43 protein-coding genes (2 of these 43 cut by a window edge) are annotated in these 57,671 nt (G+C 61.7%); 32 read left to right on the top strand and 11 right to left on the bottom strand.

The window, feature by feature from the left end:
- The 18 genes from CH278_RS00540 to CH278_RS00625 all read left to right on the top strand — a co-directional run.
- Positions 1 to 296: the final stretch of an FMN-binding negative transcriptional regulator gene (locus CH278_RS00540; RefSeq protein WP_202902192.1), read on the top strand. Its footprint begins 367 nt before the window's first position; the window shows 296 of its 663 coding nt (coding positions 368-663); the start codon falls outside the window, past its left edge; its stop codon occupies positions 294 to 296.
- A gap of 346 nt (positions 297 to 642) precedes the next feature.
- Entirely contained in the window at positions 643 to 1,827 is a 1,185-nt protein-coding gene (locus tag CH278_RS00545; protein WP_015586168.1) for an NAD(P)/FAD-dependent oxidoreductase, read from the top strand.
- Positions 1,828 to 1,935: 108 nt separating this feature from the next.
- Entirely contained in the window at positions 1,936 to 13,548 is an 11,613-nt protein-coding gene (locus tag CH278_RS00550) for a non-ribosomal peptide synthetase (RefSeq protein WP_255138112.1), read from the top strand.
- Positions 13,517 to 14,980 carry a methylmalonyl-CoA mutase family protein gene (locus tag CH278_RS00555; RefSeq protein ID WP_032364855.1) on the top strand — a complete coding sequence of 488 codons (1,464 nt, stop codon included), beginning with the start codon at positions 13,517 to 13,519 and terminating at the stop codon, positions 14,978 to 14,980. Before CH278_RS00550 ends, CH278_RS00555 begins: the two co-directional genes overlap by 32 nt.
- A 98-nt stretch (positions 14,981 to 15,078) precedes the next feature.
- Positions 15,079 to 15,339 (top strand): phosphopantetheine-binding protein, encoded by a 261-nt coding sequence (locus CH278_RS00560; protein WP_032382025.1) that lies wholly within the window; start codon positions 15,079 to 15,081, stop codon positions 15,337 to 15,339.
- Positions 15,336 to 16,919, top strand: a complete 1,584-nt coding sequence (locus CH278_RS00565; RefSeq protein WP_015586172.1) for an AMP-binding protein — start codon at positions 15,336 to 15,338, stop codon at positions 16,917 to 16,919. The genes CH278_RS00560 and CH278_RS00565 overlap by 4 nt, the downstream gene beginning before the upstream one ends.
- Positions 16,916 to 18,760 (top strand): condensation domain-containing protein, encoded by a 1,845-nt coding sequence (locus CH278_RS00570; RefSeq protein ID WP_015586173.1) that lies wholly within the window; start codon positions 16,916 to 16,918, stop codon positions 18,758 to 18,760. Before CH278_RS00565 ends, CH278_RS00570 begins: the two co-directional genes overlap by 4 nt.
- The gene (gene ccrA, locus CH278_RS00575) at positions 18,744 to 20,069 is read left to right on the top strand and encodes a crotonyl-CoA carboxylase/reductase (protein ID WP_094620978.1); all 1,326 of its coding nucleotides are present in this window, start codon (positions 18,744 to 18,746) and stop codon (positions 20,067 to 20,069) included. Before CH278_RS00570 ends, ccrA begins: the two co-directional genes overlap by 17 nt.
- Complete coding sequence (locus CH278_RS00580) at positions 20,066 to 20,521, top strand: cobalamin B12-binding domain-containing protein (protein WP_015586175.1); 456 nt, start codon at positions 20,066 to 20,068, stop codon at positions 20,519 to 20,521. The genes ccrA and CH278_RS00580 overlap by 4 nt, the downstream gene beginning before the upstream one ends.
- Positions 20,518 to 21,273 carry a methylmalonyl Co-A mutase-associated GTPase MeaB gene (meaB, locus tag CH278_RS00585; RefSeq protein ID WP_015586176.1) on the top strand — a complete coding sequence of 252 codons (756 nt, stop codon included), beginning with the start codon at positions 20,518 to 20,520 and terminating at the stop codon, positions 21,271 to 21,273. Before CH278_RS00580 ends, meaB begins: the two co-directional genes overlap by 4 nt.
- 312 nt (positions 21,274 to 21,585) lie before the next feature.
- Positions 21,586 to 22,020, top strand: a complete 435-nt coding sequence (mce, locus tag CH278_RS00590; protein WP_015586177.1) for a methylmalonyl-CoA epimerase — start codon at positions 21,586 to 21,588, stop codon at positions 22,018 to 22,020.
- A gap of 208 nt (positions 22,021 to 22,228) precedes the next feature.
- A complete protein-coding gene (locus tag CH278_RS00595) occupies positions 22,229 to 23,428 on the top strand; it encodes a hypothetical protein (protein ID WP_032375849.1) in 1,200 nt (399 codons plus the stop codon).
- Positions 23,425 to 23,577, top strand: coding sequence for a hypothetical protein (locus tag CH278_RS27290; RefSeq protein WP_155289037.1), 153 nt, complete (start codon positions 23,425 to 23,427; stop codon positions 23,575 to 23,577). Before CH278_RS00595 ends, CH278_RS27290 begins: the two co-directional genes overlap by 4 nt.
- A 390-nt stretch (positions 23,578 to 23,967) precedes the next feature.
- Complete coding sequence (locus CH278_RS00605; RefSeq protein ID WP_015586180.1) at positions 23,968 to 24,804, top strand: hypothetical protein; 837 nt, start codon at positions 23,968 to 23,970, stop codon at positions 24,802 to 24,804.
- 246 nt (positions 24,805 to 25,050) lie between these two features.
- Complete coding sequence (locus CH278_RS00610; RefSeq protein ID WP_141216646.1) at positions 25,051 to 26,559, top strand: hypothetical protein; 1,509 nt, start codon at positions 25,051 to 25,053, stop codon at positions 26,557 to 26,559.
- On the top strand, positions 26,556 to 28,388 hold the full coding sequence (locus CH278_RS00615) for a hypothetical protein (protein ID WP_143536190.1): 1,833 nt from the start codon (positions 26,556 to 26,558) through the stop codon (positions 28,386 to 28,388). Before CH278_RS00610 ends, CH278_RS00615 begins: the two co-directional genes overlap by 4 nt.
- Positions 28,385 to 30,532 (top strand): hypothetical protein, encoded by a 2,148-nt coding sequence (locus tag CH278_RS27755; protein ID WP_032375852.1) that lies wholly within the window; start codon positions 28,385 to 28,387, stop codon positions 30,530 to 30,532. The genes CH278_RS00615 and CH278_RS27755 overlap by 4 nt, the downstream gene beginning before the upstream one ends.
- A complete protein-coding gene (locus CH278_RS00625; protein WP_032375853.1) occupies positions 30,522 to 30,926 on the top strand; it encodes a hypothetical protein in 405 nt (134 codons plus the stop codon). The genes CH278_RS27755 and CH278_RS00625 overlap by 11 nt, the downstream gene beginning before the upstream one ends.
- A gap of 101 nt (positions 30,927 to 31,027) precedes the next feature.
- Here CH278_RS00625 and CH278_RS00630 read toward each other — a convergent pair whose 3' ends face one another.
- From CH278_RS00630 to CH278_RS00640, 3 genes are all read right to left on the bottom strand, one after another.
- On the bottom strand, positions 31,028 to 31,681 hold the full coding sequence (locus CH278_RS00630) for an HAD family hydrolase (protein WP_032375854.1): 654 nt from the start codon (positions 31,679 to 31,681) through the stop codon (positions 31,028 to 31,030).
- A 132-nt stretch (positions 31,682 to 31,813) separates the two neighbouring features.
- Positions 31,814 to 32,053 carry a hypothetical protein gene (locus CH278_RS00635; RefSeq protein ID WP_032375855.1) on the bottom strand — a complete coding sequence of 80 codons (240 nt, stop codon included), beginning with the start codon at positions 32,051 to 32,053 and terminating at the stop codon, positions 31,814 to 31,816.
- Positions 32,054 to 32,199: 146 nt separating this feature from the next.
- Positions 32,200 to 33,081, bottom strand: coding sequence for a LysR family transcriptional regulator (locus tag CH278_RS00640; RefSeq protein ID WP_032375856.1), 882 nt, complete (start codon positions 33,079 to 33,081; stop codon positions 32,200 to 32,202).
- 74 nt (positions 33,082 to 33,155) lie between these two features.
- Between CH278_RS00640 and CH278_RS00645 the strand changes: the two genes are divergently transcribed.
- The 8 genes from CH278_RS00645 to CH278_RS27165 all read left to right on the top strand — a co-directional run bounded on the left by CH278_RS00645 (position 33,156) and on the right by CH278_RS27165 (position 41,104).
- Positions 33,156 to 34,148, top strand: coding sequence for a DMT family transporter (locus tag CH278_RS00645; RefSeq protein WP_230596115.1), 993 nt, complete (start codon positions 33,156 to 33,158; stop codon positions 34,146 to 34,148).
- Positions 34,149 to 34,185: 37 nt separating this feature from the next.
- Positions 34,186 to 34,764 carry a TetR/AcrR family transcriptional regulator gene (locus CH278_RS00650; RefSeq protein ID WP_306436679.1) on the top strand — a complete coding sequence of 193 codons (579 nt, stop codon included), beginning with the start codon at positions 34,186 to 34,188 and terminating at the stop codon, positions 34,762 to 34,764.
- Positions 34,761 to 36,164 carry an MFS transporter gene (locus CH278_RS00655; protein ID WP_032375858.1) on the top strand — a complete coding sequence of 468 codons (1,404 nt, stop codon included), beginning with the start codon at positions 34,761 to 34,763 and terminating at the stop codon, positions 36,162 to 36,164. Before CH278_RS00650 ends, CH278_RS00655 begins: the two co-directional genes overlap by 4 nt.
- Positions 36,165 to 36,401: 237 nt before the next feature.
- A complete protein-coding gene (locus tag CH278_RS00660) occupies positions 36,402 to 37,310 on the top strand; it encodes an aminoglycoside phosphotransferase family protein (protein WP_032375888.1) in 909 nt (302 codons plus the stop codon).
- A 669-nt stretch (positions 37,311 to 37,979) separates the two neighbouring features.
- A complete protein-coding gene (locus CH278_RS00665; RefSeq protein ID WP_032375859.1) occupies positions 37,980 to 38,447 on the top strand; it encodes a GNAT family N-acetyltransferase in 468 nt (155 codons plus the stop codon).
- Between the two features lie 191 nt (positions 38,448 to 38,638).
- On the top strand, positions 38,639 to 39,280 hold the full coding sequence (locus tag CH278_RS00670; RefSeq protein ID WP_141216648.1) for a DUF6461 domain-containing protein: 642 nt from the start codon (positions 38,639 to 38,641) through the stop codon (positions 39,278 to 39,280).
- Positions 39,281 to 39,383: 103 nt separating this feature from the next.
- On the top strand, positions 39,384 to 40,139 hold the full coding sequence (locus CH278_RS00675; protein ID WP_032375861.1) for a hypothetical protein: 756 nt from the start codon (positions 39,384 to 39,386) through the stop codon (positions 40,137 to 40,139).
- A gap of 89 nt (positions 40,140 to 40,228) precedes the next feature.
- On the top strand, positions 40,229 to 41,104 hold the full coding sequence (locus tag CH278_RS27165; protein WP_141216649.1) for a hypothetical protein: 876 nt from the start codon (positions 40,229 to 40,231) through the stop codon (positions 41,102 to 41,104).
- 787 nt (positions 41,105 to 41,891) lie between these two features.
- Here CH278_RS27165 and CH278_RS00685 read toward each other — a convergent pair.
- A complete protein-coding gene (locus tag CH278_RS00685; protein ID WP_141216650.1) occupies positions 41,892 to 42,092 on the bottom strand; it encodes a hypothetical protein in 201 nt (66 codons plus the stop codon).
- A 1,678-nt stretch (positions 42,093 to 43,770) separates the two neighbouring features.
- The gene (locus CH278_RS00695) at positions 43,771 to 45,135 is read right to left on the bottom strand and encodes an MFS transporter (protein WP_052047230.1); all 1,365 of its coding nucleotides are present in this window, start codon (positions 45,133 to 45,135) and stop codon (positions 43,771 to 43,773) included.
- Positions 45,136 to 45,198: 63 nt separating this feature from the next.
- Between CH278_RS00695 and CH278_RS00700 the strand changes: the two genes are divergently transcribed.
- Positions 45,199 to 45,756, top strand: a complete 558-nt coding sequence (locus tag CH278_RS00700) for a TetR/AcrR family transcriptional regulator (protein ID WP_032375864.1) — start codon at positions 45,199 to 45,201, stop codon at positions 45,754 to 45,756.
- Positions 45,757 to 46,127: 371 nt separating this feature from the next.
- Positions 46,128 to 46,268 (top strand): hypothetical protein, encoded by a 141-nt coding sequence (locus CH278_RS27295; RefSeq protein ID WP_155290127.1) that lies wholly within the window; start codon positions 46,128 to 46,130, stop codon positions 46,266 to 46,268.
- 160 nt (positions 46,269 to 46,428) lie between these two features.
- On the opposite strand, the gene CH278_RS00705 is transcribed toward CH278_RS27295, so the two are convergent.
- From CH278_RS00705 to CH278_RS00720, 4 genes are read right to left on the bottom strand one after another with little or no spacing between them, the layout of a single operon-like run.
- Positions 46,429 to 46,818: a hypothetical protein gene (locus CH278_RS00705; protein WP_032375865.1), complete on the bottom strand. Its 390-nt coding sequence runs from the start codon at positions 46,816 to 46,818 to the stop codon at positions 46,429 to 46,431.
- Positions 46,815 to 48,974 carry a hypothetical protein gene (locus CH278_RS00710; RefSeq protein ID WP_032375866.1) on the bottom strand — a complete coding sequence of 720 codons (2,160 nt, stop codon included), beginning with the start codon at positions 48,972 to 48,974 and terminating at the stop codon, positions 46,815 to 46,817. Before CH278_RS00710 ends, CH278_RS00705 begins: the two co-directional genes overlap by 4 nt.
- Entirely contained in the window at positions 48,971 to 50,779 is a 1,809-nt protein-coding gene (locus tag CH278_RS00715) for a hypothetical protein (protein WP_032375867.1), read from the bottom strand. Before CH278_RS00715 ends, CH278_RS00710 begins: the two co-directional genes overlap by 4 nt.
- Positions 50,776 to 52,296 (bottom strand): tyrosine-type recombinase/integrase, encoded by a 1,521-nt coding sequence (locus CH278_RS00720; RefSeq protein WP_080730368.1) that lies wholly within the window; start codon positions 52,294 to 52,296, stop codon positions 50,776 to 50,778. The genes CH278_RS00715 and CH278_RS00720 overlap by 4 nt, the downstream gene beginning before the upstream one ends.
- A gap of 123 nt (positions 52,297 to 52,419) precedes the next feature.
- Between CH278_RS00720 and CH278_RS00725 the strand changes: the two genes are divergently transcribed.
- The 3 genes from CH278_RS00725 (at position 52,420) to CH278_RS00735 (ending at position 54,222) form a co-directional block, all read left to right on the top strand.
- Entirely contained in the window at positions 52,420 to 53,175 is a 756-nt protein-coding gene (locus CH278_RS00725) for a hypothetical protein (RefSeq protein WP_139278554.1), read from the top strand.
- A 101-nt stretch (positions 53,176 to 53,276) separates the two neighbouring features.
- Positions 53,277 to 53,867, top strand: coding sequence for a hypothetical protein (locus CH278_RS00730; RefSeq protein WP_143536191.1), 591 nt, complete (start codon positions 53,277 to 53,279; stop codon positions 53,865 to 53,867).
- A gap of 115 nt (positions 53,868 to 53,982) precedes the next feature.
- Complete coding sequence (locus tag CH278_RS00735) at positions 53,983 to 54,222, top strand: hypothetical protein (RefSeq protein WP_141215468.1); 240 nt, start codon at positions 53,983 to 53,985, stop codon at positions 54,220 to 54,222.
- A 77-nt stretch (positions 54,223 to 54,299) separates the two neighbouring features.
- On the opposite strand, the gene CH278_RS00740 is transcribed toward CH278_RS00735, so the two are convergent.
- Together CH278_RS00740 and CH278_RS00745 are read right to left on the bottom strand one after the other, a co-directional pair.
- Entirely contained in the window at positions 54,300 to 55,139 is an 840-nt protein-coding gene (locus tag CH278_RS00740) for a hypothetical protein (RefSeq protein WP_143536192.1), read from the bottom strand.
- 549 nt (positions 55,140 to 55,688) lie between these two features.
- Positions 55,689 to 56,666: a hypothetical protein gene (locus CH278_RS00745; RefSeq protein WP_032407140.1), complete on the bottom strand. Its 978-nt coding sequence runs from the start codon at positions 56,664 to 56,666 to the stop codon at positions 55,689 to 55,691.
- A gap of 389 nt (positions 56,667 to 57,055) precedes the next feature.
- Between CH278_RS00745 and CH278_RS00750 the strand changes: the two genes are divergently transcribed.
- Positions 57,056 to 57,671: the 5' portion of a sensor histidine kinase gene (locus CH278_RS00750; RefSeq protein ID WP_139278552.1), read on the top strand. Its footprint extends 563 nt past the window's final position; 616 of the gene's 1,179 nt are visible here — the first part of the coding sequence; the start codon lies at positions 57,056 to 57,058; its stop codon lies off the right edge, out of view.

Consider the following 57,671-nt stretch of genomic DNA (forward strand, 5'->3'; position numbering starts at 1 on the left):
ATTTCGAGGAGACGCTCAAGGTCGTTCAATTGACAGTCAGTACGTACGAGCAGAAATTCGGCAGCGGGTGGGAGATGGACAGTTCGCTGGACCACTACCGAAGGATCGGTCCGGCTGTGGGTGCATTCAGTTTTGAGGTGGAATCGGCGGATGGCATGTTCAAGCTCAGCCAGGAGCAGAACCTCGAGACCAGGCGACGGGTGGCGGACCACTTCAGCGCGAACCACGCCGGGCGAGGCAAAGAACTAGCTTCGTTCATGCGGGAGTACAGCCATGGTGACTACAACAACTTCTGATGGGGACATGTCGGACGCACCGACGGAACCCACGGCCCGGGAGCCTTTTGCGCCAAAAGAGCATTCCGTGCCCGCCATTTGTAAACCTTCAATTTCGCACCGGCTCAGCCATTTCGGCCTGGTCTGTTCATCGGTTTACGGATGCAAGCGGAGTTTATAAATTGTGCTACTGCTCTCACGCACCTTGTCCGCCGCCATTCCGACTCGTCGAGCAGGTCAATCGTTCAACCTTCGGAATGAAGTTGGGATTCCGGGGGATTGCTTCCGGACCAAAATCCGGCAAAAGAGCCGACCGGCGAACGTGACCAAGTCGGTGTCATCGCCAGAGAAAGCCAGAAGGTTGGTAATGGATTACGACGTTGTTGTTGTTGGGGCGCGATGTGCCGGCGCTTCGGTGGCACTGCTGTTAGCCAGACAGGGGCGAAGTGTTCTGCTGGTCGATAGGGCCTCCTTTCCGGCGGACACCATGTCCACGTTGTATATCCAGCACCCTGGGGTCGTGAGACTCGCACAGTGGGGGATGCTCGATGATGTTGTGGCCTCCGGTTGTCCGCCTTTGGGCACTATTAGTCACGATGTGGATGGACTGAGTCTGATCGCTGCTACCCCGGCGAAGGACGGTGTTAATGCCGCTTACGCACCACGGCGGTACATACTCGACGATCTACTCATTCGAGCTGCCGTGTCAGCGGGCGCGGAGTTCTCGGATCGGACGTCGGTCCTAGAATTGATTTGGCACGACGAACGCGTCGCCGGAGTTCGCCTCCGGAGTGGAAATTCGACCACATCGGTGTCTGCTCGATTGGTTATTGGGGCCGACGGTATGCGATCAAAGGTCGCGGAACTTGTTCAGGCACCGATCCTCCGATCGGCACCCATAGCAAGCTGCGTGTACTACACCTTCTGGCAAGGCTTGCGAACAGGATTCGGATTCCATGAGCGAGTCGGCCGCTGGATAGCCCGTATTCCAACACATGACGACCTGACAATTGTGGCAGCTTACCTGCCGCAGAGCGAATTCTCGGTCGTTCGGCGGGACCCGCAGAGGGCGTACTTGTCCGCGATCGAATCGACAGCGCCGGATTTATACGAACAAATTATGGCACTCGACCGAGTGGATCGGTGGTGGGGTACGGGGGACCAACGCAACTATTTCCGTAAATCGCACGGTCCGGGCTGGGCATTGACGGGGGATGCGGCTCACCACCTTGACTCGATCAGCGCCCGCGGCATCACCAATGCGCTGATTCAAGCCGACCTGCTCACCGATTCTATTTCCGGGGTGGATGTCGGGAACTCGGTCGCAGTAGATGAGGCGATGGTGCACTTTGCACTGTCGACAGGAGCTGTTCTAGAGGAGCCGTACATGAGTACTCTCGCCCTGGCGAAGCTTCAACCGACGAAGTCCCGGTTGCGCATGCTGCATGCCATTGCCAATTCGCCCGAACTTACATCTCGGTACTTCGGTTTGGTTTCGGGGGCCATCGGGATGCGCGAATTTATGTCGGCCGAGCTCGTCGACTTGTTGTAGCTTGCTGATGAAATATTTCGGGTCTGAATCTAACGCTGAGGGTGGTCACCCGAGTGGTTCGCAAGGAAGTGTTTTGCTGGGCGCTGAAAGGGTTGAGCATTGATCCCGTTGTCTTTTGCGCAGCGTAGGCTGTGGTTTATCCACCAGTTGGAGGGATTGTCGTCAACTTACAATATTCCTCTGGTCTTACGCCTGACTGGTGAGCTCAGTGTTCATTCGCTGGGCAGGGCAATCGGCGATGTCGTGAGTCGACACGAAAGTTTGCGGACTGTTTTCCCCTCCCATGAGGGTGTGCCGGAGCAGCGTGTTCTTGGCTCGGCCGACGCAGACTTCGGCTGGGACGTAGTCGAAGCGTCAGGATGGTCGACAGACGCGTTGAACGATGCAGTCGCACAGGCAGTGGGATACAAATTCGACCTCAGCTTTGAGATTCCGTTCCGAGCGCAGCTCTTCAGACTATCGGCCGATCAGCATGTATTGGTGCTCCTGATGCATCACATCGCGTCAGACGGCCAGTCCCTCACGCCCCTCGTACGCGACGTCGGGCTGGCGTACAGGGCCCATGTGGGCGTAGAGGTGCCTGCCTGGGTGCCGTTGCCATTGCGATATCGGGATTACACGCTCCGTCAGCGTGAGTCGCTCGGCGACGAGTCCGACCCCGACAGTGCGCTGAGCCGGCACCTCCTTTACTGGAAGAACACGCTAGCCGGATACGAGGGGCGGCTTGAGCTCCCAACCGACCGCCCTTATCCGGTCGTGGCCGACTATCGAGGCAATCGAATCCCCATCGAATGGCCCGTGTCGATGCAAGAGCAGGTGCGACAGTTGGCCCGGGAGCATCGTTCTACCGGCTTCATGGTGATTTCGACGGCGCTGGCGGTGCTGTTGTCCGAACTAAGCGGCACCTCCGATGTCGCTTTCGGTGTTCCAACTACGGGCCGACGTGACGCTGATCTTGCGGAGATGGTCGGTTTCTTCGCCAACACAGTAGTGCTCCGCGTTGATGTGTCTGCCAGTTCGACGTTCCGTCGCCTCTTGCAAAAAGTACGGGACGCGGTTTTGGACGCATTGGCCCACCAGGATGTCCCGTTCGACGCGCTGGTGGATCTCGTCAAACCTGCTCGGTCACAATCGCATCACCCACTGGTCCAGGTCATGCTCGGATGGCAGAACCAGATCTCCACGGAGTTGGACTTGCCGGGGGTGCTGGCAGAGGCGGTACCCACCATTTCTCGACAGGCCCGGATGGACTTGACCTTCAGTCTCCGGGAGCGGTACTCCGAGTTCGGCGAGCCGCAGGGAATCGACGGAGTGGTCGAGTACCGCTCTGATGTCTACGACGCTGCATCGGTCGAGACCATGATCGTCAGGCTTGGGCGAATCATCGCCGAGATGATCGCCGTGATCGACCAGCCAGTCATCTCGATCGACGTACTAGACAGAAACGAACACACTCATCTTGACCGCCTGGGCAATCGTTCTGCGCACTCTCAGACTGCCGCCAGTATATCCATAGCCGAACTGTTTGCAGCACAGGCGAATCGAGCGCCGGAAGCGCACGCCATGGTTTTCGAGGATCAGGTATGGACTTACAGGGAAGTTGACGAGGCCTCCACGCAACTGGCACATCTACTAGCCGTTCGTGGGGTACGCGGAGGAGAAGTTGTTGCTCTCATGCTCCCGCGTTCCAACAAGACAGTAATCGCGATCCTGGCAGTGTTGAAACTGGGCGCAACCTATGTACCCATTGACATCAAGCACCCCGATGAGCGGGTGGCGTTCATCTTGGGCGATGCCGCTCCAGCTGCCCTCGTGACCACTGCCGAACTGACTTGCCGGGTAGACTGTTTTGGTATCGAAGTTGTGGATGTCGACGACGACGCGATTGCCGTGCAGCCGGTTACGGCTCTGCCTGCGCCAGAGGCCGGCCAAGTCGCGTACATCATCTACACCTCCGGTACCACCGGTGTCCCCAAAGGGGTTGCCGTTACCCAGGCGAGCGTCACGCGATTGTTCAGCTCGACGGCTCCGGGGTTCGTGCCGTCCTCAAACCAGGTGTGGTCACTCTTCCACTCCTACGCGTTCGATGTGTCGGTATGGGAGATGTGGGGCGCGCTGCTACACGGTGGCCGACTGGTTGTCGTACCTGGAGAAATTGCCCAGTCCGCCAACGACTTTCATCAACTACTGCGAGACCAGAACGTATCCGTTCTGAGTCAGACACCGTCAGCATTTTATGCTCTGCAGGCAGTCGACATGCGCCGGCCGGGCGAGTCTCGGCTGAGCGGTCTAGAAGCGATTGTCTTCGCAGGCGAAGCTCTCGAACCGTCGAAGTTGCGACCTTGGCTAGATCAGCTGGATTCCTGGCCGCACCTGATCAACATGTACGGCACCACAGAGACCACCGTCCACGCATCGTTCCGGAGGATCGTTTCTTCTGACCTCGACAGCCATGTCAGTCCCGTGGGCGGTCCGCTTGCTGACCTTGCCTTCTTCGTATTGAATACCGGTCTCCGCCGCGTGCCGGTAGGAGTAGTCGGAGAGTTGTATGTGGCAGGTCATGGTGTCGGCCTGGGCTACTTGAAACGCATGGGGCTGACGGCGTCGCGGTTTGTTGCTTCTCCGCTCGGCCCGCCGGGCTCGCGGATGTACCGGACGGGTGACGTAGTGCGGTGGAACCGCGAGGGCGAGCTGGAGTATGTGGGCCGCTCGGACGACCAGGTGAAGATCCGTGGTTTTCGTGTTGAACCGGGTGAGGTCGAGGCTGCTCTTTCCCGTGTCGCGGGGGTGGAGCGCGCCGCGGTCGTGGTGAGGTCTTCGAGTTCGGGCAAGCAGCTGATCGGCTACGTCGTACCTGCGGAGACCGGTCCAAAAGTAAATGGTGCTGTGGTGCGTGGTGATGTGGCCGCGCACCTACCGGAGTACATGGTCCCCACAGTGGTGATGATCGTCGATGACCTACCGCTTACGGTCAACGGCAAGTTAGACAAGCAGGCATTGCCGAATCCAGAGTTCGCAGGCGGATCCTACCGAAATCCGTCGACCTTGGTTGAGGGAATTTTGGCTGAAATCTTTGCGCGTGTGCTGGACCTACCGCGGGTAGGGGTGGACGACTCGTTCTTCGACCTCGGCGGAAATTCGCTATCGGCGATGCGAGTGATCGCGGCCGTGCAGGAGTCGTTTGATTCATCGATCGGCGTGAAGGCGCTCTGGGAAGCCTCAACGGTATCGGGGTTCGCACGGTTGGTGGGTGGATCGCCGGGTGGCGGCGTGGCATGGGTCCCAGTAGCTCGTCCCAAGCGATTGCCGTTGTCGTTCGCTCAGCGTCGGCTGTGGTTCATCCACCAGATGGAAGGGCAGTCGGCGACGTACAACATACCGCTACTGATTCAGATTACCGGTTCTTTGGATGTCTGTGCGCTGCGCGCGGCGATCGCTGATGTTGTGGAGCGGCACGAGAGTCTGCGGACAGTGTTTCCAGCGGTGGCTGGTGTGCCGGAGCAGCGTGTCCTTGCAGCTGAGACTGACTTCGACTGGGACATCATTGACGCCACCACCTGGACGGAACTTCAAATATCCGACGCAGCGCGTGTTCGGGGTCAGCATGCTTTCGACCTAGCCGAAGACCTTCCTTTCCGCGCGGCGCTGTTTGTCGTGTCTGCCACTGACCATCGTCTGGTCGTGGTCATGCACCACATTGCAGTCGACGGGGGGTCACTTCCTCCGCTCCTGCGTGACCTATGGAGCGCCTACGGAGTCCGCGCTGCGGGCGAGTCGCCTTCCTGGTCGCCACTTCCCGTCCAGTACGCCGACTACACGCTTTGGCAACACGCTCTGCTGGGTGACGAAGCGGATTCGCAAAGCGTGCTCGCCGGGCAGTTGAAATTCTGGGAACACGCCCTGAAAGATCTACCCAGCAGGTTGGAGCTTCCCACGGACCGGTCGTACCCGGCGGAGACCGACACGAATGGGGGTCGAGTCGTCGTCGACCTGCCCGCGGATTTCCATGAATTGGCGCAGCGGATCGCGCGGGAACGCAATGCGACGACGTTCATGGTGATGTCGGCGGCGCTTTCGGTGCTGTTGGCGCGTTTGAGCGGGAGCGCGGATGTGGCGTTCGGGGTGCCGACGGCGGGGCGGGGGCGAACCGAGTTTGACGGCATGGTCGGGTTTTTCGTCAACACGCTGGTGTTGCGTACGCGGGTTTCAGCCGAGATGAACTTCGGTGATTTGTTGGAGGAGGTACGGGAGCGGAGCCTGGACGCGTTCGCGAACCAAGATGTGCCGTTCGATGCGCTTGTCGAGCGCCTCAATCCGGTCCGTACGCAGGCTCACCATCCGTTGATCCAAATCCTGTTCGCCTGGCAGAACGACCCGGTCCCCGACATCTCGGTGCCGGGTCTCGACGTGGAGACGGCGTCAGTCGACATCGGAGCCGCTCGAATGGACCTGGCATTCAGCCTGCGCGAGCGGTTCACTGCGGACGGTCAGCCCGATGGGATCAGCGGAATCGTCGAGTACCGCACCGACATCTTCAACGCCGAGACCGTAAAGCGCATGGCGGCTCGGTGGCAGCAGCTATTGATTGCGATGGCGGCGGGCCCGGATCGTCCTTTGGCTTCGTTCGACATCCTGGGTGAGGATGAGCTGACGCAGCTGGACGTACTGGGTAACAGGTCGGCTGTGACGGAGTCCGTTGCTGGCGTGTCGATTCCGGAGTTGTTCGCCGAGCAGGTGAGGGTGCGGCCGGACGTCATAGCGGTGGTGTTCGAGGGTCGGTCGTGGACGTATCAGGAGTTGGACGACACATCGACGCAGTTGGCTCATTTGTTGGCTGGGCGTGGGGTGGGAGTAGAGGACGTTGTTGCACTGTTGCTGCCACGTTCGGAACACACTGTGATAGCCATACTTTCGGTGCTGAAGCTGGGTTCTGCTTACTTGCCGATCGACATCAACACCCCTGACGAGCGCCTGGCATTCGTTCTACAAGACGCTGCGCCGGCCGCGATTTTGACCACGGTGAGCCTCGCTGGTCGCGTCAGTAAGTCCGGGGTCCCACTGATAGATGTCGAGGATCCCAAGGTCGCTGAACAGCCGACGACGACGTTGCCGGTGCCGAATGCTGACCTCCTCGCGTACATCATCTACACCTCAGGAACGACAGGCACACCCAAAGGCGTCTCGGTCACCCACCGCGGCGTCAATGACCTCATCGCTACCCACATCGCGCGCCTCGCCAATGTCGAGGACCCGACCACCGGCACTCTGGAACCCCACCACCACGTATGGACGCTGTTCCATTCATACGCATTCGACTTCGCGGTCTGGGAGATGTGCGGCGCGCTTCTGCACGGGGGACGGCTGGTCGTGGTTCCCGAAGAGGTTGCCTACTCTCCTTCCGATTTCCATAACCTGCTCGTAAACGAAGAAGTAACGGTGCTGACCCAGACACCGTCGGCGTTGGCACGGCTGTCTCCCGAGGGGCTACCGTCGATCGCGCTACTTCTACTCGGGGGAGAGACGTGCCCAGCCCAGCTAATCGAGCGATGGGTGACGCCTGAGCGAGCCGTGATCAATGCTTATGGCCCGACCGAGTGCACCGTCTACGTTTCGATGACCGAACCGCTAGTCCCTACAGGGGCAGTGCCGATCGGTGCCGCTGGCTCCGGCACTGCGTTGTTTGTGTTGGATTCCGGTTTGCGGCGGGTTCCGATCGGTGTGGTTGGTGAGTTGTATGTCGCGGGGCGGGGTGTGGCACGCGGTTATGTGCGACGGCCGGGCTTGACGGCATCGCGATTCGTCGCGTGTCCGCTCGGCCCTTTGGGTTCGCGGATGTATCGCACCGGCGATCTGGTTCGTTGGAATCACGACGGCGAGCTGGAGTATGTGGGTCGCTCTGACGATCAGGTGAAGATTCGTGGTTACCGCATCGAAATCGGTGAGATCGAATCGGTGCTCCGGACGGCCCCCGGAGTAGGACAGGCTGCGGTCGTCGTCCATGAGGACCACCCAGGGTACAAACGGCTGATCGGCTACGTCGTTCCCCACACAGACTGGGCGGGCGAGTTGGATGGCAACCAATTGCGCCGCTTGACCGACGCGTGGCTGCCCGAATATATGTCGCTTGCGGCGGTCGTGGTCCTCGATGCATTGCCCATGACGAGTAACGGCAAGCTTGACAAAAAGAGGCTTCCGGTACCTCAACTAGGACAATCGAACCAATACCGAGCACCGACTACTCCACTCGAGGAGAGCCTGGTTGACATCTACGCGCGCGTACTGAATGTGGAGAAAGTTGGAGTCGACGATTCGTTCTTCGATCTAGGCGGCGACAGCATCTCGTCCATTCAGGTGGTGTCCCGGGCCCGGCAAGTCGGTTTGTACTGCAAGCCCCGCGACATCCTGGTGGAGCGAACCGTGGCACGACTTGCCCACGCTCTCCAGCTCTCGGTCCCGGAGCAGTCTCTCCTTCGGCCGGCTGAGGCTGGGCCCGTCACGGCAACGCCGATCATGCGGTGGCTGGCATCTCTCACGGCACCGACAGACGAGTTCAACCAAACCATGTTGTTCCAGGGGCCGCAGCAGGCGAAGTACAGCGACGTGGTGTTGTTACTACAGGCATTGGTCGATCGGCACGCCATGCTCCGGTTGCAGGTGGACAACGCCCCGACTGAGGACGCGGACAACTGCATCGTCCTACCAACAGGCTCGATCAGCGCAGCCGACTGTGTAACCCCCGTCGTGGACTTCTCCGATACCACGTTTGCCAATGCCTTGAGCCGTCTTGACCCGCGTCGAGGAGCCATGGTGCATGGGCTGTGGGCTGAGCGCACCCGCCAGCTGTTGCTCATCGTCCACCACCTCGCGGTCGACGCGGTCTCCTGGGGAATCATCCAAAGGGATCTCGCAACGGGTTGGCGCTGCCTCACCGAGCGGCGAGAAATTACCCTGGATGCCAGCGGCACCTCGTTCCGTGAGTGGTCAACGATGTTGGCGCAGTACGCTGCCGAGCGGAAAGTCACTGACCAGCTTCCGCATTGGCAGCGCATTGAAGCCGTTGCCACCCTGCTGCCCAGCCCGCACCCGACTCCTGGTATCTGGCGCGATGTGGAGCATCTGTCGGTCAGCATCGACACGGAGCTAACCGAAGTGCTGGTAACCGACGTGACTGCGGCTCTGCACATCAACGTTCAGGATCTGCTGCTCATCGCACTCGGTTCTGCCCTCGCTGAACAGCACCAGCACTTCGACGTCCCTTTCCGCATCGACGTGGAGAGCCACGGACGTCGCGATGAAATCGGCAGTGGGATCGATTTGACCAACACCGTCGGATGGTTCACCGCAAAGCACCCGGTCGCTTTGAACGTCGTACCCATGGACCGTGACACTGTTCTGACCGGGGGCTCGGACATGGGTATCTGGATAAAGGACGCCAAGGAACAGCTGCGTGCCCACCCCGACGGAATCACCTACGGTCTTCTCAAGTATCTAGGCACCAACAATCTGTCTGGCGTAGATCCCGCCATCGGCTTCAACTACCTCGGCCGGCGCAGCGTGAGCCAGCTCGACGCACCCCTCGAAGATTGGCGGATCCTCGGACCGACTGAATCGCCTGATGCTCGACGCTTTGGTTCCCGCTCGATGCTGTTGCCGCACACAGTCGGCATCAATGCAGCCGTGCTAGCCGAAGGTTCGCAGTCAGAACTACACGTGTCCTGGAGTTGGACGAGCACACAGGTGGATCGCTCCTATATCACCGAGCTGTACGCGCGCTGGTATGACGTTCTAGCTGGAATTGCGGCGTACGTGCAGAACGGCGGCGGAGGACTGACTCCCTCCGACGTCCTGCCGGCGGTGGTCAATCAGCGGCAGATCGATCAACTCGCACAAATCGTGGAACCAGCAGACCTTCTCCCGCTGACTCCGCTTCAAACCGGGCTGCTTTTCCATCGCCGTTCCGGCAGTAATGAACCCGTAGAGCTGTACACCGTGCAACTGGGTATCGAGATTGCTGGCGTACTCGACGTGCCGCGCTTGCGCGAGGCCGCTCATACAGTCGTCGGACGCCACCCCAACCTAATGGCTCGGTTCGTCTCCGAGGGTTTCCCCGAGCCGGTGCAGATCATTCCGACACGCCCAGACATACCGTGGACGGTAGTTAACGGCTACGAGTGCGATCAGAGGCTGCTGGATGCAGAGCTCGCCGCCTGCGGCAACCTCGTAGATGAGGCACCGCTACGGATTCTCCTTCATCAGACTGGGACGAATAAGCACACGCTGGTGCTATCCGTCCATCACATCGTGGTGGACGGTTGGTCAATCCAGATTCTGCTCAAAGAGATGTTCGCCGTCTACGAACGGGAGACTCTGGCACCCGCGCCCACCTTCCGAAATTACGTCGAGTGGCTATCCGCCCAGGACTGGAGCGCGGCGCGGCGGCATTGGCAGAAGCTGCTGGCGGGACTTCAAACGCCGACCTTGTTAGATCCAGGAGATCGCTTCACTGATGCGCGATCGCTGTTGCGAGTCGACCTCCCTATCGACGTCACGCGTTCTGTTGAGCAGTTGGCTCGCTCGCAAAACACGACCATGAACATCGTGCTACAGGCCGCCTGGGGCCGTCTGCTGGGCGCATTGACTGGCAGCGGAGACGTCGTCTTCGGCACTACCGTATCGGGGCGGCCAGCAGAACTGTTCGGCAGCGAGTCGGCGGTGGGCATGTTCATCAACACCGTCCCGGTAAGAGCATCCCTGACCGCGACGACGACCACGGCTGAACTGATCGGCATGCTGCGGGACGACTACCACGATGGGCTAGACCACCAGTTCGTGGCCCTGGCCGATATCCAGCGCGCCGCGGGACATCAACAACTGTTCGACACCCTCTTCGTCTACGAGAACTACCCACTGAGGATGTCCGGCGGGCAGCTCGAGACAAACGGACTGAGCGTACGCATAGCCTCAAGTCGCGAGTTCACTCACTATCCAATCGCCTTACAGATCTGGCCCGGTCCACAGCTGAGGGTGCGGCTGGAATACCGCATGGCGGTCCTCGACGAGCGGTTGGCCAAGCAAATCCTGGTATGGCTCCAGACACTATTGATTGCGATGGCGGCGGGCCCGGATCGTCCTTTGGCTTCGTTCGACATCCTGGGTGAGGATGAGCTGACGCAGCTGGACGTACTGGGTAACAGGTCGGCTGTGACGGAGTCCGTTGCTGGCGTGTCGATTCCGGAGTTGTTCGCCGAGCAGGTGAGGGTGCGGCCGGACGTCATAGCGGTGGTGTTCGAGGGTCGGTCGTGGACGTATCAGGAGTTGGACGACACATCGACGCAGTTGGCTCATTTGTTGGCTGGGCGTGGGGTGGGAGTAGAGGACGTTGTTGCACTGTTGCTGCCACGTTCGGAACACACTGTGATAGCCATACTTTCGGTGCTGAAGCTGGGTTCTGCTTACTTGCCGATCGACATCAACACCCCTGACGAGCGCCTGGCATTCGTTCTACAAGACGCCAAACCAGCAGCAATAGTGACAACGGTAGCGCAATTGCACCGGGTCGATGAGAGCAAAGTGGCAGTCGTGACCCTCGGGGGCAGGGTCACCGTCGAACCTCCCACTGTCACCTTTCCATTCCCCCATCCAGAACTGACGGCCTATGTCATCTACACCTCAGGAACGACAGGCACACCCAAAGGCGTCTCGGTCACCCACCAGAACGTGACGCAACTGTTCACCAGACCCGCACGGACGTCCGAATTGTCGCCAGGACAGGTGTGGTCGATGTTCCATTCGTACTCGTTCGATGTGTCGGTGTGGGAGATGTGGGGCGCTCTGCTGCACGGTGGCCGCTTAGTCATAGCCTCTGAGGACACGGCCAACTCTGCCACCGACTTTCATGACCTACTTGTGAACGAAAGTGTTTCGGTTCTGACCCAGACCCCGTCCGCCCTCGGCCGGCTGTCACCGCAGCGGCTGAGCGCATTGAGGACCATTTTTGTGGGGGGTGAGGCGTGCTCGCCCGAACTTGTCGATCGGTGGGCTTCAGGCCGAGAAATGATCAACTCCTACGGTCCTACCGAAAGCACCGTTTACGCCTCTATGAGTGCGCCCATGAAGCCTGGTCATGGAGCTCCTATCGGTACGCCGGTGCCGGGTGATGCGTTGTTTGTGTTGGATTCCGGTTTGCGGCGGGTTCCGATCGGTGTGGTTGGTGAGTTGTATGTCGCGGGGCGGGGTGTGGCACGCGGTTATGTGCGACGGCCGGGCTTGACGGCATCGCGATTCGTCGCGTGTCCGCTCGGCCCTTTGGGTTCGCGGATGTATCGCACCGGCGATCTGGTTCGTTGGAATCACGACGGCGAGCTGGAGTATGTGGGTCGCTCTGACGATCAGGTGAAGATTCGTGGTTACCGCATCGAAATCGGTGAAGTGGAAGCAACACTCGCTGCCTTGACCGGAGTGGAGCGTGCGGCAGTGGTGGCCCGTGATACCGATACCGGCAAGCAGTTGATTGGCTACGTCGTACCTACCGAGGTGTCTGCGGGAATCGATGGTGGGGCGCTGCGCGAACGAGTTGCCGCGCGATTGCCTGCGTACATGGTTCCGGCCGTGGTGATGGTCATCGACGAGTTGCCGTTAACTGTCAACGGCAAGCTGGACAAACGGGCGTTGCCCGAGCCGCAATTCGCCAGCGGCGTTCACAGAGCGCCGTCATCTCCGGTTGAAGAAATTATCTCCGGCATTTTCACGAAGGTTCTCGACCTGCCGCGAGTCAGCGTGGACGACTCCTTCTTCGACCTGGGCGGCAACTCGCTCTCTGCGATGCGTGTCGTAGCCGCCGTGCAGGAAACCTTCGACTGTGAAATCAGCGTCCGTGCACTCATGGAAGCCCCCACCGTAGCGGGCCTGAGCAAACAACTCTTCAACTGGTCCAGTTCCGACGAGATACCTCAGGTCGTGAAGTTGTGCCGAGGGCCAGGGCGTCCACTTTTCTGCATACACCCTGGTGGGGGCGTCAGCTGGGCGTACCGCGCCTTGGGAAGCATCGTGCAGCGCCCAATATTCGCTATTCAGCAAACCGTCGACGGCGAACGTCCGCGTACGGTCCGCGAAATGGCCGGCGAGTATGCCGACCTCGTCCAGTCAGTCCAGCCCGATGGGCCCTACGACCTGCTGGGATGGTCCTTCGGTGGTGTCGTCGCCCACCAGATGGCTACCGTGCTGGAACGGAGAGGGGCGCACGTACGTCGGCTAATACTGTTGGACGCAGCTCTAGTAGAACCCGGTACGACACGCTCGCCAGACGCGGATTTCAATGAGACCGACGTCCTGCGGCATTTCGTGTCCAAGAACGTCGACCTGCCCGATCTGAAAGAATTGACCTCTTACGAGCAGGCCACGGAATGGCTGGAAACTCATTCGTCACTCGGCGCAGCTATTCCGCCAGCTTGGATGATCAGCCACGTCGTTCGCAATCTCCGATTCAATTCTGACCTCTGGCACGGCCACACACCGGACCTATTCGGGGGCGGCGCTGTGGTGTTCCAGGGAAGCGATCACGAACGCGATCCAGGTTATTCAAGAGACTGGACACGTTTTATCGCTCGTCCAGTCACGGAGATCGCAGTGGAGTGCGAACACAACGACATGTTGAGTCCCGATGCGTTGGACGCCTACGGCGACCGGCTGCGTGCAGAACTGGAAGGCGACGATTATGAGTAAACCAGGCGAGTTTCCTTATGAGGCAGGTATTCATCCCAAGGGCTATGTGTCTAGGCCATGGACGATCAGGCAATTGGCTGGGCTTGGCGACGGCGTAGACACCAATAGGCGGTTCCATTATCTCCTCGACCAAGGCGAGACAGGTCTTTCGTTGGCTTTCGACCTGCCCACCCAGCTCGGACTCGACCCGGACGATCCAACGGCTGCCGGTGAGGTCGGTCGCGCCGGGGTCTCGGTGTCCACCGTCGACGACTTGGCCGCAGTGTTCGACGGAATACCGCTGGATCAGGTGTCAGTCTCTTTCACCATCAATGCGACCGCACCGATGATCTTGGCCCTATGGATCGTGGTTGCCGAAGAATCAGGCGTCAACCCTGCGCTATTACGTGGCACTTTGCAGAACGAAATGCTGAAAGAGCACGCGGCTCGCAAGGCGTTCGTGTTCGACTTGGACGACAGCTTCCGCTTCTCGTTAGACGTTATCGAGTACTGCATACGCAACTTGCCCAAGGTCAATCCGGTATCGATCTCGGGTGGACACGCCCGTGAAGCCGGTGCGAGCCGAGCAATGGAAGTGGCGCTCGGCATCGCTGATGCGGAGACGTACTTGCAAGGGATGCTGGAGCGGGGGTTTACCGTCGACGAGGTCGCACCCCGGCTCAGCTTCATCTTTGGGACCCATATGGAGGTTCTTGCCGAGGCGGCCAAGTTCCGTGTCCTACGCAGGATGTATGCCCGCCGCATGGTGGACCTCTTCGGCGCTGCTGACGCGAAGTCGAGCCGCATGCGTGTTCAGGTCAATACTTTCGGCTCCGCTCTCGCCGCCTCCGAACCGCTCAACAACATCGCGCGTACGACCATTCAGGCCGTAGCGGCCGTCCTCGGCGGGGTGCAGTCTCTGCATGTGTGCGGCTTCGACGAGGCCGAACAAACGCCTGGGCAGCTATCGGCACGCATTGCGCTGAGGATTCAGCAGATCATCTTGAAGGAAACCGATCTAGCCAGATACGTCGACCCCCTCGGCGGGTCCGAGGCAATAGCTCGCATCGCCGATGAAATCGAAGCAGAGGCTACGGGGTGGCTAGATGACATCGCTGCCCATGGTGGCTTGTTGGACTGTCTGCGCAGTGGCTGGCTGGAATCGCGCATTGACGACATGGCCTACGCCACCCGCGGCCCCGTCGTCGGCGTCGTCGAAGCCGAGAGTTCCGAAGAAGAGGAGTGGCTCACTGAAAGGCAACTGCGTTCGGGTGTCGTACCGGGCCGCCGCCGTCCCTTCGAGCGCGGGGTTTGTAGCGCAGAACTACGTGCTGTGACCGATGACGTGGCCGCGGGCCGCAATGTCATGAATTCGATGATCGCAGCAGCACGGGCTCGGGCCAGCATCGGCCAAATGCAACGGGCGGTGGCAGAAGGGCTCGAATCGAAATGACCGCATCTAACCGGAGCAGCAGCAGTCCGGGTCAATCCCGTACCCAAACACACTCAAGGGTGCAGCCAACTGACCACTCGGATGGGGAGCAGAGAAATATGAGCAAACAACGGATGGCTACCACTATTACGAGTTTCTGGGAACGGGCTCTCGGCGAAGAAAATCTCACGCTCGATGACAATTTCTTCGATTTGGGCGGTGATTCGCTCACGGCCGCGAAAATCCTTGCCCTTATCCAGCGGGAGTATGGGCTGCAAGCGGAATTGCATCTAATTTTTAACAACCCCACCATCGAAGAATTCGTGGAGGCCGTTGATGAAGAACTAGCAGGGGTAGCGCCGCGGGGAGAAGATGCATGACCGCCCCAAAATTCAAGTCACTGTGGGGAGGTCCGGCGACACCCGATTGTCACTTAACTGGATTTGTTCGCCGTGTCACCCACGATCCGGGGCGTACGGCTGTAGTCGACGCCGATCGTTCGTACACCTACGGAGAACTGGCAGCTTGGGCGCAAACGGTGTCGTCCAACTTGACGCTGGCCGGCGTGAACGTAGGAGACCGGGTTGCGGTATCGCTTCCGCGAGGCGCGGGTGCAGTCGCTGCATTACTCGGGGTGCTGCTGCATGGAGCGACGTACGTCCCGTTGGACCCCGAGTACCCCGTGGAACGGATTCAGTTCATGGTGGATGACTGCGCACCTCGCGCCCTAATCGCCACCACGCGATCACGTGTGAACCACCACGCCCCGCTGGTCGACATCGGGCTGCCCCCCGGAGTAACCCAACCGATCGACCTGCGCGCCGTCGCGTGCGATGCCGCACTTCCGGTCTACATCATCTACACATCCGGATCGACCGGCTGGCCGAAGGGCGTAGCGCTGAACCATCTCTGCATCGACACAATGGTCGATTGGCAAACATCCCACTCACCCCACCCCGAACTACGCACCGCACAGTTCGCCCCGCTAAATTTCGACGTCTCGTTCCAGGAGATATTGGGCACGCTGTGCGGCGGCGGCACGCTTGCGATCATGCCGGAGAAGCTACGCCGTGAACCAGCCCAATTGCTTCGATGGCTCTCCGATCAACGAATCGAGCGGCTGTTCGTCCCATTCGTTGCGTTGCAGATGCTGGCAGTGACGGCCCAGCGGGACATGCTGGCGCAACTGTGCTTGGTCGAGGTAAATACCGCCGGTGAGCAAGTAGTGTGCTCGGAAGATATTCGCGCAATGTTCGCATGTATGCCCGGCTGCCGGCTGGTCAACCACTACGGACAAAGCGAATCCGCCATGGTGACCTCGCACATCCTGGGGCCCGATCCGTATGCCTGGCCCAATCTGCCACCAATCGGCGAACCCCTGCCGGGATGCGAACTACTCATCGCGCCGGAAGTTCCAGAAACTCCGAACATCGGAGAGCTTCTCGTATCCGGAAATCCATTGTCGGATGGATATCTGGGGCGTCCCGAGCTGACAGTGGAGCGCTACGTCAGCATCCTTCCCTCACCAGCCGGTAACACCCGAGCCTTCCGTACCGGTGACCTGGTGGAGCTGACAGACAGCGGCTTGCGCTTCCTATCCCGAATGGACAGCCAGATCAAAGTGCGGGGAATCCGCGTTGATCTCCTAGAAATCGATGCGCAGTTGCTAACAGCTCCCGACTTCGCTGCAGCGGCGACGGTCATGGTGGTGACTAAGTCCGGCCATGCCAGCCTGCGCGCCGCAGTAGTCCTTCGTGAGGGCTGCACCGGCCCAGTCGAGGCCAACGCTCTTAAGCGACTACGCAAGGTACTGCCCGAGGTTTCGGTCCCTGTTTCGGTGACGGAACTGCCCGAACTGCCCAGGACCCCCAGCGGGAAGGTTAATCGTGAGAGAGTCGCTGAGCTCATCGCAGATGACTGCCGGCGGCGTCGCCGACACAGTCAGGGCGGTGACGAATGACCACAATCCTGCACGATAGGCCCGCCGATGCGGGCCAATACGCACTCTGGGCCGAAGCCACGATTGATCCCTCGATTAGTGGCGGCGGATATTTCGTGGCGACCTTTCGCGGTGTACTTGACGAGCATCACCTCGAGGCCGCTGCGCGCGCCGTGCTTGAACGACACGAGCCGCTGCGGTCGGTGCTGCGGCTTGTGCGGGGACAGTTGCGCCAGTGCGTCCTGCCGGCACTTGAGGCATGTTCTTTCGAGCGCGCCACTATCCCATGCGAAGACGGCTCCGAGTCGGCGGCGGTCCGAGAATGGTGCAAGCAGCGCGAACAGGACAAGCGCTGGGACCTAGCCACCGAGGCACCAATTCGTTTCCAACTTCTAACCCATGCTCCCAACCGCTGCTCGATGGTCTTCGAGGCTCATCACGCCGGCTTTGACGGGCGCAGCAAGTTTATTGTCGCCCGCGATTTCTCGAACTATCTGGGGAAACTGAGAATCGGCCATCAAGTGAATCCGACGCCGCTGGCCGCGCCCAGTACGCCCGTTGCCACGGAGGCAGTCACCGCGGAGGCCATCGAATTTTGGCGTACTGCTATCGACAAACGGATGCCCTTGACACTTCCCGAGGGCGGCCGTCTGGGGCAGCGGTCCATTGCTGCCTCGCCGACAATCGAACTGGAGCCCTCAGCGGTTGCCGCCCTTCGCGCGATCGCTCAAAACCTGCAGGTGAGCACATTCACGATGCTTTTCGCAGCGCTCACTCGACAAATGACGGCTTACGACAACATTGATCCGGTGTTGTCTGTGGCTTCGGACGTCAGTGACGAACACACCGGACATGTCGCCGGCTTGCAAACCAACGTGGTCCCCGTATCCATCGAAACCTCCCGCCAGATGGCGACGGAAAAATCCGTTGCCTCGGCCCGCCGGGCGCTCACACACTTGGCTCGCTATCGCCGCGTCCCGTTCGTGGACCTGGTGTCCGGTGTGCCCGGCAGACCCCTCGCTCGGCTCAGTACTGAGCTCGGCCTGTCATTTCCCCGTCCGCCAGCCCAACTTGACCTGGAAATCCCCGGCCTACGTTCGGAGTGGGAGTTTTTCACGCCAAACACAAACGCTGCTTTGGCCAGAACGCTGCAGATCCGTGCGCACTGGCCGCAGTGCCGGGTGCGGCTCGACTATCGCCAGGATCTGATGGGTGCAGCGGAAGCAGAAATATTTCTTGCCGATTTTCGCACTGCTGTCACAGATCTCGCTTCAGACCGAGAAACATCCTTGGTCAGCTCTACGAGCAAAGTCCGGCCCCGAGCAGCCGGCGCGGGGACCCCGTACATCTGTGCTGGCGTCCGCGCGGGGACACTATGTAACGACGACGCTCCCCACCCTCCGCGCTTGATGCCATCGGACGGTGTGAGATTCACCGTGCGTGGCCGGTCGGAACAGTTACTGCCCTGTTGTATAGCGGGCACGATCTGGGTTCATCTCGCCGACGGCCGCGAGGTTTGCACCGACGACTGTGGGTACGTCGCGGCAGACGGCGAGATGCGACACCTAGGACCTCGGGAGGGTCGGTGGATCCGCACCCGAAGCCTCATTGATGCCTCCGCAGTCGCCCGCGTCGCCCGAACCCACACTTGGGTACGAGAGGCGGAAGTGCAGCTGGTGAGGGGCCGTACCGACACCGCGGTGCTCAGTGTGTCTGGACCAACTCGCAATGTCCCGAGCGCACGAGAAATCCGAGCACATCTGCGGACTTTTCTGCACGCCAGTGATCTGCCTGGACGTATCAAAATCACCTGTACCGACACCCTACCGACGAACAAGGATGACAATGAACGAACTCTCTGAAGCTGCTGTAATCGCGGGTGCCTCTCCGGACGTACTTGAGAGCCTTCCCGTCCCACCTGAATACAACGCCGCCTACCTAGATGTAGAAGACATCCAGATTTTCGCCGGCGTCGAGGACAAAGACGTTCGAAAGTCGATTCACCTCGGCAGTGTGCCCATGCCGGAACTTGCTCCTGATGAGGTGTTGGTCGCTGTTATGGCAGCGGCGATGAACTACAACACAATCTGGTCCGCTACCTTCGAGCCGATCCCCACTTTCAACTTCCTGCGGCACTACGCAAAACAGGGCGGCTGGGCCTCTCGTCACGACCAGCCGTACCACGTACTGGGGTCGGACGCAGCCGGGGTGATCGTGCGCGTCGGGGCCGGTGTGCGCAAGTGGAAGGTCGGGGACCATGTCGCCGTAGGGACGGCTCATGTCGATGACCAGGAACCGCTCACCCATCACGACGGCATGCTCGGCCACGAGCAGCGAGCATGGGGGTTTGAGACAAACTTCGGAGGCCTCGCTGACTATGCGGTCGTCCGCGCGAGTCAATTACTACCCAAGGCAGCGCACCTCACCTGGGAAGAGGCTGCCAGCAACCCATTGTGCGCGGGAACGGCCTACCGGATGCTCGTCAGCGAGCGCGGTGCCAACATGCGTCAAGGCGATGTAGTCCTCATTTGGGGCGCGGCGGGTGGCCTCGGTGGCTACGCCGTGCAATTCGTCCGCAACGGCGGCGGCATACCAATCGGCATAGTCAGCTCGGACGCAAAAGCCGAGGTCGCCCGCAAGCTTGGCTGTGAGCTGGTCATCGATCGGCGCGAGATCGGTGAGATTTCCGCTGACCCGGACGCCACCGTCGCGGCAGGAAAACTGCTGGGCAAGATCATCAGGCGAGAGATCGGAGAGGATCCGAACATCGTCTTCGAGCACGTTGGCCGCGAGACCTTCGGCCTCTCGGTATTCGTGGCCCGCCGCGGCGGCACAATCGTCACCTGTGGATCGAGCACGGGTTACCAACACACGTTCGACAACCGCTACTTGTGGATGCGCCTGAAAAGAATAGTAGGCAGCCACGGGGCGAATTTGTACGAGCAGTGGCAGACGAACCGCCTCATCCAGCGCGGCCAAGTGCAACCTATGTTGTCTGAAGTGCACCCGTTTCAAGAGACACCAGAAGCCGCACGCAGGATTCAACTAAACGAGCACCTCGGCAAAGTTGGCATACTTTGCCTAGCACCCTCGAGTGGGCTCGGTGTCACCGACGTCGACCTGCGTTCCCGGATCGGCGAGGCGCGGATCACACCGCTGGTGACGGCATGACAGCTCCGAACCCGAGCTTCGACGCAGGAAAGGCCGAAGGCCGCGTGCATCGTGTCCGAGTGGTGGTTGCCAAACCTGGGCTGGATGGCCACGATCGCGGTGCCAAAGTGGTGGCGCGCGCACTTCGTGATGCCGGCATGGAAGTTATCTACACCGGATTGCGTCAGACACCCGAGCAAATCGTCCGCACCACTTTGGAAGAGGGTGCCGACGCTGTCGGTCTGTCACTGCTATCGGGCGCTCACATGGAACTGGTACCCCGCGTAATCGAGCTGTTGGCCGAGAATAACGCGATGGAGATACCCATCTTCTGTGGCGGCGTCATTCCACCTGGAGACGCACGCAAGCTCGCTGAAATGGGAGTGCTCCGGGTCTTTACCTCTCGGGATTCCCTTCAGGAGATCACCCGTTGGGCACAAACGAACCTACATCCGCTCAAGGAGACGGAGTGACGAGGCACCAGAACTGTCAGACCTTGGAGTCTGCACGGCAAGGCAATATCAGGGCGCTGGCGCAACTAATGACTCGCGCGGAGAACTACGCCATCACTGAGGTTGACGTCATCTCTCCGGCTGCACCGGACCACCCCCGAACCGCCTGTACGGTGATTGGCTTGACAGGTCCTCCTGGTGTCGGAAAGTCGACGTTGATTTCATGTCTTATCGCCGAGTACCGCAAGCGGGGTCAGCGCGTGGCAGTGCTCTGCTTTGATCCGTCATCGCCGATAACCGGCGGTGCGCTCCTCGGTGACCGCATCCGTATGCAGGAGCACTCAGATGATCCCGGAGTTTTCATTCGGTCAGTGTCCAGTCGTGGCCATCTCGGAGGACTTTCGGCCACGGCCAGGACAATGATCGCGATCCTGTCTGAGATCGAATTTGACAGGATCTTGATCGAGACGGTCGGAACCGGGCAGTCAGAGGTGGAAATCGCATCAATCGCGGACGACACCATCGTTGTTCTAGCGCCTGGAGCAGGTGACGGCATCCAAATGGCCAAGGCTGGTGTTCTGGAAATCGCCGACCTCTACGTCGTAAACAAGGCAGATCAGAACGGAGTCCACGCAGTACTTCGCGAACTCCAGGCCGTGATCGAGCTTGGTCAACGCGACGTCCCCATTGTGACGACTACCGCCAGCCGTCAAGAAGGGGCCGCCGAGGTAGTTAGAGCCCTTGAGGCCAAGCGAAAATCTCCTATGACGTAGAGCTGGAGCAGATCGTTCCTCCAGTCATTACCTCTGCCGCGCTTTGCAAAGCAGCGAAGCTTTGGGCCACCGTTAGGTGATCGAAGTCTGCGACATCGACGGGGACACCTGCATGGCACGAAATCACCTGCGCAGCGGCTTGAACTGGGCCCGAGTCAAGGGTTGGGCTGAATTTGACGACCTAGGCAACCAAGCAAAGTAGGGACTGTTGGCAGAGTTCAGATTGACTGATCTTGTAAATATCAGTCAGACAAGCGGATTCGGTCATGTCAGCATGTTGCATAGCGAGCAGTTATGCGGTGGACTGTAGGCATGCTGACTCGAATTGACCATATCGGGATTGTTTGTTTCGACCTCGACAAAACCGTCGAATTCTACAGTGCCACCTATGGATTCGAGGTTACTCACCTGGAATCGAACGAGGAGGAGGGTATCCGTGAAGCGATGTTGAAGATCAACGAGACCCCGGACGGTTACGCCTCGTACCTCCAGCTGCTGGGCTCGACCCGGGACGACTCAGTAGTAGGCAAGTGGCTGGCCAAGAACGGAGAAGGCGTCCACCACATCGCATTCGGCACGAACGACGTGAGTGGCGAAACAGAAGCCATACGGAGTAAGGGCGTCCGGGCACTCTACGACGAGCCGAGACAAGGTTCAATGGGGTCCCGAATCAACTTCCTGCACCCAAAGGATTGCCACGGGGTCTTGACTGAACTCGTCACCGCCGCAACACCAGACTCCGAATGACAACTGCCAGTTAATGTTGCGATGGTCCATATCGTCAGAGTGTTGATGCGGATTTGTGCCATGGAGTGGTAGACGAGGGGGCGGGATGGGAAAATTGGCGCGGCGTTCGGATAGAAGAGGGCAGAAGCCTCGGAATGCGAAGGGCACTCGGGTTCGCCGTGATGGATTCGACGGTGAGTTCGTTCCAGGGCAACAATTTTCGGTCGACATGCGTATCCGCCGTCAGGCCGCCGAGGTGCTGGAAGCAAAGGTCACCGCGGCGCGGTGGCCCCTTGTGCTCGAGGCCATCGAGGCCGCAGCCTGGCCGGTGGAGACCTACCTGGGAAAATTCCTTAAGGGCGGCTACGACGTGATCCGGTTTCGGTCCGACCCGGCCGACGTGGGCGAGATGCTCCATAGGTTGTCCCGGATGACGAAGCTGCCGGTCGAAGCTGTTGCGCGGGAGCCCCACAAGCACTTGCCCTTCTGGCTCGATGACGAACCGGAATCGCACGATGTCGGCCTGCAGCCCTTCCGTTGGTTCCAGATGCTTTACTACAGCCACTTCCTTCTGCGCGCGTCGACGGCGGACCGGTATGCCTACTATGCGACGCCGGAGATGTCTGCGTTGATCGAGGCCGGCCAGAGTGCCGATCGAGACCATGATGTTGCTGTGACCGTGGCCGATCTTCCCTCGAGCAGAGGAGTTCTCTATCTCGCTCCAGCGGATGGAGTGCCCGACCACGGGCGGGTCCTGGTGTGGAACGAGACAGGTCGCGACAGTGGAAGTGGAACCGATGTTCTCCTGATAGCCATGCTTACCGTTCCTGCTTTGCGGTGGTGGTTGGCGCGGGCCGACGGGGCACTTCCTACTGACGGAAACCGGTTGTACCGCGTCGTCAACGACTACCTACCGGTGTTTCCTTTCGCCGAGGTCCAGCTCAGCCCAGCCGAATTCGATGCTGCGCCCAGTGCACCGAACCGATCAGGAGGCGCGGGTTTCACGGACGTCGGTCCCGACGAACCTGCGCATTCCGTGACCGCCATGAATGACCTGGATTACGTTGCGCGAACGTTCTTCTCGATGGTGAACATGCTGCGAGGCAACAAGTTCGTGGAGTCCACCCGCCAGCAGTCGGCGCGCATGCGAGACAACGACGGCGTAGTCAAGCGGATGCGTGAGGTGACGTATTTGTCGTACCGGCAGCCGCGGTCTGCATCCAGTGCTTCATCGTCGGAAGGATCTGGCAAGCTCTCGCACCGCCACGTCGTTCGGGGGCATTGGCGTCGGCATTGGTATCCATCGCAGAAGCGTCATCTACCCATGTGGATCGATGAGCATTTGCAGGGGCCCGCGGATGCCCCGATTGTCGTCAAGAGCAAGGTGACTGTGGTGCGCCCGCCTGCGGAGAATGAGAGTGTTGAATGACCAACGACCGTAGTTTCGATCCGGACGCCGATCACGGCCAGGCGGGCTGGGTGACTCTGCCCAGTGGACAGCGTGCTTACCGCTACCACGGCTCGGACGACCTGATCTACGACGGAGCAACCGCCCCCGAGGCCGACGCGTCGAACTAGACGTAGATTGGAACTCCTCGGCGCAGGCTCGAGAAGACCGATGCACCGTCATGCCGGAAAGAACGACGCAGCTCGTCCAGTCATTCACATGAATGATTGTTGCCTGGGAACCACAAAGCAGCGCTGTGCGTCCAACACAGCATGGACGACGACGAGTGCGCAGCCATCCGTGACGAGGGGCGCGACCCCAGCGACCCGGCCGTCGTAAGCGCCCTCGACCAGGTGAAACGAACGCTTCACCTATACCGGCATCTCGCCTGGACCTTCACGGCAGACGCCCTCGACACTCGCACCCTCCACCGCTGAACGCGCCCACCTGCACGTTCGACAATCGAACATGCGTTCGATACGGTGTGGTGGTTCCTATCGGCGCGCGAAAGGTCGATCCACATGGCCACCGTCGACGCAATCGGGGACCTCACCGGCTTGGGCAAGGCCGAACAGCTCGCCGCGCTCCGACGCAGCATGGCCGCGATCCCCGGACGACGTGTCCACGCACCCATCGAGCCCGTCGACGCATCCCTGTTCGCCCCATCTCAGCCAACGGCCCCGCCCGCCGACGAACAGACCCTCAGCGGCCCTGTGCGTTCACAGACCCTGCGCACCATCCCCGTGCCCACGCCACTGTCGGAACTCCTCCCACGCGGTGCGCTGGCCCGCGGAACGGCCATCTCGATTACTGGTGCCGGATCGATCCTCGTCGGTCTCGTCGCTACAGCCAGCGCGGCCGGCCACCACGTCGCATTGATCGGGCAGTCGAAGTTCGGACTCCTCGCCGTCCACGAGCAGGGCGGCGACCTGTCGAAAATCCACCTGATCGACCCAGGCCAAACAGACCCCCTCGACGCTGCGAGCCTCTGTATCGAGGGCCTCGATCTGGTCGTGACGACCGTGCACGGACGCGATGTTCCGCCAACCCGGGCGCGTGCCCTGTTGGCCCGAAACCGTACGCACGCAGGAATTCTCGCGATCACGAACGGACGCATGCCCGGTCTCGACCTGGCAGTCTCCTCGCGGCCTGTCGCGTACGGCGGAATCGAGCAGGGCAGGGGCCGTATCCGGTCGATCACCCTCGAGACCACCGTGCACGGGCGCGGTATCGCCGAGCGCACCGGCCGCTACACCCTCACCGCGCCCACGTTCGGCGAACAGGGCCTGCGGTGGATCCCGAGCAGCGTCGACGCGGCCGTCCTGCACCGGCCACACGGTCTGGCGGTCGTGCAGTGAGCCCCGAGATGTACGAGAACTGGCCCGTCACTTTCGATCCGCCCACACGCCTCGTTGTCGATCCCCCTCAGAGAGTCTTGGTCAGCGTCGCGCTCACCGTGGCTGGCTCGTCTGGAGGATCCTTCCGTGACGGGGTGCCGCTCAAAGTCCGGTCCGAAGGTCTCTAGCCAGTGAAGTGTTGTTGTTGCAATCGATTTGACTGATTTCGGGCCGCCAGCGTGGTGCTTGCAGATACGGTGGATCGCAATGGTCGATCTTTGTCGGTGGCAGGTGTTCTGGTGCGATCCAGCCGGTTCGTCGGCTGATGCCGTCGACGATCCGGTGCTTGCAGGGTTGCCCTCGTTGCCGGAGTGGGCCCGCCGGCATGGGACGCGTGCGGGACAACCGTTTCTGCTGCGTACGGATGGCCACTGTGTGCCGGAGGTCGACGAGTTCTTCGCTTCGCCCCGGATGCGGAGCTGCAAGCATGGGACGGTCCGCAAGTATGCGTTCACACTCGCGACGTGGGTGGGCTTTCTCGACGCGATCGAATGTCGTTGGCACGAGGCAGGTTCCGACCAGATCGATGCGTTCAAGTTCTGGCGGATGACCGATGCGGCAAACCCGGTACGCGTTGCAGGTGGCACCGTCAGATCGGATCTGGTCGCGATCAGCACGTTCTACGAGTGGGCACACCGCACTTATGGTGTAACGAATCCGGTGCTACGCGTGGCAGTCCGCGGTCACCGACCCAGAGAAATAGCTACCGAGGCATATCAGGCGACTCCGCACGTGGTGCGTGATCGTGACGTGAAGTGGCTCGACCCAGCAGGGTACCGGCGATGGCGTGACATCGGATTGCGTGGTCTGGACCGGCGTGGTCGAGAAGCGGAGGGGTGGCGTGGCCGGAACGCGCAGCGCGACACCGCGTTCGCCGACGGCCTGTACGGAACGGGGCTGCGGTTGTCGGAGTGGGCGAGTGTGTTGATGGTCGAGCTGCCGGTCGACGATGCCAGCCGGGGGTTCACGACGTGCCGGTTGGCGGCGGCCTGTGCGAAGGGCAGCCGAGGTCGCAGGTTCTGGATGCCTCGCGAAACGTTGACTGACGTACGTGCCTATGTGGAGGGCGAACGAGCCCGAGCAGTACGGCGAGCACGTCGGGAGGGCCGTTACGACCGGATCCTGGAGCGCCGGATCGTGGTTCGATTGCTCGGTGGTCGGCGGCTCGAACTCCGTGACCGTGGCGGTGCCAAATCCGTGGTGTCGTTGGACGCACTCGACCCGGCCGCACGGCTGTATCTGTTTCACGACGATGCAGGCGGGCTGAGCCCGGCGTCGCTGTGGGTGAACGAGGACGGCATGCCGCGGATACCGCATGGTTGGCAGCACACGTTCGTCACCGCAAACCGGCGAGTCGAGCGTGAAGGTTTGATCGGGTTGGCCGCGACCGCGCACATGTTGCGGCACTCGTTCGCTTTGCGGTGGTTCTCGGTCGGTCGGTTGTTGTACGAGCGGCGCTTCGCGCACCTCGATGCCGAGGAGATGAGGGACTACCGGGCACAGTTCGGTGACACCTGGTACTTCGTGATGACGCTTCTCGGGCACGCCGATGTTGCCACCACGATGAACACCTATCTGGAGCCGTTCCGCGATCTGGACGTCTCGTTACTGATCGAGCATGCGCACGGTGCGGCCATGGACCGGGTGCTGACGGATCTGTTCCGAACCGACCCTCGGGTGATCACCGACCCGCTCGCCGATGCAGGGCTCTCGTGAGCGCACAAGGCCGTCGAGCCCAGCTGCCCGGCCTGGGCTACACGTCTCCCGGACGGCAAGATCCGTTGGGGGACAACCGTTGTCGGGTCGTTTTCCATCCAGAGCGTGGTGGCCGCCCGACCACGTTCGACCTCTCCGACCTGCCGGTTGGGGAGGCGATGCGTGAGTGGCTTACCGCAGCGCTCGCGAAAGGAACCGGGCCGAGCGGGTCCGCCCGAACATTGGCATCGGCACGGACATTGCTCGGCGCAGCACGGTCGTTCGCTCGATACTTGGACTCGGCAGATCGGTCACCGGCGACGCCGGCGCAGCTGCACGGGACATATTGGGATCAGTATGTACTGGCGCAACGGGTGTCGAACCGTCGAACACAGGTGATCAATCTGCGCAGCTTGCTGCGACATGCCAGCGATGTGCCCGACGATTTCGCTGCGAGGATGCATCGCACCCAGATCAGTTCGAGAAATCAGAAGTTCCAGGCCTACAGTGCTGCAGAGTTCACACGGATTACGGCAGCAGCGAAATCGCATGTGCGCGAATGCGTCCACCGGATTCATGGAGGTCGTGTTCTGTTGGCTCGGTGGAGGGCCGGGGAGATCGATCGGGACCTCGACAAACACGGCTGGGAGCGAGGGTGGCTACTCGATCACATCGACCGCCACGACCAAGTGCCCCGGTACGCGAACGGTTCGAGACACAATCTTTCCACCGCCCATGGAGGGACGGCGGTGTTGTTCGCCGAGTTGTATCCCACACCCCAGGATGTCGCCGCTGCGGCAGCGTTGTTGATCTGTCTGACCGGGCACAACCTGTCCGCGATCGCCACGCTCCCAGCACGGCATCACAGGCCCGACGGCGACGCCGGAGCCTCCCGCACGGCGATCGTGGAGACGATCAAACCCCGACGCGGTCGACATCACGCCCACCAGAGCATCGCCTTGCACGAAGCGGCCGCGTCCGCTCCAGCCCGGCTCGACTTGTCCAGTGCGTACGCGGTGTATCAGGTCGTTCACGATATTTGCGGACCGGTGCGCGCTCGCGCCGAAACCGAGGTGCTGTTCGCCTATTTCACGCCGAAGAACGGCATGCTGTTCCTGCCAGGGTTACGCCGCAACGTGCTCGGCGAATGGGCACAAGCACGCGGTGTGCTCGGTGATACGGTCGACGAGACCGGTCAGCCTGTACCGCGGCGACTCGACAGCAGACGACTACGGATGAACTGGCTCGAACAGCACCAGCAACCGGTCGCACACACCGAGCAGACACTCGCCAACGACTATCTCGCCCGGCATCGCGGCAATCTCGCGGAATATCAGCAGATCGTGGCTACCACCCTCGACGAGCAGGTCACCGAAGCGCGGCGCACTGCGGTGATGCGCAGCCTGACCGCGAAACAAATCGAACACGCTCGCACCGATCCGAGCGCAGTCGCCGCTCAAGTCGGGCTGACCGCCAGCGTGCTGACTGACCTGTTGGGTGGCCGTCTCGACACCGTTGTTGCCGGTTGTGTCGACAACACCCACAGTCCACACGCCCCCGTGGGGCAGCCGTGCACGGCATCGTTTCTGCTGTGCTTGTCGTGCCCGTGCGCGCGGGCAACTCCACAGCACCTACCGGTCATCGCCGAAGTCCACGACAGACTGCAAAACAAGGCGAAGGAGATGACGCCGCTGCGGTGGGCGCAGCGATTCGCAGGCCCCGTGGCTCAACTCGCCGATGTGATGAGCCGATACCCCGACACCGTCATCGAGGAGGCGCGCATAAACGTGAGTGAGGAACAACGAACTCTGGTCACCATGTTTCTAGCGCGCAACCTGGACATCCGATGACCGCGACCAGCGTCCTCACCGACAATGGCGATGCGAGGTTCCCGGGACCGGAAACCGTTGTGCTGCAAAACCGTCCATTACGGGCCGATACCGATGTAACCGCACTCTCCCGTTTCGGTGACGAACGGTGGACTCTGACACCTGCGTTGTTGGCTCCGCACGCACGAAGCACCTCGCTCAACTTCGGGTCCGTGCACCCCGATTTCGTGCTCGCTCTCAAACACCTGTACTGGGCAATGATCAACCCTGGTGGTGACGACGCCACTGTCAACAGACATCATCGTGGGGGCACACCCGCGATGCTGACGATCTCGACTATGTTCCGGTTCACCCGCGCCTTCACCGACTGGCTGGCATCGCGTGGATGTCACTCGCTGACACAGGTCAGCCCCGCCGATCTCGACGACTACCTGGTGCACGTCAAAACCGCGGAGACGACGTACGCCAAGCGTGAGGACCTCCTCGCCGCGGTGATCAAGATGTGGGGCTACCGGGCACTCGTCCCGAGATCCAATCGTCTCCCGCCGACACCGCCGTGGAATGGCGAACGTATCTACCGGCTGCTCGAAGCCTCACGCCATGTGGAGATCCGAACCCCACGCATTCATCCTGACACCATGAACAGCTTGTTGGCGTGGTCACTGCGGTTCGTAGAGGACTTCGCCGACGACATCACGGCCGGCTTTGGTGAATACGAACGGCTCCACCGACGCATGCTGCCGGCCCGTCTACGGCCTGACCGGGTGCGGCGCCGCCCAGGTGAGCTAGTCACCGATCTGAAGACCCTGATCGATAGGTATCGCGATATGGGTCGCCCGTTACCGGGCATCCGTAGTCGCAGCGGTGAACTGATCCATCACCTGCCCTATCTGGCCCGGCTCCTCGACACCGCGCCCGACGCACTCCGCCGTCCGGAGATCCTCGACATTCTGAGCCGGTCGGGGCTGCCGATCTGCGAAGGTGCACCGTTGCTGATACCGGCCACCGGCACGCTCGACGGGCAGCTATGGTGCAGGGACTCCATCGACGAACGCGAAGCCCACCAGCTGGCCCGCCACCTCACCGCCGCCTGCTTCATCGTCATCGGCTACCTCTCCGGCATGCGGACCGGTGAGGTACTCACCCTCGAACGCGGATGCCTGCAGCGTGATCCCGACAGTGGCTTGCTGCTCATTCGTGGTCGACACTGGAAGGGGGTACACGACGCCAGCGGCTCCACCGTGCCGCAAGGACAGATTCGTCCCGACCCCTGGGTGGTCGCCGAACCCGTCGCGACCGCAATCGGTGTGCTGGAAAACCTTCACCACGACCAGCTGCTGTTCCCGCACATGCTCGGCGAACACAACTCAGGGCCACGACAGTTCCGGACCGGACAAGCCCGCACCACCGGCAGCATCAACACCGACATCGCCCACATGATCGGCTGGGTCGACTCCTACTGCGCAGCCACCGGCCGCACCGACGTCATACCACCCGATCCGACCGATCCGAGCATTCCAGCCCGCCGTCTGAGACGCACTCTGGCCTGGTTCATCGCCCGCAAACCACGCGGCCTCGTCGCTGCCGCGATCCAATACGGTCACCTGAAAGTGCAGATGACCGTCGGCTACGCCGGCAGCTACGCCTCCGGGTTCCCCGACGACCTGGCGTTCGAGGAGTGGCTCGCCCGACTCGACCTCCTCGCCGACGCGGACGAGCACCTTCGACACGGTGAACATGTCAGCGGCCCGGCTGCACACACCTACCGGCACCGCGTCGACGGCGCGCAACGATTCGCCGGACACGTCCTACGCACCAGCAGCGATGCACGCACCTTGCTCGCCAACCCAGACCTGCAAATCTACCCGGGACACGGGATGACCTGCGTTTTCGACCCGCGCCGGGCGGCATGCCACCTCAGCCGAGACGACACCGACACCCGCCGCACCCCCGACCTCACCGATTGCCGACCCAACTGCGTCAACATCGCCCGCACGGACCGCGATATCGACGAACTCACCACCGATATCGAAACTCTCCGCATCCTGGTCGACGATCCTCTGGCACCACCGATACGTGCTGCACGTGAACGACAACAACTACTCCGACTCGAAGACGCTGTCATTCAACACAATCGCCGCGAAGGCAACGATCATGACTTATGAGAATACGACGGAACGCCATGCGATCGAGGCAGCCATCACGCGGCTGCTCGACGGCACACCGCAACGCTCGACCGGTGCCCTGAGCATCGTCCAGCTTGCCGTCGAAGCCGACGTCAAGCGATGGGTCCTGACACACAAACACACCGACCTCGCCGAACAGTTCACACAACGGGTACGAACACAGGGCAAGATGCCAGCTGCGTTCCAAGACCTCGATAGACGCGCGAAAACAGCTGAAGCGGCGAACGATCGCCTTCGGCAAGAAAACAATCGGCTGCGGAAACAAGTCAACATCTACGCGCAGGTCATCCACGAACTGACCACCGAACGCAACAGAACAAGTCAACAGTCACCTTCGGGCAAGCTTTCGCACATAACCACTCATAGGCACTGACCGGTCAACGTCGCGTGCATGGCCAGCGAGATGTTGCTCCATGCATCACTCATGGCCATACCGTACTCGGCCACCACCAACACCGGTCGCAGGTCAGGACGTCAATCGAGGTGTTGTTCCCACTGCTGCAACCACGGCAGCAGCGCAGTGAGATCACGGGTATCGAGTGCTGCGGTCGCCGCCTCACGGGCGGCGGTATTCGCGTTCAGAGCTAGCGATTCGGGAAGAACCTCGAACAAGGGAATGTCCGAACGGCTGTCACCGATAGCGCAGCACCGGTGCAGTGGTATCCCCCGTTCGCCCGCCAGCGCTACCGCGCGGTCACGTTTGTCGAACTCGTCGAAATGCTCGGCCACCGTGCCGTCATAGACCGATTCTGAAATCCCCACCTGTGGACCGCCATTGGTGGTGAAACCGTACCGCCTCGCGATCGCGCTGCTGACCGGCTGCCACGCCAACGAGGCAAGCACCGGCTCGATCCGACGACTGCGGCACCACGACGTGACGTCGTCGACCCCGTCGATCACCGGTAAGTCGTCGAGCCACCGATCGACGGTGCTCGTGTCCACTCCGCGCCATCCTCGGGCGTCGATGACGCTGACCTGTTCGTTTGTCAATTCCCCGACTGCGTAACGTCGTTCAGCGTCATCGAGTTCGTGCTGGTGTCCCATGTGTGCCGCCAGAAAGCTCCCGCTCGACATCGAGGGCACCAACGTTCCGTCGATATCGAAGAACACCATCCCTCGTAGCGTCATCACTGAAAGATACTTGGCCCAGCAGTTTCGCACCGCGACCAGCGTCAAAAACGAGGTTGGGTCCGACTACTCGGTCGGCACCGCAGTGCACACAACCAGGGCGAGGCCTACCAAGACAGGGGGAACAACGGTCTACCATGACCGCTCTCGCCGCTCGACCAAGCCGAGCGTCTTTAAGAACCAGGCAAGCCCGCACGCAGACAGGAGCAGGGCCGACATGCCGCCGACCACGAGTTCATCGGGTCCACTCATGCCCGACAGGATCTGCGGCTGGTCGTAGCGCATGCCTACCATTACCAGCAGAGCCACTGAGACAAGCACTGTGAGAACGGCATGGGATATTTTCACGCTGGCGAGCCGCTGTTGCCTCACGACCAGAATCGTATCCGGGGACGCGATGGGTAACCTTTAGTGCGTACCCTGGCCTGAGCGGTTCGATTGGCCGAAAACGGTTTGCTGAGAAGCAGTTTCGCACTGTTGTTGGTCCTGCGATCGTCGTGTGAGCTTTCAAAGGTCGTTCAGTTGGTCTCGAGTGACCGTGTGAGCGCGGCGATCAGTGCGGTGACGGCCGGCAGGTCGGTCGAGGTGGCGATGCGCAGTGACCGGGTGATGACCGGCGTGGTGGGTGCGTAGGTGACCGCCGCGGTGGGGACGCGTGCCGTCACCGGGAAGAGTGCGACGGCCAGGTTCGCTTCGACCAAGGCGAGTTGGGTTGCGTAGTCGGACACTTCGTACGCGATCCGCGGCTCGACCCCACAATCGCGCAGCGCCTGTGTCGTCGCTGCGTATGCGTCCGATCCCTGCGGACACACTGTCCACACGGCGTCGCCGAGCCCCGAAAGATCCACCCGCGCCGCAGATCCGCTCGCTGATGGCAGCGCAAGGTGGACTTCCTCGGTGTGCAGGGTCTGCACGTGCACACCTTTCGGGAGTGCCGTGGGCCGGATGTCCCAGGATTCGAAGACGACGATATCGAGCGCGCGTCGTTCCAACTGCGCTAGAAGGTGGACGCCTTCGCCGTCGACGACCTGCGGGGTCAGCATCGGATTGGTAAGCACTATCTCGGCGAGGGCGGGGACGACCAGCCGGCGTAGAGCGCTCGCCACTGCGCCGATCCGCACAAGTCCGGCGATCTCGGTGTCGATGCGGGCAACGTCACTGGCAGCGGCGTCTGCCACCTGGACCATCTCGAGGGCCCGTACGGCCAACACGCGGCCGGCGGGTGTGAGGCGGATCGTGCGGCCGTCGGGTTCGACGAGTGCGGTGCCGGCTTCGCGTTCAAGTTTGCGGATGTGCTGGGTGACCCCGGATCCGCTCATGTGCAACGCGTGCCCGGCTTTCGTCACCGATCCGTGTTCGGCGACGGCGGCGAACACGCGCATACGATCCCAGGTCAACATCGAAGCGAGACTACGCAATCGAACCGAGTAATACGAATTAGACTTACCAATTGGGGTGCTGGTTCGCTGAACACGTGACATACACAGCCAGCGCCACCCTTGACAGCGAACCGCGGTTCGGACGTTCGACGACCTTGGTCGTGCTCGGCGCGGCGTCGCTGTCGTTGTCGGCGACGTTCGTCAAGCTCGCCGACGTCACCTCCGGTACCGCAGCGTTCCTGCGCTGCGCGCTGGCGCTGGTCGTTCTCGTCCCGTTGGCGGTGTGGGAGGTGCGTCGTCGCGGCGCGATGCCGATACCGCTGTACCCGTTGGCGATCGTCGCCGGGGTTTTCTTGGGTGCCGACTACGTGATGTGGACCAAGTCGATCCTCGACGTCGGAGCGTCCATCGCAACCGTGTTGATCAACGTGCAGGTCGTCGTCCTCCCGTTGCTCGCCCTGGTGGTCGACAAGACGGCTGTTCCTCGACGGTTCGTGGTGACGGCACCCGCGATGGTGCTCGGTGTCGCCCTCGCCGGCGCGGTGATCGGGCCGGCGGGTGACACCGGCGGCGGCAGCGCGGTGCGCGGATCGATCCTCGGCATCGCGGCAGGGGTCGCGTATGCGGGGTATCTGTTTCTCAATCGGCGCTCCGGGCAACGCAGCCCGAAGCACACGATTACCCCGATCTGTGTCGCCACTGCCTCCGCGGCGGTGACGGCTGGGGTCATCTCGGCTCCGCTCGGTGATCTCGACCTGACGATCACCGCCGGAGCCTGGGCGTGGATGATCGCCCTGGCCTTGCTGGGTCAGGTCGCGGCGTGGCTGTTCGTCAGCGTCGGATCCCGCGATCTCCCGACGAACACGATCGCGGGACTGCTTCTCCTGCAACCGGTCCTGGCCATCGTCTTCGGATTCCTCGTTCTTCACGAACGCCCCACCTGGCTGCAACTCCTCGGCGCCGCCGTCGTCGTCGGCGCCGTATGGACCGCCAACCGACACTCGGCGCACCCACGACGTGGCCTGCGCCGGGGTGTGCGCAGCGTCTGGGCAGGGAAACAGCATCCTGGCTGGCGGCCGTGTGACTAGTTAGTGACCAGTAACTAACGGGTGTATTCTCGCTCCTGTGAGGCAGCAACGAAAGATGACCGGCTCCGACCGGCGCGCCCAGATCCTCGACATCGCCGCCGAGGAGTTCGCCGCCGGTGGACTGCACGGGGCGTCCACCGAATCGATGGCCCGGCGAGCCGGGATCACCCAGGCGTACATCTTCCGAATCTTCGGCACCAAGAAGGCACTGTTCGCCGAAGTGATGGTCGCCTCGTTCGACCGGTTGACAGAAGCGATGCGCGAGGCGGCCGGCGACGACACGGGCCGAGACGCGTTGGCGGCCATGGGCGCGCGCTACCACGACATGCTCAGCGACCGCACGGCTCTGCTGCTGCAGCTGCAGGGCTTCGCCGCGTGCGGCGACCCCGACGTCCAGGGTGCGGTCCGCGACAGCTTCGGACGCATGTGGACCACCGTCGCCGGCATCACCGGCCTCGACGACGTCACCGTCAAAGCATTCCTCGCCTTCGGCATGCTCCTCAACAACGCTGCTGCCCTCCAGGTTCCGAATCTTGACGAACCGTGGGCCACAGCTATCCAGACCCGCATCCAACCCGGGCTCTTCGACCACATCACCACCGAGACGAACCGATGAACACCCCCGCAGCCGGTACGCCGCCGCGAGCGCTCATCCCGACGCTGATGTTCATCGCGCTCGTCGTCGCCGCTGTCGGCAGCCTCGGTGCACCACTGATCACCAGTGTCGCAACCACACTCGACGTGTCGTTGGCCTCCGCCCAGTGGACGCTGACGATCACCCTGTTCACCGGCGCGATCGCCGGCCCGGTGCTGGGCCGGCTCGGCGCAGGACCGCACCGCCGGACCACGATTCTGATCACCCTGGCCGTAGTCGTGGCCGGCAGCGTCCTCACCGTGCTCCCGTTACCGTTCGGGTGGCTGCTCGTCGGCCGCGCCGCCCAGGGCACCGGACTGGGCCTGACCGCGTTGATGATGGGCGTCGCCCGCGATCACCTCCCCGACCACCGAGCGTCCTCCACCATTGCGCTGCTGTCCGTCGCCTCCACCATCGGTATCGGTATCGGTTACCCGCTTGCCGGACTGCTCACCGAGATCGGTGGTCTCCGCACCGCGTACGGCCTGGGCGTCCTCGTCACCATCATCGCTTTCGCCGCGGCGCTGCGCACCATCCCGTCGCCGCCGCCGGGACGGCCCGCCCGCGTCGACATACCCGGCGCTCTCCTGCTGGCAGCGGCTCTGTTCCTGGTCCTGTTCCTGGCCAGTCAGACGCACTTGTGGACCGAGCACCTCCCGCTCGCTGCGCTCCTGGCCCTCGCCGCCGCCGTCCTACTCGCAGTCTGGGTGATCGTCGAAAGGCGCACCGCGGCACCACTGGTCGACGTTCGGCTGCTCGCGCACCCCGCCGTCGCCGGGGCGAATGTCGCCATGTTCGTCGGCGGGGTCGGGATGTACCTGCTGCTGACGCTGATCACCCGCTACGCCCAAACACCACTGTCTGCCGGCTACGGATTCGGGCTGACCGTTTTCGTCGCCGGGCTCGTCCTCGTCCCGTTCTCCGCACTCGGATTCGCCGCCGGCAAACTCACCCCACACCTGGCCCGTCGCCTCGGTGCCCCACTGACCCTCGCGGCCGGGGCTGCCGTCGTACTCGCCGGCTTCGTCGTCTTCGCCGCCGCTCGGTCGAACATCGCCGAACTCCTCGTCGCGATGGCGGTGCTCGGGTTCGGAGTCGGATCCTTCTCCTCCGCGATGCCCGGCGTCATCCTCGCGGTCACGGACCCGGAAGAGACGTCGAGCGCGATGAGCGTCAACCAGGTCGTCCGCAGTGTCGGGTTCTCACTCGGAAGCGCCGTCGGCGGACTCGTCCTCGCGGCGGGCACCACCGACACCTTCCCAATCGACGGCGCGTACACGATCGCATCCTGCATCGGCGCCGCCATCATGGTCGTCACCGTCATTACCTGTGTCGCCCTGCACCGCCGGGTGCCCGTAGCGTCACGCGCCCAGTCGACTTAAGAAGCCTGTGCGCAATTCTGCACAACGCGTGTCGAGCGACAGGGATTGCCGCACAACGTGATACGTGGCCGGGCTCGACGATCCGGTCCCGCACGCTATCGAACTGGCGTCCACCCGCCACGTCGCACGGCCCTGCCGTTGTGTGCGTCGCAACAAACCGTGGCAGCGCAACCGGGCCGAGCGGGCAAAACCAGTTGCACGGCTAATCCGTCGGTCGCAAGACTGGCACGAGTGGACATGCATCCGAACCAGGTGACGATCTCGATCTCGACCGTGCGCGCACTGATCGACACGCAGTTCTCCGACTGGCGCGACCTCGCGCTCGACCAGGTGCATGCCGGCGGCACGGAAAACGCGATCTTCCGGATCGGTACCGATCTCGTGGCCCGGTTCCGGCTCGAAGCCCATGATGTCGACACGACGCGAGCGGAAGTACTCGCAGAGTTGGAGGCCGCTCGCGAGCTTGCCGGCAGCACGCGCTTCGCCACGCCTGAACCCGTGGCCCTGGGCGAGCCCGGCGGTGACTACCCACTGCCGTGGTCGGTACAGACATGGATCGACGGGGACCCCGCAACGACCGGCGATCTCTCTCAGTCGGAGCCTTTCGCCGAGGACCTCGCCGAGTTCATCATGCAGGTGCGAGGTATCGCCTCAGGCGGTCGGACCTACAACGGCTGCGGGCGTGGCGGCGACCTCGCATCTCACGACGACTGGGTACGAGAGTGCATCTCACGCAGCGCCGGACTGATGGATGTGGCGTCGCTGTCGCAGGCGTGGGCACAATGGCGTGAGCTACCTCGCGGAGACAGCCCGGATGTGATGAACCACTGCGATCTGATGCCCGGAAACGTCCTGGTTGCCGACGGTCGCCTCGCGGGTGTGCTCGATGTCGGGGGTTTGGCCGCTGCGGATCCAGCCCTCGATCTCGTGGGAGCATGGCACCTGCTCGACGCCGGACCGCGAGAGGTGTTGCGGCGCAGACTCGGTGTCGACGACGAGCAATGGCGACGCGGCAAAGCATGGGCGTTCGAACAAGCAATCGGGTTGGTGTGGTACTACCTCGACAGTAACCCGACCATGAGTCGAATCGGGCGCACCACACTCGACCGTGTACTTGGCGACGGGGAGCTCGACCAAGCCCCCTGACCGTCGTTTCGACCATGCTCGGCTACCGCTACCAGATCACCGAAAAGCACGAAGGAGGATACGCCACCTACGCCAATCTGGTTTCAGGAGAACTAGTTTCGTTGAAAATGAAGTCACGATCGCGTTCAGTCGACGTATGATCTGCTCGAATTGAGCAACTGTTAGGAACCAGTTGTAACCCCAGTAGGTGACAACGCGCACGGAGGGTTGCGGTGTCAGCGCGTGCCTTGCCCTGATCGGCGAAGCAGTGACGGGCCTAGGGCTGCAACCACCGCAGTACCGCCCGCGAGTAGGACCCCTATCCCGGCCGCTCGAGAGGGGACGCCATTGCGGGCGGCCGCGATCACTACCCCCGCGTCTATGAGATCAATCGCAATACCTGCCTGCAGGACTAATCGCCTGACGGTCTGATCGGGGTGAAGGGCCGCCGCGCCAAGCGCAATGTCGCGGACGCCGAATGCCTTGATCCAGATGCCGCGGTCTGGTCCCGGGTAGTGGACCCCGAGGGCACCATGAACACGGGCCGGTACGAGCGCTGTGGTCGCACCCCAGACTATTCGGCCGACCCCTATCGCTGTGGCAACTGTCCGTTCTGCATCGTTTGTCCTTTTCGCATGTTCGTTCTACCACTGTCGAGGGTCGGCGCGAGGCCGCTGTCAGACTGTCGACATGTCGATCACACTCGTCCCGATCACTCTTCAACGGTTTCCCTCATGGCTGAAACGGAGCCAGAGCGAGTACAAGACGGACCTGATCGCTACAGGTGAGACGCCACGCGCCGCTGAAGAGCACTCCAGTGATGCTCTCGAGCGTGCTTTCCCAGCGGGTGCTCCCACACCGGGTAACACTGTGTTCGACCTCGTTGACGACATCGGCCAGATCGTCGGATACCTCTGGATTGGCCGTGACAACTCAGACGACGCCAGCTCTTGGTGGGTGTGGGATGTCGTAATCGAGCCCGAGCACCGAGGCCGGGGCTATGGGCGAGCAGCGATGCAGCTCGCCGAAGACCATGCACGGGCGCAGGGCGCGCGGACGCTGGGACTGAGCGTGTTCGGCTTCAATGCGGTCGCGCGCGGGCTTTACGAGTCAGCCGGTTATGAAACCACAAGTGTGAAGATGCGCAAGCAGCTCTGAACTCCTCAATCCTGTTCAGCAGTTTCCGCACCGATTGCGTGGGCCGAACCGCATGAACTCAAGGACGGCCATCAGGTTATCGATCCAGCAGGTGAACGATGTGAGCCTCACGACTACGCGTGGGATCGGTGATGCCGTCGGCCTCTTCGATTCTGACGGCTTATTGCTGCAGGACCTGATAAGGAGTGAATGTGACCAACTATCGTGATTACCTCTGGGTCGAGGACTTCGGGGTCTTCACCTCCGACGGCTACTGCTTGGCGCTCATCGCAACAAGCACGCCCGAAGAAGTTCTGGCCAGCCTCGAGGCATCCGACGACCGACTGACGGTAGTCGGCGCCCAAGCCGCATATCGGAAGGGCTCCGGCCTGAGAGAGCGGCACGATGTCGATGGCGTGAACACCCAACTGTTGTCAGTCGCCGAGGTCGCCGGCGGGTGGACGATGCTGCTCCAGACGCCGGGGTTTCTCGGCATCTCGGCGGCGATGTCCGAGATCGTCACGACCCACGACGTTGTGGTCCACGGGGCGGACAGATTCGAGTGGTGGTCGCGGGGTGTTCTGAGAATCACGTTCGAGCCACTGTTGCCGCAGTCGGACCTAGTGGGGGTACTCGCCGACCGCCAGGCACCTGATGCACGCGCCGAGATCATCGCGCTGATCGGTGAGGTGGGCGGAATCGACCTCGACGAGACGCCGGGTAGAGAATTCCACCACGTCGCGGGATCGTTCGCGCTCGCGGAACGACTCACCGGTGTCCGAATCACACGCGAGCTGCTCGAAACGACGCAGTTCACCGCCACCGTCGCTACGCCAGACCAACTGCATTGGTGATCATTCGATGACGTGTCGCGTCGATGACGCGCTCTGCGCATGTTGATGCGCAACTGTTCTGAAAAGCTCAGTATGCGCGTCGATGCTTGCCCTCAGTGCTCCGATGGCCACTGCACAGCAGGAGCCAGATGCAACGCCAATGCAAACTCCTTGCACCGACTACGCCATGGAAAATTATGGGACTGGATTTGATTGGACGTGTTTCGGCGACACCTTGACTGTCACCGTCCCCACTGAGAATGATTCGGACCCGAGTGCGACTGTGATCGACACATCTACTGGTGAGGAGATTAATCCCGACGATCCGGCACAGACCCCAGACGGCAGGGGCACGCTTCCGGAGGGGCGTGAGGGACCTGAAATAATGCCGCGCGCTCGAATTGATGACTCGCACTCCGTGACAAACTACGAACAAATAATCTGGAATTATTCAGACGGTACAAACGGGTCGACCTCGATTAGTATGCGTGTTTCCATCTATAACCATAGCGGGAATATCTCGGTAGGATTCCAAGATGAGGTACCTATCGAACTCAGATTTCAGTTGAGGATCCGAGAGGATCGTCGGCCGTTTATGAGTGATCTCGACATATATGAGTACGCCGATGACACCGAATACAACCTCGGCGTGCCCGCTTTGAACGGGACTGTTTTTGAGCCCTACTGGGACGAAGGTTTCGACAAGCTGCCCTATCCGTCCGAGGATAAGAGATACTTCTGGGACATCCACCATATCTACATCGCGGCGGAGGGAAGGGGTTGGCTGACAGCAAATCTGTTCGGATTGGGATCGTCGCAATCTGACCGCGTGACCTGTGGCCCCGTCAGGCCGTGCCGATTCGTTGAAGGAAACACGTAGACTGTCGATGTGTTGAAGGTGTGGGCCCGGGTGTCGATATCGCCACCCGGGCCCACACGAGTCGCGTATGGCAACCGTAGGAATGCACAATGACTGATACGATCCCGATTGCGCTGGGAAAGGCTGGGCTCGATCTTTTCGAGCTATCGCTCGCCGGAGCGGTTGACCGCAACGGTAAAAAAGGAAGTATGGAAGTACTGTCGGCCATGGCCCGAGGTGTTCCTGCTTACCAGCCGGCATCGACATATGCCGCTCTATGTGCACTTAGCCACGACTACCTCATGCCACTGCCGCTCATCGTAGCCGACGGCAATATGGGGTTATGGAGCGAACCTGCTGCGCCGCCTGAATACACCAGATGCAGCCTCTCGCCAAGTGGTAAACACGCTTTGAAAGCCGAGCAGTCTGGCGAAGCGCCAATCCCCTTCGACTTAATCAACGGGGATCTACATCGAGGTGGAAGCAGGCCTCCTCTTGACCCGCGTACGGTCGCTATGTTGCTTGCCGGTAAAGCAGGGAGCGATCCTGCGAAGGCTATCGAACTTAACGCGATGTGGACTCCTGCTAACGCCCATGCTGACGGCGATTGGCCGGAGCTGTTTGCGGGCGAAAAGGTGAAATTTTCCTTCTACGGCCGTGTCGCGCTCATTGATGGCCAATTGATGGTAAACGGTATCCCCCCGGGATCCGATCCACGCCCCTTAGAGATGCAAATCCATAGTCGGACTGGACGTAAGTCTTTGGATATGTCTGGACCGAGCGGCCCGCGTATTCAGGTGAGCTTGAAACCGGGTGATGATGCGGAATCGATAGCGCGCCAAATATTGGAGATTCCGGCAATGACGTCCCACATGGAGCTCAGTTTTGGTACATCCATATTGGATATCGTCGAGGCCTGGATAAGCGCTCATGGGGACCAAGCCGCCAGTCGAGGATCTCAAAAGCTACTGAAATTAGTCGCGTGAGAGGGTGCAACTTTTCTGAAGGCCAACCAGGCACCTGGTTCGTTCGAGCTTTCGTAGAGTAGCGATGGTCGACGGTGATGAGGTCTATGTCCTCGTCGGGCGAGCAGGGCCACCGGCGCTAAAGTTCGCGACCATATTAATTGGCGATCAAACCCCGGTGACGATCGAGCAAAACGCTGGTGACGCTCGAATTTTGGATTAACGACGCTCAGTCCCACGATCATGGGCATCTTTGAGGTCGTACTATCGAGGTCTAACCGCGATCAGCGGAATTTCTCGACTACAAGTTTGTGGTGGTCGTCCGCCTGCCTCCGTTAGCGCTGCGCGTGTGTGGTTACCGACAAGGTAGGTTGGACGGCGATTTTGTCGCTGAACAGTCAAACCCCAGCAACTGTGACGGACAGGCGAGAGATCCGAAGGCCTCGCCATGGATACCACCGTCGAGGGCACCTTGTTCGCATGGGCACGCACCGGGACCGGCGATTGGCTTGCTTGTAGCTACGGTTTCCCGTTGACCAATTGACCGGTCTTTGCGCGGGGGAGGGGATGTGATCTGTCAGGTCGCCGCCACATCCGGGAACGAGGCGGACATGTCGGTTCCGTTGCGCAAGACTAGTTTCACCCGGGATGTGCCGTCGACAACGCTGACCCCGCGTTGGCCGTCCCGCTTCCATTCCCACACTCAGGCCGGTCCGGACGGGAGCGGCCCAGCGGTGGCGAGCATTGGAGACAACGGATTTGGGGGCATCGACGATGAATGCCCGCGTCGGGGATGCTCCCTACAGATTCACGAGTTCATGCTCGTTTCACCTCTGCGGCGAAATGTGCGAAGCCCGGTCAGAATTGCGGCCGCAGCAAACAAGCCAGTAGCCACCCATGGCCAGACCGCAAACTCACCGCCCTGAGCTCGAATCACCGCGACAACGGCCCACAGCAACGCCAGCGCCGACCAGAAGAAAATCCACTTTTTCCCGCTCGGAAAATTCACCGTCAACTCCTCGGACTCTAGAGGGAACTCGAGCACCGGTAACACTGAATTGAGGTCTCGTTCCGTCACAACAAGCGGACGCTGATGCGATTGCGCCTCCGCAGGACACGGCGAGGCAGAACCCACAAGACAAAGGGCTGCCTGCGCACGAGGCGACACATGCCGCGCACCCGAGTGTGCTCAAGATACAGCCTGCATTGATGCTGGAGTTGCATACAGGCACTTCCCGCGTCGAAAAATCTCCCGGACCGCCGGAACCCACGCATCCGGTACATGACGAGCCGGTTGTGGCTGCCCGTTCGAGGTTGCCGGTTCCGGGTTGTTCACCGTTGTGACTTACACCGAGCACAGTCAAACCCTCGCCGCTCGCACCGTCGCCGAACTGGAGAGCCTCCGCTCCACGATCTGCGGTCGCCGCTGAGGACGTTTCATAAAGCCGATATATTTGGCTACTTGTATTGTCAGCGATTGCCAGCGTTGTACCACTCTCGTCGAGACTCATACCGAATACCCAACGTTGGCTTGCGGGGTACTCGGATCCGCTATCGGTGACCCACCATGAACTCGGGTCGCTACTTGCGGTGCTGATCTCATCGAACAAGCCTGTCGGATCGAGGATCCGGCGCGAATCCGGGGCGTTGAGAATCCTATTGACGTCGTCCGGGTTGATTTCGGAATAGGTCAATTGTTTGGATGTCGCCTTCGGCGGTGCCCGAGACGGCGTTCGAGCGGATGCTATCGGGCTCAGTAGCGTCAAGCCTGCTACGGCAGCCGCAACGCCTCCCAAAAATCTTCTTCGACCGTGCGTGGCAGTCTTGTCGAACCGTCTGTTGCGCGCGGGCATCTCTTCGCCGATAACCTGAAGTGCTTGCATCGAGCGTTTGACACCGAATTCACGAGTGAGGCGGGGTCCCATCCTTACACCCGCCCACCCACGAACTTGCCCGCTCGGTTGCAACTCAATGAGGGTAGGAGCCCACGGCGGGGTATCCCCGAACACCTCGCGGCGCTCGTCCCACAACGAGGTCAACGGCTTGATCGTCAGTTTCGAGCCCAGCAGATCCTGTATACGTGCGCTTGCCCGAGAGCACGATCCGCACGAGGCGTCGTATCCAAGTATCAATTGCGACATGCATCACCCCTGCTGTGGTGGCCTGTACACGGCTGAAACCGAGATCCTGCGGGCGATATCCGGTATCGAACGCGGACGGCTGGGCCGTGAGGCGGTAGCTGCACTCATCCACATCCCCCGCCAGACCGAGCGGTTTATTTCCCTCAGTGAAACATGGTTCGTTTGCACACGCAACCGTTCACGGGCCAGTCCCAGACCGCATGGACGACGGGTGATTGCGTTCAGCATCAACTGCGCGACCAGTTCCATGCCGAATGAAAGTCGCTCTACAGCAGAGATTGTCATGGTTCGCGGGCATCGTATGATACGGCCGACTCGGGTGGGCGGGTGCCGCGCACGTCGGCGGAATACGCGGAGTATCGACGATGATCGCTGTGGGATTCACCGCGTTCGGGCCGCTCGCACTGTCAGTGGGCCATGACGTGGCAGGGAGCTACACCCCGTCGTCCTCGCATTCGCGGTGATTCCCGCAGCGGTGGCAGTGCTCGTTGCACTCACACCGGTACCCTCGCTTACCCTCAGGGCCGAATGACTTTGCCACTGTTGTTATCTCACGTTCGGGCGCGGCGTGAGATCGCCTGCAGCAGGGGCTCGCGTGAGCAAGATGATCGCAGCCGTTGCTGCCAGTGCGGCCACCATCACCAGATACGGTGCTCGTTCGTTGTGGGAGATCGTGGTCGCGGCCGCTGCAGCGGACAGTCCGACCGCGCCGCCGAATTGTTTGGCGGTGTTCATCAGGCCCGATGCCGCCCCTGCTTGCTCTGTCGGTACTCCCGAGGTCACGACAGTAGCGAGTGGCGTATTCATCAGGCCTCCACCGATTCCGATGATAATCGAGGGACCGGCTACGGCACTCCAGAACGCACCTGTCTGCGCGTCCGCGATCCACCACACCCCCGCCGCGGCAACCGCAGCCCCGGTGAAGATCAGTATGCGGGCACCGATGTGGTCGAGAAGTCGAGGCACGAGCGCAAGGTTCACCGCCATCAGCGATACCGTCAATGGAAGGAACGCGAGACCTGTCTGGATCGGGCTGTACTGCCAGTCCTGCTGCAATCGGAACGTCAGGAAGTACCAGATACCCACCTGGAAACAGACCGCGGTCAGCGCCGTCGCAGTCGTCCCCAAGGCTATGTTCCGTCGACGCCACAGACTCGACGGGATCAACGGTGACTCACTTCGTCGGTCCAGACGCATCCAGGTCGCGGCCGAGGCGACACCGATCGCGAACGCCGCCAGCACAGGACCGGAGAGTCGGCCGTCGTCGGCGAACATCGACAGCGAATACACGACCGAACCGAATGCGAACATCGATGCTGCCGCCGACGACCACCTCACCCCGGTGCCAGCGACCGGTCCTCGTGCGGCGAGCAGGCGGCGGGCGGCGGCGGCGACGAACATCCCGACCGGCACATTGATCAACAGCACTGCACGCCAGGAGAACACTTCGGTCAGTGCACCGCTGAGGATGTTGCCGACCCCGCCGCCTGCGACACTGACCGCAGTCCACAGGGCGATCGCCCGAGTCCGATCAGGGCCCTCGCGAAACGTCACGGTCAGCAACGTGAACGTGGCCGGAGACAACGCTGCAGCAGCCATTCCCTGGCCTATACGAGCAGCGACCAGCATCGGTCCGGTCACAGCCAGGCCACCCAGGATGCTGGCGCACGTGAACGCGACCGTGCTCCACAACACGACCCGAGCCGCACCGAACGAGTCCGCCAGCCGCGCGGCCGCCAACAACGCTCCCGCGAACGCCACGCTGTACCCGGTGGCCACCCATGACGTCATCGCAGTACCCAGACCCAAGTCGTCCTGGATGGAGGGCAGTGCCACATTGACGACCGACACGTCCACCACGACGACGAGTTGAGCGATCGATGCGACCCACAGAGCACGACGCGAGCTCATCTTCCCCCCTTTGATACATCCGTATAAGTGATACGAATGTATCAAGGACGGGAGGTGTGTGGAATGGCCACCGAGGAACGAACAACGCAGATTCTCGACGCGGTCGAACGACTACTGGCCCGCGGAGGACTCGACGCGGTCACCATGCGTGCCGCCGCGGCCGAAGCAGGTGTCTCGCTCCGGCTGGTGCAGTACTACGGCAACAGCAAAGACGAGCTCCTCCACTCGGCACTCAGCCGGCTGTCCCGGCGCAGCGTCGAACGGTGGCAGCACGCCTCTGCGGACCCGAACCCCTCGATCGAGGAGTTCCTTCTCGAAGCCCTACCGACCGACGACGCCAGCCGCTCGCTCCACCGCGTCGGGGTGTCGCTCGAACTACTTTCCATCACAACCGAATCCCTAGTCGCCGATGCGTATCGCGCGCACCTCACAGCGATCCATGACCACCTCACCGATCTGTGCCACACCCGAAGCCCGGGCATCAGCGGACGTCGGGCGACGGATCTGGCAACGGAGTGCATGGCGTTCATGCACGGACTGGGGTCGCTGGTCATGGCCGGGCACACGACACAACAGCAAGCGCGCATCTGTATCACCGACTTCGTCGCACGCCTGAAGTAGTCAGGGGCCTGATCAGCGATCGTCGGCAGTCGCCACGCGGAGCGTTGACCGCGTCCGATGGAGCTCCGGATGTCGGCTGATCGTGACTCTCCGGTCGAGCAGTCACGGCGGTGATCGTTCAACTGCCCGAACCGAAATATCTGCGAACGCACAGCCGGAAGGGCCGCGGATCGAGTTATCCACAGGGTAATGTCCACCGCGCGGTATTTTCGTGCCCAAATCTCGTCCGACAACGACAACCCGGCTCCCGATTCGTGAGGCCGGGTTTTTTCGTGCCCGTTGTCGGGCCGCAAGCTCCTGCCCCGAGAACGCGGCAGGTCACGCTGGCACTTCAGCGCCAGCCATTCCACCCCAGAAGCGGAGGTGGCGTCATGGACCTCGTCCTGAACGCTGTTCTGCTCGGCGCAGTCGCCGGAGTTCTTCGCGAACTTCGGTTGCTGCTGCCCTTGGTCTCGGACCGGGCGTGCACACGCCAAGTCCGACTCGCCAAGGCACACCGCAGACAGCGCTAGCAACAACACCCATCGCCCTTACCTGGGAGAAGTCTGTCCAAAATCCGCGACAAAACCCCAGGTCGCCTCGAACAGCGCGGTAATTCCCTCGAATCGCGGCGATGTGCTTATCAGCCGTTGCCTACTGAAAAGGGCGCACTGAGGTGTGTGGCGATACCTATCAGAATCCGATCTCGTCACCCCTTCTCGGGAGGTGCGTGACGGCAGCGGCAGCGTCGAGCTGCCGCCGCAGGGAACGGTTGTCGATGGAAAGGCGCTGGATACTCGACATCGCCAGCGTGAGGTCATCGGTGAGTTGTCGGTTCCGTTGCCGAAGTCGAACAATGTCCGAATCGACCTTCAGAGGGTCTACGGCAGGTGCAGTCGATGCCGGGCCCGAGGCACGCAGCCGATCGACGATGTCGGGGTAACGCCGCCGAAATGTGGTGTTCGCAAGACCCAGGTGCCGCGCCAAGGTCAGCACCGACGGTGTGCGGCCGGCGGCGGCTTCGAGGCGCTCGATCGCTTCGTCGATGAGCGCTGCATCCGATTGATCTGCTTGATCGGTCATCGTTTCGGGTTGACCGTCTGGGTGCGGATCGGTGCCGGGTCGGGATCTACGTAGAGGTCGAGGAAGTTGGTCAGTCGGCTCAGTCGCTCACGTAGTCGGTGCACCAAGAGCGGCGGAAGGGTTGTCCCGGTGGCCAGTTCTTGCTGCAACGATCGATGTTCGGTGCGTAGCGCGTCGATGTTGTCTGCGGTCAGTGCAACGTTGCTGCAATCCAAGGGCTGGCAGTGACCGAGTTGTGGTCGACTGTTGCCTCCCTGATCCGGACGGGGCTGGCACATCGCTTTGTCCTGATCGAACACGCACAGTGCGAACGTGCCGGGATAGATGGCGGGCTCAGATCGCTTCATCAGGCGCTTGAGGCGAGTGCCGTCGGTGACGACTGCTCCAGCGAATGCAGCGGCAGTGGCGAACGCATCCAGTCGGCGGTGGGCGAGATCGGCAGCAGGACCGGTGACCGTGTGGGGATGGTCGGTGGCAATGCTCATCAAGTCTTCACCGCGAGCGAGAGCCTGTTCGGCTTCGACCTCGGCGCGGAACCCTGAATCCGAGGTGCCTGCGTAGCCCTCGAACATTTGAACGCTCAGATGGCGGTAGGCGATGGCACCGGCGATCGACCCACCCGGCCGGCGGGCAATGAACCATGCCAGCGTCCTGCGGAACTGGCGAGTACTCAGAACCCACTGCTGGCCGTTCACCAACGGAATCGATTCCGCAAGAGCATGTTCGGTGCAGTAAGAATTGATCCAGAGGGCGAAGCTTTTCAGTTGGCTGGAGGTGGCATTGGTGGTCAAGGCCCCGATTCTGGCGTCGTTTCGGGGGCGGATTTGCTCCGAGCCTGGCGGATGCGAGAACAGCAGATCCTGGCCGGGAGGGTGCATCTTCTCGAGGACCGCGATCGCCCTGGCGGCGGGAGCCCCGACGGTCCACTCGGCAGCGACTCCCCGAGGATCGGTTTCGCCCTTGAACGCCAGCCCGGTCAGTATCCACCGATAGGGGGTGCCGCCGGGATCGCGTGCGGTGCTAAGGCAACCGCGGCGTAGGTGTTTTATCTCGGCGTCCCGCATTCCGGAGAGGAACGCGATGACGATGTAGCAAGCGATGTGCAACATACGTTGTAGCTGCAGGTATCCGCTGCTGGAGTGCTGGTGCACGATGCCCGCGATCCACGGACGGCCGTGAAGTCGGCCCTCGATGGTCAGCGGTATCCAGGTGTGGTCGGTGACTCCGACTAGTGCCGCGCAGGCAAAGAGACGGTTGCGGATTGCTGGGTTGGTGTCGAGACCGTGTCTGCTCGTGCCGATCTCAGCGGCGATCTGTCGTAAGTTCGGGCGGCCTTGATGTCCGGGGAGCGGGTCGCCGTCGGCCTCGTGTTGCGCGAGGTAGTGTTCGAGCGCTTCGGCGGCACCGCTGTTGCGCCCGTACCGTCCGTTGGTGCGCTTGGATCGGTGGTGATCTCGGTGTGCGGCGGCGGTGAGGATGTCGCCGGAGAAGTCGTCGACGAAGCGGATCGCCCAGGTGATCAGCGGGCCCAGGACAGGTTCGGGGATGCGACCGGTGGCGTTCTCGGTGGCTCCAGTTTTGGACATGGTCCAGCCGTCGACGCGGCGCGGATCGAAGGTGAGCGTGTCGGTCAGGCATGTGCGATAACGCCAGAGCATGCATACCGCCCGTCGGGAGTTCTCGCGCGATCCGACTCCGACGGGCAAAGTCATCAAGTAGTGGTGGTAGTCGAGGACGTCGGCAGCGGTGAGCGAACTCAATGCCGGCGTCTGCTCTCGATCAGAGTGTGCCGGTGTGCGTTCGGCGAGCCAGTGCAGGAACTTGCGCACTTCGATGAAGGTGCCGCGGATTCCGACGGCAGACTGCCGCCGCTCGCCTGCGGGTAGCGGCCCGGACAGCATCGCCAGGCACAACTCTTTGGCCGGCAGACGGTAGCGGTCGGCGAGGGTGTCGAATGAGACGACCAAGGATCGGACATGTGCCTGTGCAACAGCAGGTTCCAATCGCCAGGCGTCGTCGCGGAATTGCGACGTCTCTGTGAGGGAGTAGCCGGGACGAAGCCACAAGCCGGCCAGGACGTGATGCTCGCCGAGTACCGGATCGGACAGGAGCGGGTCGCTAGCTGGTACCGGGGTGACGGCGATCGGGTTGCTCATGGGTGCTCCCAGGGGTCTTCGGCGAGTTCGAGGAGGCACTCGGGTGCCTCGTCTTTCGCCGAGTCGAGTTGTGCGGCAGTGAACTTCGGGTAGATGTCGTGGTGGATCGCAGTCCAGGTCGGCCCGTAGCGCGTCCACCAGGTCTGCTCGTCGAGTTCGGTGCGTCGCGTGGACAAGGTCGACGTCAGCGCGGTGATAGCGGGTAGATGCGTCGTGGTGACGACGCAGTTGCCGCAGTGGAAGCAGTCCAGGAACGACACCCGTCGACACGCACGTCCGGTGACAGGGTGCGCGGAGGAGTCGGCGCATGCTGTCCAGGCACCCTCCTCTCCTGCAGATGGTTCATCGGCGTCGGTGTCGGCGAGCACCTCGAGTTCCGTGACGCCGTGTTCGGCCAGGATGTGGGTATGTGCGGACAGGGCCGCTGATTCGGCATCGCGGAGAGCCTCGGACATCGTCTGGCGCGCCCACTCTTTGGCGGTGGGATCACCACGAAGGTAGTGGCTGAACAGCACTTCGACGCTGTTCGATCGGGCAGCCGAGGGCAGATGTCCACCGACGGATCGAGTGCGGCGTACTTCGACACTGGTGCGAACGCGGCGCATGTCCAGCCCCAGCGGTGCGCTGTGTCCGGAAACGTCTGGGTCGAAGTGCAGTTCTCGCAGTCTGCTCCATTTCGCGAAGGTGGCGCGGCCGGCGAGGGATTGCGCGAACGGGTTGTGATGTTCGGAGACGGTTCCACGATCGTGGTTGGTGTTGCGCCACGACGACCAGAGTGCGGCCGTATCGCTCAGTGCCCGTCCACGTTCCATGAGGCGGTGCAGCAGCAGGTACAGACCGCCGGGGGTGTGCAGTTCTCGGTGCGGCGGTCCGATTTCCCAGGTCACGGTGTCGTGCCATCGGTTCGGGCCGTTGCGTCGTTTGCTCAACTGGACTTCTACCGCTCGGTCACCGACGATCCGATGCTCGGCGGGTAGTTCTTTGAGGGCTTCGACGTTGCGGCCGGTGACTGCAACGAACAAGGTCAGCAAGGGTGCGAGATCGTCGCGTGTGACGAACAGCTGGCCGGCCCACGCTGTGCGGCGGTGACGGTGCGCGACGATTCGTCCGCCGGTTACCGGGACGATGCCGGTGGCCGCCATACGCGAGACCATGTGCTCGAACTCCGTCGACGGCTCCACACCTGACGCAGCCATAGCCGTGACTGCGTCGTTTCCTGCAGTGATGCGTCTACGAATTTGCGCGACGTCGGTACGAGCGGCATCGAGGATGCGCGCGAACTCGCCGTCGGAATACCCGGTCAGAGAAGTGAACGTGCCTTTCCCCGCCGGGGTGCTGAGATGGTCGAGCACCTCGGCATTGAGTTGGTTTGCTAGCGGAGGCAGCCGAAGAAGCAGGCGGAGCTCACTGAGTTCGGCTGTGCACGTGGCGACTGTTCGCGGGGTGTCGATCCTGGTGAGGAACATATCGACGTGTGCCACGGTCAAGTCAGCCGGTGCAGCGGGGCTGTTGTCGAGACTCTCGAGGAAACGCATTAGCCGTGCGGCAAACGAGAACACGGTCGTTGCCGAACTGTGGGTCCGTCTGTCGCCGGCAGGACCGATACGGAGCGCCAAGGCTTCCGCGACCGGAACGTGCCAGCTCGGCATGGCCAGGACCTCGACGTCGAACGTTTCGGTGCGTCCGTCGTCGCCGTGAAAGTCGACGACCAGAGACGAAACCGAGGACGCAACGGATGGCGGGGCGTAGCTTCCGGGCGTAGGAAGTGGGGCGTGCATCCCGGGGTGAGTTCGCGATTCGGTCACAGCACGACACCGCTGGCCGGGAGAGTCGTTACGTCGTCGGTACTGGCCGGGTCCGGGGTGAAGACGTCCCAATCATCGGGCACAAGTGCCATTCTCGTCTCCATCTCGAGTTCGGCGAGTGCGTGGAGGTAGATCTGTGTGGTCACCACGGATCGATGACCGAGTCGGCACCGTACCCAGTCGAGCGGGTCGCCGAAGATGCGGGTGTAGTGCCCGCGCTGCTCCGGTCCCAGCGCGCCGAGGGCAGCGATGTGACCGCGTTGAAGCTGTTCGAGGGTGATGACGGCGAACGTGTGCCTGAGCATGTGGGCGTGCGCTGCCAGCGGGACACCGGCGCGCTGGCAGCGGGTGTTGGCCTCGGCGAACATCTTCTTCCAGGCGGCAACCGACAGTGGCATACCGTGCTCGCCGAGCCAGAACGCGGCGGGTTCGAGACCGCCGGGGCGCGCGATCAACAAACTTTGTCGCTCCGACCAATTCAGTTCCGAGACTTTAATGGTCCGTTTCAGTGCTGCACCCGTGATGTGCGTGGCGATCGCATGTTCCGGATCTTCCACCACCAGAGGGTGCCGGATGCGCTCGTACCGTTGCTTTTCCTGGGCTGCGGCGATGACGTTGGCTCGGTCGAAGGCACTGTAAGTAGCCAGATCACGGACGAGGGATGCCGGGACGTAGACCCACCGTGCGGAGCGGCCTTTTGCAATAGCACCGGGAAGCCAAAATCGTTGATAACCATTCTGATTCGTATCGATGTGTGGAAGCTCCAGCACGGTGAGAGCAGATTGTTCCGAGATCCGAAGTCCTGTCCGGACCATCACGTCGCAGTAGGTCGCGTTACGCCCCGACCACCGGCCACGAAAACCTTCTCGCGGCATCCCCCAGCTGTCGAATCCGCGAATACCGACGTCGCGCCATCTGCGATAGTCGGCAAGGGGGAGCCATTGGATGCGGTCCCGGCCGCCGTCGTGACTGTAGGTCGCCGGGCGGAGCTCGTCGGACCGCCGCGAGACCGCGTAGCCGGTGTGTGCAGGAGCGGGCCGTCGCCAGGTCTGGGGGATCGGATTGACTGGAACGTGGCCGGCGGCGTGTGCCCAGCGGTAGAACCTGTTCACTGCCGCCACTTCACGGTTCCATGTGTTGCCGGACACGCGTGGGCCGCGGGGATCGTGTCGACGCCAATGCAGATACGAGAGGTGATCACTGTCGGTGATGTCCCGCCAATGACGTTTGCAGTCAATGTGGTTGACGAAAGTGAGGAAGCTCGCGAGGTCGCGTGCGTACCCGATCTGTGTCGTTGCGGCCATGGTGACCATCGCTGTGGTGCGAAAGAAATCGTTCAGGTCGGTGTCGTAGTCGAAAGCGGGCGAGAGCAAGAAGGGAGTGCCCTGAGTCTGGCGAGTCTCTGCGAGCCAGTCCGTCCAGTCATCGGCGCGGGTGCGGTTGTCTGCAGTAGGTGAAGAGCGGGAATTGGGTAGCTCTGCGGCAGTAGTGCGAACATGCCATCGGCTGCTTGTCATCGCCGCTCATGATCCGGTCAGTGACCGAGTATGCACAAGATTTGCTGCCTAAGTTTCAAAATTCCGATCGGGAACGGCAAGGGGTACCTTCAGCTCTTATGACGGTCGTTCATCTTGTGTCTATTGTCCAAGGTTGATTTAGAGGCTGCCTGCGATCAACGACTCCGGCGGTTGTGTGCGGACTCGATCGCCTGCCCGGGAGAAGCGTGCCGCCGGCTGGAAGATGCGCCCCTGCTCGGGGAGGTCGAAGCGAACGAGGTCAAGTGTAAATTCGAGACGGTGAATGTCCCGACGTGGCAACAACTCACAGCGCGCAATGCCGCGGCGACCGACCTCAACATGTCAGGCTCGCTGCACGTTGTCGGTGTGACCGACACAGGCTTCGTCGACGACCGTTTCGAGTTCCGCTACGGCCGGGGTGACCGCTGGTGGGTCGAACGCAATGGCGAGATCGTCTACTCATCGTCGAGCTCCACTGATACGGTCCCCGTCGCCCGCATCGATGGACAGATGGTCCACCAACGCACCACCAGCCTGATCCGCCTCGGCGCACTGTTCACCCCGCGAGATCTCTTCGGCCCGCGTTCACTCCTGACTCGGCGCACACCACCTCAGCACGTCACCCAGGGCCCGACGGCGATCGACCACGCTGACCGTCCGGCATGGTCGACCGAGCTGACATCGCCCACTGGACTCACCACGACAATCGTCATCGACGATGGAACCGGCCTCATCGCGAGCCTAAGCAGCCGCGATCACAGCAAGGCGCTCCACCTCGAGAAACTGACCGAACACGCTGAACTGCCCGACGATCGATTCGCGTGGGACGGTGACACCATCGAATCGAATGATCTGAGGAGCTTCCGGCTGTCCTGGTAGCTCACTGCCGAGTGACCCTGGCTGGTACGTGGTATCCGATCTGCATGCAGACGTGCGCGTATTCCTGCATGCACGGGTCGACGTGCGGATGTGGTCGATCCGTGCGCAGATCAGTTCTGGGGCGGGCAGCATGGACGACCATGGGCGATGTCATCGAGTTTGTGCCGCGGTTCTCACTGACTGATCGGCAGCGGGAGTTGTTACGGATCCACGCGTGGGTGTGCGCCGACATGGCGTACGACGACGTCGAGGAGCGCGGTGATGATCCGGTCGACACGGTGCGGTGGTGGTATTTGTTGAACCGACTTCCCGAATGCACATTCGCCGAGTCCGCTCTGTGGCGACGTCAGATGGCCCGATCTTTCGACGACTTGGCTCAGGACCTCGACGCTGGTCGGCTACCCCGGCCTCACACGATCGCCGAACAGCTCGCGCTCATGATCGTCATCGCCCAAGCCGCCGCAGCGCTGGCCGATGAGGTGTATGGCGACGATGTTGCCGTACTGGCGTCCCATCCGCGGGACGTCGACTGGGACGCCGTCACAGACGTTCTGATGGGCGACCGCGATGTCGAGGTGTTCTATCACCCGGCGACAGCGGCACACGGTCTACGTGTCTTTCCATGCGATACGTGGTTCACGGCCATGGACGGACACGAGCCACGTGACCCTCGGCGGGGATTTCGACGGTAGAAGCCTCGGGTCATCGCGAACACAACGCGACCAGCAACTTGCCATTGTTCGGCAGGTCTTTGATGCTTGATGGTGTTGTGCACTATGGCTTTCCGTGTTCGGGTACGGTGCGATTATGGCTACGAACATGCTTATCGACCCGGCTCGTGTCGTCACCGCCCGAGGCCGTCACCTCGGGAATTATCGCTTCGGGCTCGTCCGCTACGAGCCTGAGAAGTGGGGGCGGATCATCACAGCCCCAGATGAGGGTCAGACGATTCTCGTTGCACCGGTCGACGGTTCGGACGCGTTCGATCTATCGGTGATCCGCGACGCTGAGTTCGACGTTCTTCCGGTTACCTCGGATGGTGTCTGAGCCGCCCAGGGGGAGAAGCAGAGGGCTGACATCGTCGAGTGTGCTTCCGCGGCTGGGGGTGTGAGCCTTTGCTCGTGTCATCCGAGGCGACGGGACGGGCGGGGCACTTTCTCGGGTTCGTTGTTGTCGACGACGTTCCAGTAGCGGCCGTTGGCGTCCATTGCCGAGTACCAGATGCTAACGAATGCGGGAGCCGGGTTCTGCTCGGCGGGATCGTCTGATTCCCACCGGATATTGAACGTTTCACCCGCCTCGAGCACGGCCTGCCTCCGCCAACCACCCGATCTGATCGGTGTGTCCTCCGACAGGGCTGTCTCTGCGAACGCCCGCATATTCACCGCGTCAGCGTCGTCTTCGACCTGGGCGCGGAAGCCGTGAATTTCGATCTCGTACAGCGGGTCCTTGCTGCGATTGGTGAATTCTGTGCGCCACTGTTGCTTTCGGTTCGCGTCGAGGCCGTCGGGCCACGGGAGCATGTGCAGTAGTCGGACCTGGTTCGCCTGGTCCTCCAGGTCCGAATGCCGCGTCGATTGGTACGACCGGAGGGCGAGTACGACGCCTGCGGCGGTGAACAGAGCACCACCTGCCGAGACCCATGCCGGCAGCGAGCCCAGATCCACGTTGGTGTGGGTACTCGTCAGAGCAAGGACGGCGACCAGGCCGAGCGCTACGGCCATGGACCATGCCCAGTCTCTTTTGCGTGGACGTGCACGCCAGAAATCGCTGATGGGGCACCCGATCGCGGCACAGCCCAATACAAGGCCTATGAGAGCTGTGGCTACCCAGAACTCCTGGAAGACCCGATCTACGGTCCACCCCGTCCGGTGGAGGGAAAAGGTGCCGAAAATGACGGCGAGTGCACCGCACACCAGGCCTGCGATGCGGCTCCAGGGGCGATCTCCACGCATTGCTTTCACCCAATCACCCTAAGGAGGTGAGCCCACCTGTGCCGCCTGCAGGCACCCTCGCGCCTGGCCGGGTTGGTGTGCAGTGCAACCATCGACTGCGAACTTCCGAACTGACCACGAACAGGCAGACTGGCGCAGCAGGGGCAAGGCCGCACAACGACCCCAGCCGCCCTGGAAGCTAGGCCGTAAGCACCGTGGCACTCGCGCACCAGACAGCTACACAGCACCCCTAGAGCCCGCCCCAGCACGATCGGCAGCCTGGCCGGGCCTTACCCAACGGACGGTTCAACGCGCGTTCTCTGCGATCGACACCTGCTCGTCGTAGAGCACCGCGTCGAAGTGCACGAAGTTGCACCGCCTCGAATACGCCGGCTTCGTCATCGCCACCAATGCCAACAACGTGAGGGTGGATTCGTAGAGTGCGAACCATTCGTTCTCTGGCCGTTTGCAAATGCGGGGTTCATCGCCGTGTGCGAGGTGATTGCGGGCGTCGACGAGGTCTCCTTCCCTTGCCGCCCTCGGGCAGTTGGCCGCAGAGCCGATTTTGGGCCTCAGGCACTACGACGCGAAGGTTCCAGCCCAGTCACCAAGGGCGGTGACAAAACCTGCAGTGTCATCTGGGTCGACCTCGGCGATCCACTCGTGGCCGCGACGTATGCGCAGCTTGCCGTACGGGTTGGGTCTGCCCGGGGAATGTGTGTGCGGTCCGAAGCGAACGGGAGTGATGTAGCACGGTGTGTCGCCGTCGCTGATTTTCCCGGGGTGCACAGCGACAACGCAGTGTGCCTCGCAGGGATCGGTATGTGCCCGTGCGCGTCCGCCGTGATGGTTGCATGCAGCGACGAGTTGTTCCATCCGTCGGATTTGTTTCGCGGCCCTCAATCGGTCTCCGAAATCGAGTCCTTCGCTGTAGCAGGTGCGTAGGTAGCCGGATGCGCCTTCGGGTAGAGGTCCTATGGAGCCGAATTCTTGAACGCGGGTGACCAGGCCGGCTTGATTGACTCTGCTGTCGGTTTCGTATTCGTCGCGAGTGTGGTCGAGTAGGTCGCGTCGTTCGTCAGCGTCGGTTTCGAGTTCATCGGCAACAGAGAGTCGTTGTGTGGTGGTCAGGTCGTCGAGTAGGGAGATGAAGTAGTCGTCGACGAGCTGCTCTGCCAGTGCCGAGGACGTCCACGTTTCTCCATGGCGCAGGCCGTCGGTCGAAACTGTTTGTGGCCCAATTCTATTGGATGTTCGGAGCTGCACGATCAATTTCGATATGGCCGTGGCTATCTCTGGGTAGGTGTCGAGCCACATAGCTGCGTCCCATGCGGATTCCGATAGTTGAGTGAGGTAAAAAGCAAGGCTGTGAGCGTACGAGGCGCTGGCGACGGTGGTGATCTTGATGGAATGTTCTTCTGAGTCGAAGCCCGGCCACGTCGCGATTACCGCTGCCCGGTCGTGTGATGCCTTCATTACGCTGTAGCTGGTCATGATGGTGCCGCCTTCTCGTTTGAGAGCCGGGCCGAGCCGGGCGACCAGGAGTGCACGTGGCACTGCCGGACTGGTTGCCAAGCAGGGACAGCCGAAATAGTGGAGGATTTGCCGGAAACCCCGTAGCACCACCACGGCGTCGCTCCTGACCATTCGAGTATGTCACCCGAACGTGGCTGAGGGCAACGACAAGGGCTATGTCCGGCTCGCCGTAGGTCGTTCAACCTGTGTCACCGTCCACAGTCGATCTAGAAGCTGTCTGCGATCAGCTTCGCCGCGCGCCCACGACTGCATCGTGGGCGGCCGCGCAATCTTCGATTTGAAGCGGATCTTCTCAAAGTAGGGTCGTGTCGGTGATTGCCGAACTGACAGCCGGAATCAAAACGGCCCTGCGCCCGACGTTGCCCACAATGAGAGGGCGGACCGACGAGCCTGGTAGTCGGCCGAGATTCATGGCGCTTGCAGCTGGAGCGGTGCTTGTCGCCGTGCTGTTCGGTACTGCGATAGGTCAACTGACGAGTATGGTCAACTCGGTCGCCGCCAGTTACGTCCTCGGCGCTGTTCAGACACTTCCCCTCCTTCTGATCCGGGTGGCACCTCTGCTGACCTGGCAGTTGATCGCACTCGGGATGTTCGCCGGAACGCTGTCAGGGCTGGTTCAGGAAGAGGTTTTCCCATGGCCGGCGGCAAGTTGCATTGCGGCGGGGCTCGCCCTGTATCGAGTGGCCCGAGTGCATCCGCCGAACGTGGGAGCCGCGGTCGCCCTCGTGTCCTTCCTGGCGGTCGTGGTCCCGACTGTCTTGACGGTGAAGATGCCACCGTTCGCTTTGCTGATCATTGCCGCGACGTTGGCTGCGATCACCGTCGCGGGAGTGGTCATGATGCGACTGTCGTCGGCGGAAACCGCCCTGGCGGACGAACAGCAGCTCCGCATGGGACAGGAGCGGCGTCAGGCGGTGATCGAAGAGCGGGCGCGGATCGCACGGGAACTGCACGATGTAGTGGCGCACCACATGTCGATGATCGCGGTGCAGGCACAGGCCGCACGGTTCAAGAGCCCCGACCTCC

Source organism: Rhodococcus sp. 05-2254-5 (assembly GCF_002258575.1).
GTDB classification, from domain to species: Bacteria; Actinomycetota; Actinomycetes; order Mycobacteriales; family Mycobacteriaceae; genus Rhodococcoides; species Rhodococcoides fascians.

Excerpts from the sequence above, each read along its gene's own strand:
- CH278_RS00545 (WP_015586168.1), top strand. The coding sequence starts at position 643 with ATGGATTACGACGTTGTTGTTGTTGGGGCGCGATGTGCCGGCGCTTCG.
- CH278_RS00560 (WP_032382025.1), top strand. The coding sequence starts at position 15,079 with ATGAGCAAACAACGGATGGCTACCACTATTACGAGTTTCTGGGAACGG.
- CH278_RS00565 (WP_015586172.1), top strand. The coding sequence starts at position 15,336 with ATGACCGCCCCAAAATTCAAGTCACTGTGGGGAGGTCCGGCGACACCC.
- CH278_RS00570 (WP_015586173.1), top strand. The coding sequence starts at position 16,916 with ATGACCACAATCCTGCACGATAGGCCCGCCGATGCGGGCCAATACGCA.
- ccrA (WP_094620978.1), top strand. The coding sequence starts at position 18,744 with ATGAACGAACTCTCTGAAGCTGCTGTAATCGCGGGTGCCTCTCCGGAC.
- CH278_RS00580 (WP_015586175.1), top strand. The coding sequence starts at position 20,066 with ATGACAGCTCCGAACCCGAGCTTCGACGCAGGAAAGGCCGAAGGCCGC.
- mce (WP_015586177.1), top strand. The coding sequence starts at position 21,586 with ATGCTGACTCGAATTGACCATATCGGGATTGTTTGTTTCGACCTCGAC.
- CH278_RS00595 (WP_032375849.1), top strand. The coding sequence starts at position 22,229 with ATGCGTATCCGCCGTCAGGCCGCCGAGGTGCTGGAAGCAAAGGTCACC.
- CH278_RS27290 (WP_155289037.1), top strand. The coding sequence starts at position 23,425 with ATGACCAACGACCGTAGTTTCGATCCGGACGCCGATCACGGCCAGGCG.
- CH278_RS00605 (WP_015586180.1), top strand. The coding sequence starts at position 23,968 with ATGGCCACCGTCGACGCAATCGGGGACCTCACCGGCTTGGGCAAGGCC.
- CH278_RS00610 (WP_141216646.1), top strand. The coding sequence starts at position 25,051 with ATGGTCGATCTTTGTCGGTGGCAGGTGTTCTGGTGCGATCCAGCCGGT.
- CH278_RS27755 (WP_032375852.1), top strand. The coding sequence starts at position 28,385 with ATGACCGCGACCAGCGTCCTCACCGACAATGGCGATGCGAGGTTCCCG.
- CH278_RS00625 (WP_032375853.1), top strand. The coding sequence starts at position 30,522 with ATGACTTATGAGAATACGACGGAACGCCATGCGATCGAGGCAGCCATC.
- CH278_RS00630 (WP_032375854.1), bottom strand. The coding sequence starts at position 31,681 with ATGACGCTACGAGGGATGGTGTTCTTCGATATCGACGGAACGTTGGTG.
- CH278_RS00640 (WP_032375856.1), bottom strand. The coding sequence starts at position 33,081 with ATGTTGACCTGGGATCGTATGCGCGTGTTCGCCGCCGTCGCCGAACAC.
- CH278_RS00655 (WP_032375858.1), top strand. The coding sequence starts at position 34,761 with ATGAACACCCCCGCAGCCGGTACGCCGCCGCGAGCGCTCATCCCGACG.
- CH278_RS00660 (WP_032375888.1), top strand. The coding sequence starts at position 36,402 with ATGCATCCGAACCAGGTGACGATCTCGATCTCGACCGTGCGCGCACTG.
- CH278_RS00665 (WP_032375859.1), top strand. The coding sequence starts at position 37,980 with ATGTCGATCACACTCGTCCCGATCACTCTTCAACGGTTTCCCTCATGG.
- CH278_RS00675 (WP_032375861.1), top strand. The coding sequence starts at position 39,384 with ATGGCCACTGCACAGCAGGAGCCAGATGCAACGCCAATGCAAACTCCT.
- CH278_RS27165 (WP_141216649.1), top strand. The coding sequence starts at position 40,229 with ATGACTGATACGATCCCGATTGCGCTGGGAAAGGCTGGGCTCGATCTT.
- CH278_RS00695 (WP_052047230.1), bottom strand. The coding sequence starts at position 45,135 with ATGAGCTCGCGTCGTGCTCTGTGGGTCGCATCGATCGCTCAACTCGTC.
- CH278_RS00700 (WP_032375864.1), top strand. The coding sequence starts at position 45,199 with ATGGCCACCGAGGAACGAACAACGCAGATTCTCGACGCGGTCGAACGA.
- CH278_RS27295 (WP_155290127.1), top strand. The coding sequence starts at position 46,128 with ATGGACCTCGTCCTGAACGCTGTTCTGCTCGGCGCAGTCGCCGGAGTT.
- CH278_RS00705 (WP_032375865.1), bottom strand. The coding sequence starts at position 46,818 with ATGACCGATCAAGCAGATCAATCGGATGCAGCGCTCATCGACGAAGCG.
- CH278_RS00710 (WP_032375866.1), bottom strand. The coding sequence starts at position 48,974 with ATGAGCAACCCGATCGCCGTCACCCCGGTACCAGCTAGCGACCCGCTC.
- CH278_RS00720 (WP_080730368.1), bottom strand. The coding sequence starts at position 52,296 with ATGACAAGCAGCCGATGGCATGTTCGCACTACTGCCGCAGAGCTACCC.
- CH278_RS00735 (WP_141215468.1), top strand. The coding sequence starts at position 53,983 with ATGGCTACGAACATGCTTATCGACCCGGCTCGTGTCGTCACCGCCCGA.